Below are 45,732 nucleotides of genomic sequence, written 5' to 3'. Positions count from 1 at the left end.
TCATGGCCTTTTTGGTCTAGTCGCTAAGGTGTTGCACTTGAATTGTAAACTGGGGGGCCGCAACAATTATGATTCGTCCAAGTAAACCTGAAGACGCGGCGGCCGTTGTGCCGCTGATCGATTTGGTCTTTGAAGAAATGGAAGTACCCGCTTTGATGCGCATGCGCAAGCCCGATTTGTATAAGGTGTTCAGACAAGCCTTTTTGTTGCCTGACTACCGCTACGGCTACCCGCAGACCACGGTTCACGAAGGCGCAAATGGCGTGGATGGGATTCTGGTCGGCTATCCGCATGAGCAAGAAGCGCACATTGATGACGCGTTTAAACCGCTGCTCCCAAGCGTCGGGCTCCCGGTTGACCACGAACTGTTCCCGGATGTTGAAACCGATCCGGGCGAGTGGTACATCGATACCTTGGCCGTGGCCGAATCGGCGCAGCATCATGGCGTTGGCACGGCGCTGTTGAACGGCATCGTGGCGCCGCTCAAAAAGCGCGGGGTGACGCTGCTGTCCCTGAACGTTGACCAGACCAACCCCAACGCCGAGCGGCTGTATCGCAAGGTCGGCTTCAAGAAGACGCGCGAGCTGATGATCGGCTCGCACCGCTACAACCACATGACAAAAGCGATTTAAGCATGAAAAAGGCAGACCCGAAGCGGATCTGCCTTTTTTATGCTGATGGTTAAAATGATTTTGCGAATCGGTCCGGGCTTGCGGCCAAGAGCTGCCTCGCTTAAGTGCCCGAAGTGTAGGCCAGACTGCCGCGCGTCAGGGGGTTGGTCAGGTGCACGAACCGCCACCGGTCGAGGACGGCAGCGACCAAGAGGCCGGCATGGACATTGCGGGGATCGAGGATGTCGATCTTAAACGTGGTCGAGGTCGCGGCCCCCACGGCGGCAATCGTGGTCACGGTTTTCACCCCATGATAGATGTGGTACTCATTGGCGAGCAGATTCCCAAAAATCAGCCAGTTGAGGTCGGTCACAAAGACAAACTCGTGCCAGACCCCGAGCATCTTCTTCACACTGCCGGCTTTTTGGCCGTCTAAGGTCAAGTCGTAGCGGGGCGACATCCCCATGGTTTTCTGGCGGATCTCCCCGAGTTCTTGGCCGGAGATGGTGTGCAGGTTGAAACTATCATTGGCCAGGCCGTGGCGCCCGTTGAGAATGAACGCCGGGCGTGATTGGTCGTCCTTGACCACGGTGACCCCGGATTCGTGGAGCGCCTGGGCATCAATGTAGTACAGCATTGACTTCGCCGCCTTTTTCTTGTTCATTCAAGGCGATGGCCCGGTGAATGGCCTGGGCCACCCCGTCTTCAACGTTGGTTCCAGTCACGTGCCAAGCCAGCTGCTTGATTTTGGGGACGGCGTTGGCCATGGCCACACTGTATTTGGCCATGCGGATCATTGACTCATCGTTGAGGTTATCCCCGATGGCCATGACCTCAGCCATTGTGATTTGTTTAAGGGCGGCGTAGGCAGCCAATGCAGGGCCTTTTTGCGCATCCTGAGCGTTGATTTCAAGATTATTTTCGCCGCTGGACGTGACTGCTAAGCTTCCCTGCGCTTCGAGCTGGGCCTTGAGTGGGGCCAGGGCGGCTTGGCCACCATCGGCGAACACGACCACTTTGAGGATCTCGGCCTTTGGCGTGATGAATTGCCGATAGTCGTCAACATATTGCGTGGACAGGTACTGAATGCGGTGCTTGGCCTGTTCAGTGAGCTGGTCTTCTGACCAGTCAGCATGGTAATGGCGCAGGGCGTGCTTCATGTCGGCCAGGCGATGCTCGTATGAATTCGAAACGACGCCGTCTGGAACCACGAGCTCGCAGTAGAAGCCGGCCCGGTCGATCTGATCAAGCACGGCAAGCAGCAGGTCGTGCGCAAGGGGCACATGGACCTTGACCTGCCCAGCCTCGTTGTAAACCAAGGCCCCGTTGATCGTGATGAACGCCGGTTTGAGCCCGTGACGTGAAAGCCGCGGCTGGGCCTGTGGCAAGTTGCGCCCAGTGGCCACGATAAATTCAATGCCGGCAGCCTGCGCATCCCGGATCGCCTGGGCGTTGGCCGGAGAAACTTCAGAGTCGGCATTGAGCAGTGTACCGTCTAGGTCGGACGCGATCAGTTTGATCATGGCAAAACCTCCAATCATCGCAATTTTACCATAAAAGCGGATGCAAAGCGGGCCAGGCTTGAGTACACTAGACTTGGAGGTTAGTGATGAAAACACTGATTCATAATGACTGGCAGACCGTGCTGGCCCCGGTGTTCGCAGGCCCGGAGTACGCCCGGCTGCACCAGTTTCTCAAACAAGAGTACCAAACGCAGACCGTCTACCCGGAGATGCATCACATTTTCCAGGCGTTCGAATGGACGCCATTTGACCAGGTCAAAGTCGTCATTTTCGGTCAGGACCCGTATCATGGCCCGAACCAGGCGGTCGGGGCCAGCTTTGCCGTGGCGCCAGGGGTCCCGCTGCCGCCCTCACTGCAGAATATTTATAAGGAACTCCAGGATGACCTGGGCTATCCACCGGTCAGTCACGGGTATCTGAAGAGCTGGGCGCAGCAGGGCGTCCTGCTGCTCAACGCCGTGCTGACGGTGCGCGCGGGCCAGGCCAACTCGCACCGCGGCCAGGGCTGGGAAACGCTGACTGATGCCGCAATTGCCGCCTTGTCCGACCGTGGCGGGGTCGTCTTCATTCTCTGGGGAAGCTCCGCCCGGGCCAAAAAGCAGCTGATCGATCTGGGCAAAAATGCGGTGGTTGAATCCCCTCACCCGAGCCCGTTGTCCGCGTACCGTGGTTTTTTCGGCAGCCGGCCGTTTTCGCGGACCAACGCGCTGCTCGCCAAGATGGGCGAAACCCCGATCAACTGGCAGTTGCCCGCCCAGCCTGAGGCGTAAATTTTCAGTGCGGTTTGCCTGAATAATTGCTATGATAGACCCTGAACGTTGTATGCGCTAACAAAGCAATTAATGGAGGGATCATTTTGGACTTAATTCAGAGCTTGGAGCAGAAAATCACCGGCAAGAATTACAGCATCGTTTTTCCCGAAGGCACTGACCCCCGCATTCTTGGGGCAGCAGTCAGACTCGCTTCGGAAGGGCTGATCCAGCCCATCGTCCTTGGCAAGCAGAGTGAAGTCGAAGCGGTGGCCAAAGACAAAGGCTTCACGCTGGGCAAGCTGACCATCCGGGATCCGCAAACCGACCCGATTCTGCCGGAAATGGCGAAGGCCTTTTTTGACCGGCGGAATGGCAAAGCGACTGAAGACCAGGCGGAGGCCATGGTCAAAGATCCGAACTACTTCGGTACTATGCTGGTGTACATGGGCAAAGCGGATGGCATGGTTTCCGGTGCCGTCCACTCGACTGCCGACACAGTGCGGCCGGCGCTGCAGATTATCAAGACGCGGCCAGGCGTGTCGCGGACCTCTGGTGCCTTCATCATGCAGCGCGGGCGTGACGAGCGCTACCTGTTTGCCGATAACGCCATCAACATTGATCCGGATGCCCAGACCCTGGCGGAAATCGCTATCGAGTCTGCCAAAACCGCGAAGTTGTTCGACATTGACCCCAAAGTGGCCATGCTGAGCTTTTCGACGAAAGGGTCAGCCAAGGCGCCACAGGTGGATAAAGTGGTTGAAGCGACTGCTCTGGCGCATCAACAGGCCCCGGACCTGGCGCTGGACGGCGAGTTGCAGTTCGACGCGGCCTTTGTGCCAACCGTGGCTAAGCTGAAGGCGCCGGATTCCAAGGTTGCCGGGAATGCCAATGTCTTTATTTTCCCGGATCTGCAGTCAGGCAATATCGGCTACAAGATCGCCCAGCGGCTCGGCAACTTCGAAGCGATCGGGCCGATCCTGCAGGGGCTGAACAAACCGGTATCCGATCTGTCACGTGGGGCCAATGAAGAGGATGTGTACAAAGTGGCGTTGATCACCGCCGCTCAGAATCTGATCGACTAGTTATGTTAAACTGAGGATGGTTTTGAACCGTCAAATGAGCGCCGGTGCAATTGCCCGGCGCTTTTGTCTGGAGGCGCATTGATGGAATTCGACAATGAAACAGCACTGCAGGGCTTTGCCGAAAGCGTGGCACCGCACTTGGTGGGTGGCGATGTCCTGCTGCTTGACGGTGACCTTGGGGCGGGTAAAACCAGCTTCACCAAGGGCTTAGCGCGCGGGCTGGGAATCACCGATTATATCAAAAGTCCCACCTTCACCCTGATCCGGGAGTATCCGGCCGGTCGCCTGCCGCTTTACCACATGGACCTGTATCGGCTTGAAGGCGGCGGGGCCGGTGACCTGGGGCTGGAGGAATATTTTGAAGGCGATGGCGTGTCAGTGGTCGAGTGGCCGGATTACCTCGGCGAGGCCATGCCCGAGAGTTATCTCCTGATTCATTTCATTAAGGATGACTTTGACGATAACAAACGCACGCTGACCTTCGAGGCTGAAGGCTCACGCGCAAAGGCGTTGCTTGAGGCGTTGCCCATTCAGTAAGCGAGGCACAAAAAAATCATCCCGCATGGCCGGTTGGTCATCGCGAGATGATTTTTGCGTTAAGCGGTCATTTTCAGCATCGGCGCCAAGGCCGCCTGCCCGAAGCGCTGGGCCTGGGCGATCAAAATCCGCGCGCACGCGTAACTGTCCTGCAAGGCATTGTGATGATGCGCCAGCGGAATGTGCAGCGCCGCGCTGACGGTATCCAGCCGGTGGTTGGGCAGTTCAGGCATCAGCTTTTTCGCGGTCCTGGCGGTGTCGATCACCTGGTAGTGGGGCACCTGAATGTCGTAGCGCTCAAGCGTGCGCCGCAGCACAGACACATCGAACGGCGAGTTGTGCGCGGTGACCAGTTGATCCGGGGTGAAAAAGCTTTGGATGTGCGGCCACACCGCCGGAAACGTGGGCTGGCCAATCACCTGGGCGGCCGTGATGCCGTGAATGCGGACGTTTTGCGGCTCGAATGGGCCTTCCGGATCGATCAGCGTGTAGAATGAATCGACGACCCGGTTTCCCCGCACCACGACCAAGGCCAAGGAGCACGCACTCGCGCGCTGCCGGTTGGCCGTTTCAAAGTCCATTGCAATGAAGTCCATGTCAGTCTCCTATCAGTTCAGCGGTTTGCAGCTCGACCGGGCAGTGGTCTGAGCCCATGATTTCGTTGTGGATCTTTGCGTCTTTCATGTACGGCACGAAAGCGGTGCTGCCGACAAAATAGTCGATGCGCCAGCCGGCGTTGCGGGACCGCGCGTTAAACCGGTAGCTCCACCACGAGTAGGCGTCGGCGACGTCAAGGTAGAAGTGGCGGAAAGAATCGGTGAAGCCGGCTTCGAGCTGGGCGGTGAAGTCCGCGCGCTCCTCGTCGGTGAAACCGGCATTGTGGTGATTAGAGGTCGGGTTTTTCAAATCGATTTCGTGGTGTGCCACGTTCAGATCCCCGCAGTAAACCAGCGGCTTTTTCGCCGCCAGCGTCTGGGTGTAGGCGAGAAACGCCTTGTCCCAGCCCTGCCGGTAGTCCAACCGCTTCAGCTCGCTGCCGGAATTCGGGGTGTACACCGTCATGAGGTAGAATTTCGGGTACTCCAGTGTGATCACGCGGCCCTCATCATCGAATTCCGGGACCCCGATGCCGTAGGTGACATTGAGCGGTTCATGTTTGGTGAAAATGGCCGTGCCGGAGTATCCCTTGCGCTCGGCATAGTTGAAATACTGGTGGTAGCCTGGCAGGTCGAGAGTGGCTTGACCGGCCTGCATTTTGGTTTCCTGGATGCAGAACCAGTCCGCGTCCAAGGCGTTGAATGTCGTCATAAAATCGTGCTTTAAGACGGCCCGCAAGCCGTTGACGTTCCATGAAATCAATTTCATCATGTACTGCCTCCGTTCGTAATGCCTTCAGTATATAAGAAAACGGGGCGGGTCTCAAACGGCTGACGAAGGCTGATTTATGTTAAAATTAACCGGTAATTTAATTCTGGGAGGCAGATCATGACTGCAGCCGTAATCGATGGCATAACCATCTTAAAAAATGAACCACTGAGTAAGTACACCTTTACCCGCACCGGCGGGCCGGCCGATCAGCTGGCCTTTCCCCGCTCGGTCGAGGAAGTCGAAGCGCTGCTGCAGTACGCGAGCCGCCAGCACCTGCCAGTCACGGTGATTGGCAACGCCTCGAATCTGATCGTGCGCGACGGCGGCATTCGGGGGTTGACCCTGATCCTGACGGCAATGGCCAAAATCACCGTGGATGGCGACCAAGTGACTGCCCAAGCCGGCGCCCGGCTGATCGATACCACGGAAGCGGCGTACCGCGCCGGCCTGTCGGACTTTGAGTTTGCTTGCGGCATCCCGGGTAGTATCGGGGGCGCCGTTTACATGAATGCCGGGGCGTATGGCGGTGAGATCAAGGACATCCTGGTGGCGGCAACGGTGCTGACCCAGGCGGGTGAGCTGAAACGCTACGACAACGCCGGCATGGCGTTCAGCTATCGCCACAGCATCGTGCAAGACACCGGTGACGTGGTCCTGCAGGCAACCTTTCAGTTAACGCCGGCGCCTAAGCCTGACATTCGGGCCCGGATGGACAAGCTGAACGCGCGGCGGGCAAGCAAGCAGCCGCTGGAGTATCCGTCCTGCGGTTCCGTTTTCAAGCGCCCAGTCGGGCATTACGTCGGGCCGATGATCCAGCAGGCCGACCTGCAGGGCCATAAAATCGGCGGCGCCCAAATCTCAATGAAGCACGCCGGGTTCATTGTGAATATCAATCACGCCACGGCCACGGACTACATGGCGATGATCCGTTATGTGCAAAAAAATGTGCTGGCGAAATTTGGCGTCCAGCTTGAACCCGAGGTGCGCATCATCGGGACTGAACAAGCGTTGTAATGCCAATTTGAAGAAGGGAGGTGAGCGGCGTGCAGTTGGTTGAAGCGGTCTTGCTGCTCATCTCTTTGGTGATTGTCTCTAACGTCATCAGTCATTACTTGGTCGTGGTGCCAGTTTCCTTGATTCAGGTCGCGCTGGGGCTGGGGGCGGCCCTTTTTTTCAAGCTGAGCCTCGACATGCAGACGGACTGGTTCATGCTGCTGTTCACGGCCCCGCTTTTGTATAATGACGGTCGCCGTTTTCCCAAACGTGAGCTGTGGCAGCTGCGCGGCGCGATTGTGGGCAATGCCATTTTTCTGGTGTTTATCATCACTTTTCTCGGCGGGTTCTTCCTGCACTGGTTGGTGCCCGCGATGCCGCTGGCGGCCAGCTTTGCCCTGGCCGCCATCCTGGCGCCGACGGACCCGATCGCCGTTCAGTCGCTGGCCAGTCGGGTGCACCTGCCTGCAGGGTTGATGCATCTGATTGCCGGGGAAAGCCTGATCAACGATGCCAGCGGCCTGATTGGGTTTAAGTACGGAATCGCTGCGGTGATGACCGGGACGTTTATCTGGACGCAAGCCATTGGCGACTTTTTCTACATCGCCGTGGTGGGTGCACTGGCCGGTGCACTGCTGATGGGCATCATCAACCTGGTGCGGCTGTGGCTGCTTCAACAGGGCATCAACGATACGATCCTGCACGCCGTGTTGCAGCTGATCACGCCGTTTTTGATCTATCTGCTGGTCGATGACGTCATCGGCGCATCCGGCGTCATCGCGGTCGTGGTGGCCGGACTGCTCACCAACGCCAGCGGCAACCGCTTCATTTCGGCATTGCCAGAGCTGCGCATCGTGACGGAAAAAACCTGGGACATCGTCGTGTACGTCCTCAACGGCCTGATCTTCATTCTGCTGGGTCTCGAGCTGCCGGTGGCCATGCACGCAACCATTGAAAGCCGCGCGGTGTCGACGTGGCAGGCCCTGCTGGACGTGGTGCTGGTTTACCTGGTGATGCTGGCGATCCGGGTGGGCTGGACGTACGGCTACATGTGGGTTACGGCCTGGCATCAGCCCAACGCAGACCGACCCAGCGTCTACCTGGCGCTGCTGAACGGCATTGCCGGCGTGCGCGGGGCCATTTCGCTGGTCGGGGTGCTGGCGGTGCCGGTGCTTCTTCCTTCAGGGGCGCCATTTCCAGAGCGTTCGCTGATGCTATTCATCGCGGCCGGGTACATTGTTTTATCGATGATCGTGGCCACATGGGTCTTGCCGGTGATGACCAAAAATCGCGCGCCGCTGCGGTTGCGGGGCTCTGCCGTTGAGGATGCCGGCGATGTGGAGGACGCGGCCCAGCCGGCCGATGTGCGCCTAATGACCCACGCGCAGGCGCAGCGTGTGCTGTACCAGAGCGCCGTGCGCAAGCTGGAAAGCGAGCGCCGGGAAACAAATCAAAAGCCAGTCCTTGACCTGATCGACGAGTACCAGCATTTATTGCGGCGCCTGGAGCTTCAAGAAGATGACAGCGATGACTTGCCGCCGTTTATTCAGGATGAGATCGCTCTGCGGGCAGTCGGGGTGGCTGGTGAACTCGCCGCCCTGGAGCAGCTGTTTGAAGCAAATCAAGTCAGTGAGCCGCTTTACCAGAAAACCAAGCGGCGCCTGCACACGCGGGAGCGGTCGCTGACGGCCATGGCCCAGAATCATGGGCACCTGAACCTGTCAGACATTGTGGACCGGGCGAAGGCGGCGATCCCGCATTGGTGGCATAAGGTCGCGGCCGAACGGTTCGGCCGGACGCTTAATGGCGAGCGCTTGGCCGTTGAAAAAGCAATCGCCAAGGGCGGCCTGAAGGCACTGAGCGAGTACTTGCGACAGCCCGAGCACCGGGCCCGCCAGTTCAATCGTCAGGTGATTTACGCCTTGATCGTTCAGTACCGCAACCGCATCGCCACCGCCAAGGCATCGGCCAAGCAAAAGTCGCTGCAGTACGAGCAGGAAATGGCCCGGCTGCGCACTTTGGCCTTGGCCGCTGAACGGGCGGCCATCCATGATCTGCTGGAACAGGGGTACATCACGGTGGCCATGGCGCAGCGGTTATCACAAAGTGTGAACTATACTGAAAACGCCGCGGCTCTGGCCACGCTTGAGTGACGGTCCATCGCATCAATAAAATGATAGAATAGACGGGTAAGCGGGTTCCCGCAGTACCCAGTTTTGTTGCAGGGAGCCTCTGGCTGCCTGCTTTTTTTTGCCCGGAAAAAGCGCTTGGCCAGTGAGGGAGGAAACAATGGAAACCATTCAGGATCAGTTCTTTGATGGCGAGCGGCCGCTTTTTGGCAAACACGATGCCCGGCTCATTCGCACGACGTTCGGTGAAGGGGAATCCCCTTTGAAAGAGAGTCGAGACATCACGCTGCGTGACAGTACCTTTACGTGGAAGTATCCGTTGTGGTACAGCAAGCACGTGGATGTGATCAACACGATCTTTGAGACCATGAGCCGCAGCGGCATTTGGTACACCGATGATATTTCACTGCGCAACTGCAGCTTTCAGGCGCCGAAGTTGTTCCGGCGCGCGCATCACATCACGCTGCAAAACGACCACTTTTCAAACGCCGAGGAAACGCTGTGGTCGTGTTCAGACATTGCCATCGAAAATGTGGATGCCAGCGGTGATTATTTTGCCAAGGACAGTGAGAACATCTATGTGGACCACCTGAACCTGATTGGCAACTACGCGTTTGATGGTTGCCGCTACGTCGAGGTGCACAATTCCACCTTGGTCACCAAAGACGCGTTCTGGAACTGCGATCATGTGGTGATTTTTGATTCAGTGATCTCCGGTGAATACCTGGCTTGGAACACGAAGCACCTGACGCTCATCAACTGCACGATCGCCAGCGACCAAGGACTGTGCTACACGGATGATTTGACGCTCAAGAATTGCAAGATGATGGAAACGGATCTGGCCTTCGAGTACTGCACCAATATCGACGCGGAAGTCACGACGCCGATTCGCAGCGTGAAGAATCCCAGCTCGGGTAAGATCCGGGCGAAGGCGATCGGCACGCTGATCTTGGATCCGACAAAAATCGATCCGGCCAAGACTGAAATTATCTGTGATAATCAGCCCAAGGTGGTGCAGTCATGAGTGCGTTTGATCAGATCATCGATCGCAGTGGAACCGATTCGATCAAGTGGGCGGTGAAGCCCGGCGAGCTGCCCATGTGGATCGCCGATATGGACTTCAAAACCGCGCCGGCGATCATTGACGCGATGCAGCAGAAGGTCCAGTTCGGGGTGTTCGGTTATGAGGAGCCCCCGGCTGCGTACTTCAAAGCGGTGGCCGACTGGTATGAAAGCCAGCACGGCGCGCGGCCGGACCCATCGTGGATGTGGTACTGCACCGGCGTGATTCCGGCGGTTTCCTCAGTGGTGCGGCGGGTCTCACACCCTGGCGATAACGTCGTGGTGCAGGCGCCGGTTTACAACATGTTTTACCACTCGATTGAAAATAACGGCCGGCACACGCTGTCTTCAGATTTGGTTTACGATGCGGCCGCTGGGACGTATCACATCGATTTCGCAGATCTTGAGCAAAAGCTGGCAGAACCGCTGAGCACGCTGATGATCTTGTGTAATCCGCACAACCCGATCGGCAAGGCTTGGTCAAAGGCGACGCTGACCCGCATCGCGGAACTATGCTTGAAGCATCATGTGGTGCTGCTTTCAGACGAGATCCATGGCGACCTGGTCTTCGGGGCGCCGGCCTACACGCCGGTTTTCGCGCTGCCTGAAGCCCTTCGCGACAACGCGGTGATCTGTGTGTCGCCGTCCAAGACGTTCAACGTTGCGGCCCTGCACGCGGCGACGGTCATTGTGCCTGGGCAGGCGCTGCGAGAATCGGTGACGCGGGCCATTAACAACGACGAGCTGGCCGAACCCAATCTGCTTTCGCTGCCGGCGAGCATCGCGGCGTACACCCAAGGGGCGGCGTGGTTGGCCGACCTGAAGCGCGTGCTTGCGGCCAATCGGCAGCAGGTTCAAGCTTCCCTGGAAAAAATGCCGGCGGTGCGGCCGGCATTCGAGAATGCGACCTACCTGCTGTGGCTGGACATTTCGGCGCTGCACACCGACAGCGAAACCTTCTGTCGGTTCCTGCGGGCGCAGACCGGGTTGATCCTTTCGGCCGGCAGTGAGTATCGCGGCAACGGGGCTCAGTTTATCCGCATGAACATCGCCTGCCCTCAAGCCATGCTGACAGATGGGTTAGGGCGACTCGCCAAGGGCGTGCAGTTATTTGAACAACAAAATCAATAGGAGGCATTACAATGGCATCTTCGATTTTGAGTGAGACTTATACATTGGCAAATGGTGTGAAGATCCCGAAAGTGGGCTTTGGCACCTGGCAGATCCCTCAGGCAGAGGCGCAGGAAGCAGTGTATAACGCGCTGTCCCTCGGCTACCGGCACATCGACACGGCGCTCGCCTATCAAAACGAGCAAGGCGTCGGCGCGGCCATCAGTTATTCCGGGATCCCGCGTGAGCAGCTCTTTGTGACCACCAAGCTGCCCGCAGAGACGAAGACTTACGCAGGCGCGAAGAAGGACTTTGAGACGTCGCTGAAAAACCTGGGTCTTGACTACGTTGACCTGTACCTGATCCATGCGCCGTGGCCATGGGCCAAGCGCGGCAACTACGACAAGGAAAACAAAGAAGTTTGGAAAGCCATGGAGGAGATTTACCAAAGTGGCCGGGCCAAGGCAATTGGGATTTCCAACTTTGGCGTGCCGGAAATGAAGAACATTTTTGCCGGCGCCAAGGTTAAGCCGATGGTCAATCAGATCCAGTACCACGTCGGCTACACTGAAAACACCATCACCAAGTTTGCCAAGGACAACGGGTTGTTGGTCGAAGCATACTCGCCGTTAGCCACCGGCCGGCTGCTTCAGGACCCAGACCTCACGGCGATGGCCGAACAGTACAACGTGTCGATCGCGCAGCTGGCAATTAAGTTCTGCCTGCAAAATGGCGTTCTGCCGCTGCCCAAGGCGACCCACCGGTTCCACGCCGAGAGCAACACGCAGCTGGACTTCACCATCAGCGATAAGGATATGGACAAGCTGAACAGTCTCGAAGAAGAATAGTGCGGATTCAGATTGTTGCCGTTGCCTGCGGGTGACGGTTTTTTTGTGGCAAAATGACGTTTGCCCACGCGTCAAGGGCTCACCCGCTTGTCAACAAACTGTAATGAAAACGTAGCGCTTTTTGCTTGAATTCACCGCCTGACCCGGTATAATAGGCAAAGCGTACTAAACTTATGGTTTAGTTTGACAAAACCAGGGCTGGGGGTGGCCGAATGGATATTGGTCAGAAGATTCGTGATTTGAGGATTCAGAAAAATCTGACTCAAGAGGAGTTGGGGGAACGCACCGACTTGACCAAGGGGTATATTTCCCAGCTTGAGCATGATCAGTCCTCACCGTCGATGGAGACTTTTTTTGATATCTTGAACGTGCTGGGCCAAACGCCGGCCCAGTTTTTCACTGAGAATAAGAACCAGCAACTGGTATACGCGGTCGCGGATCAGACTGAATACGAGGATGAGGAGCGCGGTTACCAGCTGCGGTGGCTGGTGCCGGAGTCCAATGAGAACGAAATGGAGCCTGTCCACATCACTTTTAAGGCGGGCGGCGAATTCAAAACGTTTGAACCTTCACCGGCTGAGACTTTCATTTATGTGGTGTCAGGGCGAGTGACCCTGCAGCTGGGGAATGAGACCTATTTGGCCAAGCGCGGCGAGACGATTTATTTTCACGCCACGCAGCAGCATCGGATTGTGAACGCGGCGCGCGGCCAAAGTGTGATCCTACTCGTCGCCACGGCGTCGTATCTTTAGGGGGAGTGAAAATTGAGCAAAACGATCATTGAATTGCGGCATGTCAGCAAGGTTTACGGGGACACGACCGTGCTGAAGGACATCAACATTGAAATCGAGCAGGGCAAGTTTTACACGCTGCTGGGCCCCAGCGGTTCAGGCAAGACCACGATCTTGCGGGCGATTGCCGGTTTTCTCGATCCCACTGCTGGTGATGTGCTGTTTGACGGCAAACGGATCAACGACATCCCGGCCAACGAGCGCAAGGTCAACACTGTGTTCCAGGACTACGCCTTATTCCCACACCTGAACGTCTTCGAAAACGTGGCGTTCGGCCTCCGGATTCAAAAGCGCAGTAAAAAAGAGATCGAAACGCGGGTGCATGATGCGCTGAAAATGGTGCGGCTGGAAGGGTTGGCCGACCGCGAAATCGCCGAGCTCTCAGGCGGTCAGCAGCAGCGGGTCGCCATCGCCCGGGCCATTATCCTGGAGCCGGAAGTGCTGCTTTTGGACGAGCCGTTGTCGGCGCTTGATGCCAAGCTGCGCAAGGACATGCAGTACGAACTGCGCGAGCTGCAGCAGCGGCTGGGCATCACCTTCCTGTTTGTCACGCATGATCAGGAGGAGGCGCTGGCGCTTTCCGACGAAATCTTTGTCATGAACGATGGTGAGGTCCAGCAGTCTGGCACGCCGGTCGATATCTACGATGAGCCGGTCAACCATTTTGTTGCCGACTTCATCGGTGAATCCAACATTGTGTCCGGGCACATGGTGCAGGACTACTTGGTGGAATTCAACGGGAAGCAGTTTGAGTGTGCCGATGCGGGGATGCGTCCGAATGAAGCGGTTGAAGTGGTGCTGAGGCCAGAGGACTTAGACATCACCGCAGTGGGGGCCGGGAAGGTCACCGTTGACGTCGACACGCAATTATTCCGCGGCGACTACTACGAAATCGTGGCTTACGATGACGCCAAGAACGAGTGGCTGATTCACTCGACGAATCCCGCCAAAGACGGCGATCGGGTCGACCTGACGTTTGATCCGGAAGATATCCATGTCATGCGGTTGAACGAATCCGAGGAAGACTTTGACGCGCGGCTGGAAAGCTACGAAGGCGAATAGGAGGCGGAGAATGAAAAAATCAACGCAAAACCTGGTCTTTTACGTGCCTTACATTCTCTGGATCCTGCTGTTCGTGATCGCGCCGATGGTGCTGATCGTCTATCAATCCTTCTTCAACATTGAAGGGGACCTCACGCTCAGCAACTACGCCACTTATTTTCAATCCGGCACTTATATCATGATGACGATCAATTCGGTCTGGTACGCCTTCTTGATCACCGCGTTCACGCTGCTGATTTCCTATCCGGCCGCGTATCTGCTGCATTACGCCAAGCATAAGGAGCTGTGGCTGCTGCTGATCATCCTGCCAACCTGGATCAATTTGTTGCTGAAAGCCTACGCGTTCATCGGCATCTTCAGCCAGGATGGCGGCATCAACACGTTCCTGCGCACGGTCGGGCTCGGCACCCACCAGTTCCTGTTCACGGATTTTTCGTTCATTTTTGTTGCCAGCTACATTGAGATCCCGTTCATGATCCTGCCGATTTTTAACGGCATCGAGGAGCTGAACGAGGGGCTGGTGAACGCCAGCCGCGACCTTGGCGCCAAGTGGTGGCAGACGTTCACGCGCGTGATTCTGCCGCTGACCATGAGCGGGGTGAAGGCCGGCGTCCAAGCAGTGTTCATTCCCAGCCTGAGCCTCTTCATGCTGACTCGCCTGATTGGGGGCAACCGGGTCATCACGCTGGGGACGGCCATTGAAGAGCATTTCCTGACGACGATGAATTGGGGCATGGGCTCGACCATCGGCGTCGTGCTGATTGTCGCGATGGTCATCATCATGTTCCTGACGGGTGAGCGGAAGAAGAAGGGAGGACGGCAAGCATGAAAAAGTGGAAATGGTCGAATCTATACCTGATTTTTGTCTTCATCCTGCTGTACGTGCCGATTGCCTACCTGATCATTTACAGTTTTTCCAAGGGCGACACCATGAGCAACTTCCGGGGCTTCACCTGGGCGCATTATAGCGAGCTCTTCGCGGATACCCGGATGATCCAGATCGTGGTCGACACCTTGATGCTGGCGCTGCTGTCCAGCCTGATCGCGACGATCGTGGGGACTTTGGGGGCGCTGGCGATCAGCCGGACGAGCAAGCCCGTCCTGAAAAATACGATCCTGTCGCTGAACAACATTTTGATGGTTTCACCGGATGTCATCATCGGCGCCAGTTTTCTGATCTTTTTCACGGCGCTGCATGTGCCGCTCGGGTTCTTGTCCGTGCTGCTCAGCCACATCGCCTTCTCGATTCCCATCGTGGTGCTGATGGTGCTGCCGCGGCTGTCGGAGATGAGTCCGTCGCTGCTGGATGCGGCGCGGGACCTGGGGTCGACGAATACGCAGACCCTGACCCGGGTGATCATGCCGTTCATTACGCCAGGCATTCTATCCGGCTTCTTCATGGCGTTCACGTACTCGCTGGATGATTTTGCCGTGACCTTCTTCGTCACCGGGAATGGCTTCGAGACGTTGTCCGTTGAGATTTACGCGCGGGCGCGTCAGGGCATCAGCCTGGAGATCAACGCGCTGTCAGGGGTCATGTTCATTTTCTCCCTGGTGCTGGTCATCGGGTACTACTTCATTCAGCGCGGCACGGCTTCACACAAGGCGAAGCTGAAGGCAAAGGGGGCGGCACTCAATGAAACGACTCATTAGCATGGCTGCCGTCATACTGGCCGCCGTCATCGGGCTGGCCTTTTGGAGTAACTCGCTGCAAAAAGCCCAGGGCGCAACGGGTGATAATACGTTGAACCTGGCCAACTGGGGCGATTACATCGATCCGGCACTGGTCAAAAAGTTTGAAAAAGAGTCCGGCTACCACGTCAACTTGGAGACTTTTGACTCCAATGAAGCGATGTACACCAAGATTCAGCAAGGCGGCACCTCCTATGACCTGACCGTGCCTTCCGAATACATGGTCGAGAAAATGGCGCGCGCCAAGATGCTGATCCCGCTGGACAAAAGTAAACTGCACGGGCTGAACAATTACGGTTCGCTGTACATGAACCGGTCGTTTGATCCCGGCAACAAGTACTCGCTACCCTACTTCTGGGGAACGCTGGGGATCATTTACAATGACAAGTTTGTTTCGGCCGAAGAGGTTCAGCACTGGAACGACTTGTGGTCGCCCAAGTTCAAGGACAACATCATGCTGATCGACTCGGCACGCGACATCATGGGCTTTTCGCTGCGGTCGATGGGCAAGTCCATGAACACGACCGACCCGAATACCTTGGCGCTGGCCAAGGCAAAGCTGGATCAGATGTCACCCAACGTCAAGGCCGTCGTCGCGGATGAAATCAAGATGTACATGGCGGCCGACGAGTCTGCTTTGGCCGTGGATTGGTCAGGCGAGGCGGCCGACATGATGGCGAATAACTCACACCTGCGCTATGTGGTGCCGAGTGAAGGGTCTAACCTCTGGTTTGACAACTTGGTCATTCCGAAGACCGCCAAGCATTTCAAGGCCATTTACGCGTTTCTGAACTTCATCACGAAGCCGAAGAATGCCGCCCAAAACGCTGAGTACGTCGGTTATTCCACCCCTAACACAGCCGCCCTCAAGCTGCTGCCGAAGTCCGTGCGGAATGATAAGCAGTTCTACCCGGATGCGGATGTGATCAAGAAGTCTGAGGTTTACAAAGATCTCTCACCGAAAACGGTGGGGCTCTACAACGACTTATACTTGGAATTTAAGATGTATCGCCGTTAGAACTATCGAACGTCGATACTAAAACGCGAGAGACTCATGCTGCTAGGCAGCATTGAGTCTCTCGCGTTTTTACTGATTTAGGTTTAGACAGCGAAAATAGGAATTCCATGCACACGTCCTTAATCACTCATCAGCTAGAAATTGATTAAAATTGTTTTCCTTAGAGTCCAGAATCAAGGTTTTACCGGCGTACAAAGAAACATATATCCCGCGTTTGCGGATTGGATCTGTGATTAATTTTTGTTTGGCCATGGAATCGAGCACAAGTTTTTGCGCCTGCGTTGCCAGTTGCTTGCGGGAACTCAGCACGAGTGAGGAGACTTTTAAGGCATCGGCATGCGCCGCCAAGCGATGGTCTTGGCCGAGCGTCACGCTTTGCAGGTACATCGCCCAGTCATACTCATGTTGAGGGGCCCCGTTTTTCACCGCTTGGCAGCGCCGAATCGCTTGTGTCACTGCTGCTACTGCTTTTTGGCTTGCTCGATCGATCAGGGGTGGTCCCAGATTTTTTGACAGACGCGGGATGGGGTTGTTCGCTGTTCTGCCAATGGAGATTTGGCATGAAGATGCCGATCCCGACTAGAAATAAGCCTGCAGCCGCGGCAAGCTCCGCCAAATGACGGGAGCGCTGAAGCAAAAGGCATCCGATTGAGACAATGATTGTGAGTATGCCAAGGACAATTAAAAGCCAGCTGATATGTGCCATTGACGCTTCCTCCTGTCGCTGAACTTGCTTCCAAATCTGATTGCTTGTTATTGCGGTGAGAACTAGTCTTCATTGTGCGAGCCGAGCGGTGACCGAATGGGGTTAATGGGATGCCTTATATTAGCACGTGGGCAATCAATCTGAAAGCCTCAGCTTTGAACAGACTGTCCCTGTTGGGCGGTGGCGCAGGTTCAGGATTGTAAGGGGATTCGTGGTGGTTGGCGAAATATATCCTCAGACCCGCGAAAAAGACGGGGTCACGCAAGAGAAACGGAGGAATCACTCATGTTCAATCGAGTGTCGCTGACAGGGCATTTAGTGCGAGAAATGGAGCTGAAGAAGACGGCTGGTGGCATCAGTTACGGTTTTTTCACGCTGGCGGTCGCGCGGGGCGCACGGGATGAGCAGGGCAATCATCCCGCTGACTTTATTCGCGCCATCGTGTGGGATAAAAAGGCTGAGTTGATGGCCAGGTATTTACACAAAGGGTCATTAGTTGGGGTGGAAGGAAGATTGCAGTCATACGCGCGTGAGAACGGTGAGGGGCAGCGGCGCACCGAATTGGAGGTCGTGGCGCAAAACATTATTTTCCTCGAGTCGCAAAAGGTTTACGAGTTCAGGCAAGGTCAAAAGGCTCAGCGTGCCGGTGGTGGGGATGCCGGCTCAGGATTTACCCAGGGCGATCCCTTTGATCCCGAGAAAAAAGACGTCGCGATTCCAGAAGAGGATCTACCTTTCTAACGAGACAAGAAAAGCGCCCATCTACAGGCGCTTTTCTTATCCACGTTACTTGTTCTCGTGGAGCTGCTCATTCTTGCGCTGGACGCCTTTTAGCGCTGTATCAAACAGCAGTGCGACGTCCTCAGGTGACTTATCGCTTAAATCCTGCTGACGCAACCATTCTAGCGCGATGGCTTCATCGCGATTGGTCGGGAAAAACTGTGAAGCGTTTTCTGTTGTCATGCTCTCATCTCCTGTGCATATTATGGCACACGAGGGGCGGCTGCGGCCATTTGGCACGCTTTTTTTCGTTCAGCCCCACCTATGCCGCGTTGAGTGTTGGTTTGACCTTCACAGACGCCACCGGCTGGCGACTTGTAAATAAGCGGTTTCTCCCGTATACTAAACGCCAAATGTTTTCTCGAAGATCTGGCGGTCGCGACGCACTGCAGTCGCACAACAAAGGAGACGGCGAATGTACAAAGCAGCATTAGTTCTTGAAGGGGGCGCCTTGCGCGGCCAGTACACAGCAGGCGTGCTCGACACGTTCTTGACGCACGACGTTCATTTCGAGTTAGTCGTCGGCGTTTCTGCTGGTGCGCTGTGTGGGACGAACTATCTCTCCGAGCAGATTGGGCGCACGAACGCGATCAACACGAAGCATCGCACGGACAAGAATTATATCTCGGTCGGGCGCGCACTGCATCACCAGGACATCATCAATTTGGATTATCTTTTCGGCGAACACGGCGGCGACTGGGAGAATTTTGATGACCGAACCTACCGCACTTCCCGCAGTGAGTTTGTCGTTGTGGCGACCTCGATCGAGCTGGGTCACGCGGTTTACTTCCGGCATCCCCAAGGGCGTGATATGGTGGCCGACCTGAAGGCGAGTGCCGCGATGCCGTTCATTTCGGCTGAGGCCTACACCAGTGCGGGGCCATGCCTGGACGGCGGCATTGCCGATTCGATTCCCTTCGAGTACGCGCAGCACCGCGGGTATGACAAAGTGGTCGTCATTCGCACTCGCGAGCGTGCCTATCGCAAGTCGCCGACGAGCCAGGTCCTGCGCCGCGCCTATCAGCGCGCCTTTGCCGCCCATCCGACGTTTGTTCAGACCGCAATTGCCCGGCCGGAGATGTATAATCGGCAGGCGGCGGCCTTGGAACAATTGGAAAAGGCCAATCAGGTCTTTGTGATCGCACCTGAGCAGCCGGTGACCGTGGGCCGGCTGGAGCACGATGTCGATAAGCTGAAGGCGCTGTACCAGACCGGGACGACCGAAGCGGCTTCAGCTTTACCGGCGATGCGTGACTACCTGGAGCAGGACTAGCCAGCAGGATTAACGGCGGCGCCGACCGACCTGTTTGTCGCACCACCGGTTTGTTGTGTTTGCAGCACCGCTTTTGTATACTGGGAGCATCAAGCGGGAGGGGTGGCCATGCTCGAATACGAAACCATTGCCAGTCAGTTCGAGAAGGATCAGAAAATCAATTTTGATCAGATCCTGCAGCAGGTGATCGCCGGCTGGCAACAGACGGGCCGCCGTCCGCGGCTTCTGATGCACTCGTGCTGCGCGCCGTGTTCGACTTACACGTTGGAATATTTGACGCAGTATGCCGACGTCACGATTTACTACTACAATCCAAATATTCACCCGCGCATGGAGTACGAACGGCGCAAACTCGTGCAGGAACGTTTCATCGCTGATTTTAATCAGCGGACTGGGAACACGGTACGCTTCATCAGTGCCGAGTATCGCCCGAGCGATTGGCTCGCGCACACCAAGGCGCTGAAAGACGAACCCGAAGGCGGGGCGCGGTGCAAAGTCTGCTACAACTTTCGGCTGGACGCCGTGGCCCAGAAAGCCCGGCAGTTGGGCTTTGACTATTTTGGCAGTACCTTGACCATCAGCCCAAGTAAAAATGCGCAGTGGATCAACGAAGGTGGGCTGGAGATCCAACACATTTACAATGTGGCTTACCTGCCTAGCGACTTTAAAAAGCGTGGGGGTTACGCCCGCTCCGTGCAGATGTGCAAAGAGTACAACGTTTACCGGCAGTGTTACTGCGGCTGCTTATTTGCGGCCAAGGCGCAAGGCGTGGACCTCAAGCGCGTGAATCGCGAGGCCACCGCGTATGTTGCGCAGCACGAAGGCGATGATTTTAACGGGATTCAGTTTCGGCTTCACCGTCAGGCCCAGTAGCTCGCATTGAATGCGGGCTATTTTTGTCCTTGCCGGTTGTTTTTAGCCAGGCAGCGTCCTACATTAAAGACGGATGGAACCGGTTACGTCAGGAGGAGGCGAGAACGATGGCAAAAGAACCAGAGATACCAGGGCTTGGTGTCGACTACTCGTTGGTCTTTGATCAGCCCCAGGAAGAGCGCGCGGTCCGCTTGGCGCTGAATCCGGTCGTGGCTTACCTGCGGCCCTACAAGGGCGGTTATCGTTTCAGCTCCAACCTCGGACCCACAGCGCTCAGTGTTCGCCTTAAGCGCGCACTGAACCTGCCGTCAAGAACGTTTACGCTTCAGTCAACCAGTGCGGCGTTCAATCCGCTATTCTAAGGTCGGCTGTTGCATGATTAGCCCAAAAGAGCCACCATTCCGGTTTGAATGGTGACTCTTTTAATCTACCCGCTGGCTTCTGCGAACCTGCTGATGAGTGGCGCTTGCGAGTGCGCGATCAGCCTCAAAGTCTAGCCAAGCCTGGTGAGTTGCCGGGTTCGCGCCGGGGTCTGGCAGCATCGAGGTTGGTCGGCCCGCTTTTAGCCACTGCTGACGGTAGTGATGAAGCTGATCCATCATCTTGATGCGCACGGCAGGTTTGCGCGCCGCCCATCCAGAAATTTTCGGGCGGATCGGCACGCGTGCCATACTGACAAATTCCTCTTCTGGGTGCGGCGAAAAATCAACGAGGTGTTCCTTGGTCACCAGGCGCTGGATATGCCGCGCCCCGTCTAGCGCGGGCAATCGCCGCGCGCCTTTCACCAACCTTGTCAACGCTGATTTGCGGGTGGCGAGTTCTTTCTGGTGAAGACGCCGCAACTGACGTAACAAAGCCGGTGAGCTCTGGGTAAAAGCGTTCTCTTCCCGCCGCTGCAGCGTTTCTAGATCAATGTCTCCTGCCTGGTAGGCGGTCTGCCAAGCGGTGAATTGCTTGATTTGCCGCCCACGGAAGGACTGGCCACGCTGCAGCTTCGCGAGGCCGTTACGATCAAGCGTCGCAATGGCCCTTCGCACGGCGGTCAAGGCTTGGGCATGCTGACTGTGTAGCAGCGAGAACGAAAGCACCCAGCCGGTGACTGCCAGGCGCTCTCCCAGTGACCAGCTTGCCCCTCGGGCGGCCAGGGTCTTGGATAAGACAACGGTGACGATCTGACTCGGTAAAGCGAGCGGCTCGCCGCTTTCGGTCTGAAAAGTATCTGCATAGATCACCAGCAGCGGCACGTTCGCCACTTCACCAGTTGGGGTCAGGACACTGCGCGTCATTCCGTCGCAGACCCAGCCGGCCACGCGCAACGCAAAGCCGGGTGGTTTCTGAATGATGAGCTTAAAGGCCATTTTTGACGCCTCGCTTTCTCCTTTGCAGTCAGTGTACACCGCGTTAATGACAGCGAGAAGCGATTCGCCTCGGCCGGGCAGCAGTAACAGTGGCCACCAGCTCATTGACAAAAATCACCATGGCCGAGTCAAAATTTTTGCGAGTGGCCCTGACCCATGTTATCTTGACAGTGGAAGAAGGGAGCCGCGGCCAGCGCAGCCTTGGCATCACTACCCGGACACCTCCTGACGGTCCAACCCGCATTCTGGGTCGATCAGGCACACCGAGCCTTCAGATCTGTTTGGCGATGAAGCCCACACCGACACTGTGGGGCCCCTTCAAGGGCGTGTGGAAGGATGCTGCTGCCACTTTCCTAGCTTAATCAAGCGACTTGCCGTGGTGACGCGGCAGGGGTAGCAGGGCGCCGGGCAACCGGAGCAATCAAACAGCCGCGAGGAGCGCGGCCAGGGACACCATTTCACGGCGAAATGGTGTCTTTGTCGTGCTTTTTTCAACGGACAGCGCTCTGGCATTGAAGCCGACAAAAAACCGACCAGTTTGACGTTCAAACTGGTCGGTTCAAAATGATGGCTAAGCGACTGCTTTACTAGTGATGCCCAAGCGACGCCGGTCGATCCACTTGCGTAGCTGTTCAATCAGGAAGATCGGAATTGGAATGGCGAAGAGGAAGAGCCAGTCGCTGCCTTGAAGCACTGTGGTGTTGAAGAGTTCCTGCACACCAGGCGTCATGGTCAGGAAGGCGAACAGAATGACTTCAAACACGATCCCGTACCAGACGCGGCGGTTGGAGAACAGGCCGACTTGCATGACCGAGGCCGTCTTGGTCCGGCAGTTCAGGGCGTTGGCGATCTGGGAGAAGACGATCGCGCCGAGCACCATGGTCGTCGCCCGGGAGTAAACCTGACCGGAGGCGGCTAGGGCGATGCTTGGCCAACCGTTTTGCACATTGACGAAGAAGTACGCAAACGTGGAAACGGCGGAGCTAATGAGGCCGTACCAGAGGAAGGCTTTCCAAACCACGGACTTGTTCATGAGGTGCGCGTTCTTGGCACGCGGTGGCTGCTGCATGATCCCAGGTTCGGCTCGTTCGGAGCCCAGCCCCAGCGCAGGCAGCATGTCGGTGCCCAGGTCAACGGTCAGGATCTGCATGACCGTCATTGGGAGTGGAATTAACCCACCGGAGAACAGGAACAGGGCGGAAGGCACGGCTTCTGGCACGTTAGAGGTCAGAATGTAGGTCAGGAACTTCTGCAGGTTAGAGTAGACGGTCCGGCCTTCCTCAATGGCGGCAACGATCGAAGCAAAGTTATCATCGGTGAGGATCATGTCCGCGGCGTCTTTGGCAACGTCAGTCCCGGTGACCCCCATGGCGACCCCAATGTCGGCCTTCTTCAGGGCAGGCGCATCGTTCACCCCGTCACCAGTAGAGGCAACAATTTCGCCGTTCTTTTGCAGGGTCGAAACGATCTTGTACTTCTGTTCAGGCGCAACGCGGGCAAAAATGATCTCACCCTTCAGCGCGTCCTGCAGTTCAGCTTCGCTCATGGCCTCAAGTTCAGTACCGGTCACGACGCGCGCTTTGTCAGAGGTCAGACCAATTTTGACGGCGATCGACTTGGCAGTCAGCGAGGAGTCCCCGGTGACCATGATGATCTTGATGTTGGCTTCATGGCACTTCTTGACGGCGTCGTAAATTTCTGGGCGCGGTGGGTCAGCCATGACAGTCAGGCCGACGAAGGTCAGGTGATTTTCGGCTTCTTCGATGGTCAAATTATCCAGTTGCTTCTGCTGATCAGATTCGGCCGGAATCTCACGGTAAGCGGCAGCCAGGGAACGCAAGCCAAGCTTGGCGTACTTTGTGTTTGCGACGTCAATGGCGCGGCGGTCATCGTCAGTAATCGGCCGAATCTTGCCATCGACCTGAATCGTGTCACACTGGTGCACAATGTCTGACAGCGAGCCTTTGACGCAGACGGCCAGGGTGGAATCATTGATCTGGTGGACCGTGCTCATCCGCTTACGGTCGGAGTCAAAGGAAAATTCCTTGACCCGCGGGGTTTCTTTATTGGCTGCGGCCAAATCGTAGCCAGCCTTTTGAGCGAGAATGATCAACGCCGCTTCGGTTGGGGTGCCTAGGATTTTAGGCTTGCCGTTGTCTTTATCCTGCTGAACCTGGGTATCATTGTTGAGGGCCGAAACGCTGATCAGCCGGTTCAACTCTGGTTCTTTTGCAGGATCGACTTTTTGCCCGGCAAGCTCAATGTGGCCATTGTTCACGTAGCCCTGCCCGGTGACGATGTATTCCTTACTACGGGTCCAAACATGGTTGACCGTCATCTGGTTCTGGGTCAGCGTCCCGGTCTTATCCGAACAAATCACAGTGGTTTCGCCCAGTGTTTCCACGGAGTTCAGATCCTTGACCAGTGCGTGCTTTTTAGCCATTCGGGTGACGCCTTGCGCCAGACTCAGAGAAACCGTTGGCAGCAGGCCTTCAGGGATGAAGGCAACAATCATGCCCAGTGCAAAGATGAACGCTTTGGCGACAGGGTAGTGAACGAAGAAAATCGAAGCGACGAAGAAGGCGATTCCGATGCCAATGGCAATGATGGAAATCTGCCGAGTCAGGTGATCCAACTCGATGGCCAACGGACTCTTGGCCTTTTTCTGTTGCTGCGTCAGCGCCGCAATTTTCCCAAACTCAGTGTGCATCCCGGTGGCGATGGCCACCGCTTTACCAGTGCCGGCACCAATGGTGGTCCCAGCATAAATCAGGTTGCTTTCGGCAAACTGACCTTCGCCTGGGTCGTATTTCACAAATTTGGACTCTGGTACTGATTCACCAGTCAGCGCACTTTGGTCAACTTGCATCGAGGTGGCCTCGATCAACCGGGCATCCACTGGGATCGAGTTGCCGGCTTGGAGCATGAAAACATCGCCAGGGACCAGCTCGGTGGCATTTTTTTGCTCCAATTTGCCATCGCGATAGACCTGCGTGTAGGTCGGCAGCATGGCCATCAGTGAATCTGTGGCTTTTTTGGCCTGGAACTGTTGCCAGTAGCTGAACAGCCCGTTAATGATGTCGACCAACCAGATCGCGATCCCCAGTTCCAGCGTTCCGGAAAAGATCGCAACGAACCCGGACACCCACAAGAGAATCGCCATCAGACTGGTGAAGTTCTTAATGAATGCCTTGAAACGAGATTCACCCTGGGCTTTGGTGATCGTATTATCCCCGTACTGGGTGAGCCGCTTTTTTGCTTCGGCCTCACTAAGCCCAGTGGCGGTGGTATTGAGATCCTTTAGGACCTCATCAGGTGAATCAGTCGCGTACTGTGCTTTTTTTTCTGTCACAGACATAATCTTTCTAACCTCCACGTTTCGGCATGCGCCGAAAAAATGGCCCGGCTGGGCCGGGCACCCCAAACTTTACGGCCAATTGACCGTGTGGTTCATAGAGCCATTCTAACGCTTTGGCGCCGATTGAACACCCATTTTTGCGGTTTGTTCAAGCGCTTTAAACGGGTGCGCGCAAAACGCCAGCCGACTCGCGATGGCAAGCCGTGCTGGCGTTTTAGCAAAATGAGAAATTGATTAATTTGCGTGAATCAAATCGCGCAATTCGCCGATCAGCTCGTTCGGATGACGGGTGGCGCGAGCGACGGTTTTAATGTTCAGCAGGTCCATGTCAGTCAGGTTATGCGAGATCGAGTTCTTGCCGTAAGAGCCGGTGCCAAGCGTTAACGACGGGGTCAGCTTGTTGAACAAGCCGCCAATGCCACCGAGTGAGGCGGGAGAATTGACCAAGATGCGGCAAGCTGGCATGCTTTCGCCAAATGCCGCAATGACCTTTTCGTCGGTCGTGTGGAGTGCCGCAGTGTGACCGAGGCCACCATAGTTGAGGAGGGCCTGGCACAGGTCGAAGGCGCTGGCCTGGTCATTGGCGATGTACAGGCCCAACACCGGGCAGAGCTTTTCCCCGGAAAGCGGGAAATTCTGGCCGATGCCGTCGAGCTTGGCAATCAGCAGCTTGGTGCCTTTTGGTACGCTGAGCCCGGCCTTCTTTGCAATCGTTTCTGCACTCTGGCCGGCGATTGGCCCGCGGACGGTGTGACGCTGAGGATCGATCACCGCGTCGCTGAGTTGCGCAATTTCAGTTTCAGGAACAAAGTAGGCACCGCGCTCACTGAAGGCTTTACGAACAACCGGGTAAATCTCGCGATCAACGACGATGCTGTTTTCGGAGGCGCACACCATCGAGTTGTCAAAAGACTTACTTAATAGGATATCGTTGACCGCAGCATCGATATCGGCAGTTTTTTCAATGTAGGCTGGCGCATTGCCGGGGCCCACGCCCAGTGCCGGTTTGCCGGTGGAGTAGGCCGCTTTGACCATGCTGGGGCCGCCGGTCGCGAGGACCAAAGCGACACCCTGATGGTTCATGAGTGCGCTGGACGCCTCAATGCTGGGGTGCTGAATGCACTGAATCAGCCCCGCTGGGGCACCGGCTTTGACGGCCGCGGCCTCCAGCACCTTGACCGTTGCCGCGCCGCACTGCTGAGCCTGCGGGTGCAGACCAAAGATGATCGCGTTTCTGGTTTTCAGGGCAAGAATCGCTTTGAAAATGACGGTCGAGGTGGGGTTCGTGACCGGCGTGACCCCAGCCAAAACACCGAGCGGTTCCGCATATTTGGTCAGGCCGTTGACTTTGTCGTCTTCGATCATGCCGACGGTTTTATCGTCCTTGATCGAATTCCAGATGTATTGACTCGCGTAGATGTTCTTGATGGCCTTGTCTTCTGCGTTGCCGCGGCCGGTTTCTTTCCACGCGAGGAACGCGAGGTCCTTCGCGTGCGCTCTGGCGGCAGTTGTGACCGCGCTAGTGACCGCGTCGACTTGCGCCTGGCTGAATTTAGAGTAGGCGTTGAACGCGAGCTGAGCGCGGCCAACCAACGTGTTGACTTCGGCGGCAGGGTCCGCCTGTTTATTAACTTGCTTGATTGCAGTAACTTTTGCCATGTTTGTTACATCTCCATGTCTTGATTACCTTCATCCTAACGCGTTGAAAATGGATGTAAACAAGGTGAAAACATGGTATAACAGGCATCAATCAGTGTTTCAGAAAACGTGCCTGGAGGCGGTGGACGACTTGAGACTGAGGAACTCTGTGTACATTTTCACGAGGTCATGAACTGGATGCAATCGAATTCATTCTGGCTGTATTGGTACAGAAAAATATTTTCCCGAAACAGTCACTGACAGGCCCGCAAAGAAGAACCCGGCGGCCGTGGTATAATAAGTCGATAATATAAATGGAGGACAGGCTATGCAGGATTTTCTCAGTAACATACTGCGCTGGTCAACGCTGACCAATTTGATCGATATCCTGGTCGTCTGGTATGTGGTCTACCGTCTGATCATGCTGGTACGCGGGACTAAGGCCGTTCAGCTGCTTAAGGGCGTCTTTGTGATCGTCGTGATCAAGATTGTTTCCCTTGTCTTGCAGCTGCACACTGTGGGCTATATGGTCGATATGATCATTACCTGGTCCGTGCCTGCGATGGTCATCATTTTTCAGCCGGAGATCCGGCGTGGCCTGGAACATCTTGGCCGCGGGTCGGTTCTGCCATGGACCAAAACCGACGAACACCAGCAAGAAGAGCGGTTGGTCAAGGAGCTGGATAAAGCGATCCAGTACATGAGCAAGCGGCGAATCGGGGCGCTGATCACCATTCAGAAAAACACTGGGCTCGAGGATTACATCGAGACCGGGATCCCAATTGATGCCGACGTTTCCGGCGAGTTGTTGATCAATATTTTTATTCCGAACACCCCGCTGCACGATGGGGCGGTCATCATTCGGGACAATCGCATTGCCGTGGCTGCCGCGTACCTGCCGCTTTCTGAGAGCAATTTGATTCCCAAGGAGTTGGGCACTCGGCACCGGGCGGCGGTCGGGATCAGTGAAGTGACTGACGCGTTGACCATTGTCATTTCCGAAGAGACTGGCGGCGTGACCGTGACGACCAACAATTACTTGATTCGCGATTTGACCCGCACGGATTACCTGAAGCTGTTCAGGGCCCAGCTGATTCCTCAAGATTCTGAGAAACAGAATTGGTTTCAGACGTTCTTCTCTGATTTGAAGCGCAAGGGAGGGACCAAGCGATGAAATTCAACTTCAGTAAGCTTTGGGACAGTAAGTGGTTCTACCGCATCCTCGCATTGGTATTAGCCATTGCGTTGTTTGGCTACGTCAACGCGGAGCAGATCAACCGGACGCAAAGCAATGGCAACAATGGGTCGGCTGTGACCGCCACGACCAAGCGGACCCTGCGCGTGCCGTTGGAATTAAAGGCCGATACGGACAAGTATTTCATCACGGGCTATCCGCAGCACGTCAGCGTTGATTTGGAAGGCAGTGCCAGTCTGGTCACCGTCACCGCCAACACGCTGAATTTTCGGGTGATCGCGGATCTCACCGGCCTTGGCGTTGGCACGCACACGGTCAAGCTCAAGGAACAAGGGCTGAACAAGGACCTGACCTACGCCATCAAGCCAGAGACCATCAAGGTGACCATTCAGGACCGGCGCACGCGTAAGATGCCGATCCAGGTCAAGTACAATGAAGATAGTTTAGCCCCTGGGTACACGGCCGACACGGCCCAACTGGGGTCGGAAACTGCTGAGGTCACCGGCGGCAAGGGCGAAATTAATCGCGTTTACCAAGTCGTTGCCAATGTTGTGCTGACGCGCAACACCAAGGCGGACGTCGACCAGGAAGTCCTGCTTCAGGCGCTGGATGAGGATGGGAACACCTTAAATGTCGTGATTTCACCGGCCACCGTGCACGTTCATTTACCGGTCAGCCTGCCAAGCAAGAAAGTCTCGGTGGTGCTGAAGCAGACTGGTACCGTTCCGCATGGGACCAGTTTCACCTTGAATACGGACACGACCAGTGCCACTATTTATGGCAGTCGGGCGGCTTTGCGCAAGATTGACTCGTTGACGGTCCCAATCGATGTTTCTAAAATCAATAAGAGCACCACGATTACGGTGCGGCTGACCGCAGCGGCGGCCGGAATTGTTTCCAGTGATCCACGTACCATCAAGGTGCATGTTACGCTAGTCACCGACCCAACTGCGAATGGCACCACAGGCAGTGGTGCTGGCAGCAGTAGTTCAAGCAGCGCAAGCAGCAGTTCATCAAGCACCGCCACTAGTTCGACTGAGAAATAACCTTCGCATTTAAAAAAATAGAGAAATGAGGCATTTGGCATGACGAAGTATTTTGGCACTGACGGGGTTCGGGGTATCGCAAATCAGGAACTGAGTCCAGAGCTCGCTTTTCGATTGGGGCGCTGCGGCGGCTACGTGTTGACCCAACACGCAAAAGACACCGCCAAAAAGCCTTTGGTGCTGGTCGCAAGAGACACGCGGGCGTCTGGCGAAATGCTGGCCGAGTCGCTGATTTCGGGCCTGCTGTCCGTGGGCATCGAAGTGCTGTCGCTGGGTGTCATCACGACGCCGGCCGTGGCCTACCTGATCAAGGTGCAAAGTGCCGATGCAGGGATCCAAATCTCTGCCAGTCACAATCCGGCCGAGGACAACGGCATCAAGTTCTTCGGGCCTGACGGCTACAAGTTGTCAGATGACACTGAGGACGAAATCGAAGCCTTGCTGGACGCTCCGGAGGACACCCTGCCGCGCCCGGCGGCCGAGGGGCTTGGCCACGTCAATGATTATCCAGAAGGCGCACTGAAGTATACGCAGTTTCTGGAGCAGACACTGTCTGACGATCTGACTGGCATTCACGTGGCACTCGATGCGGCTAACGGGGCGACAAGCGGTCTGGTCGCTCGGCTGTTCGCTGATCTGGACACGGAGTTTGAGACGATGGCAACGCACCCTGATGGCATCAACATCAACAAAGGCGTTGGGTCAACCCATCCGGAGGCCTTGGCCAAGTTTGTTGTGGACAAAGGGGCGCAGGTCGGCCTTGCCTTTGATGGCGACGGCGACCGCTGCATTGCGGTCGATGAAAAGGGCCAAATCGTTGACGGCGACAAGATCATGTTCATCTTGGGCAGTTACATGAAGGCACAGGGGCGGTTGAAGCAGGACACCGTCGTCACGACCGTGATGTCCAACCTCGGCATGTATAAGGCCTTGGAAGCAAACGGCATGAAGTCCGTACAGACGGCGGTCGGCGATCGGCACGTCTCAGAGGAAATGCGCGCTCACGGCTATAACATCGGCGGCGAGCAAAGCGGCCACGTGATTTTATTCGATTATCACAACACTGGTGACGGCATGTTGACTGGGATCCAGTTGCTGAACGTGATGAAGAAGACTGGCAAACCGCTCTCCGAACTGGCGGCGCCGGTTCACACATATCCGCAGAAGCTGGTCAACGTGAAGGTTCAGGACAAGAACAATTGGAAGCAGTATCCCGCGATTCAGGCGGCCATTGACACCGTCGAAAAAGAAATGGCCGGCGACGGGCGCGTGCTTGTGCGGCCCAGCGGGACTGAGCCGCTGCTGCGGGTAATGGCCGAGGCCAAAACCACGGATCTGGTCAATCAGTACGTCGATCAAATCGTGGCTGTGGTTAAAAGTGAAATGGGCGGCGAAGCGTAATCATTTTCTAATGGGTCCCTGGCTAGGGTAAAATCTAGTCAGGGCCTTTTTGTTTGCGAGAGCCACTATACCAATGTTTTAAAAAATACCTATACCACCGTTCAAAATAATTGACAGTGTTCCGCCATACGGCTATATTTGGTGGTACATCATCCAAACCAATTTGGCAAGAATGGTTTATACCAATATAAAAAAGAATGGACGTGTGACTATGTGTGGAATTGTTGGCGTTGTCGGTAAGAAGAATGCAACTGAAGTGCTGCTGAACGGCTTGGAAAAGCTGGAGTACCGTGGGTACGATTCCGCCGGCATTTATGTCAATGGGGGCAGTGGTCACGACTACCTGGTGAAACGGGTGGGTCGGATCAGTCAGTTAGTTGCCGGGGTGGGGCCAGAGGTCCAGGGCACGATGGGCATTGGGCACACGCGCTGGGCGACCAATGGGAAGCCGACGGTGGCCAATGCCCATCCGCACGTCTCCAACGACGAGCGTTTCTACTTGGTGCACAACGGCGTCATCACCAACGCGGCGGCTTTGCGGGCGAAGTACCTCAGTGATGTTGTCTTTGCCGGGCAAACTGACACCGAGGTCGTGGTTCAACTGATTGCCGCTTTTGCTCGTGACGGGCTGACCGCGAAGGCGGCATTTGCGAAGACCCTGAGCCTGCTTGAGGGCTCATACGCCTTTTGCCTGGCTGATCGGACCGATCCGGCTCATCTGTACGTTGCCAAGAACAAAAGCCCGCTGCTGATCGGCAAGGGCGCCGGCTTCAACGTGGTTGCCTCAGATGCGCTGGCGATGCTGCAGGAAACCGACCAATTCATTGAGCTCAACGATGGCGAACTCGTGACGCTGACTGCAGACCAGATCACAATTGAAAATGCCGCGGGTGAGCAGTTGGACCGCGCCCCAATCACAGTCACCATTGATGCGGCCGATGCGGAAAAAGGCACGTTCCCGTTTTATATGCTGAAGGAGATCTCCGAGCAGCCAGCGGTGATGCGGCGCTTGGTTTCCCGCTATGTCGACGATGCGGGGACGCCGCAATTCGATTCGGCCATGCTCTCGGCGTTGGCGGCGGCCGACCGGTTGTACATTGTGGCGGCCGGCACGAGTTACCACGCCGGGCTTGTCGGCCAGAATCTGTTCGAGCACCTCGCTGGGGTGCCAACAGAGGCTTACTTGGCGTCCGAGTTCGGTTACCATCAGCCACTGCTTTCCGCCAAACCCATGTTTATTTTCCTCACGCAAAGTGGCGAGACGGCCGACATTCGCCAGGTCTTGGTCAACGTTAAACAGGCCGGCTACCCTTCCTTGACCCTGACCAATGTGATCACCTCAACGCTGGCACGAGAAGCAGACTATGCGGTTGAGCTAGGTGCAGGCCCTGAAATTGCCGTGGCTTCAACCAAGGCCTACACGGCCCAAGTGGCGGTCGAGGCGCTGTTGGCTAAAGCCCTGGGCCAGCACAAGGCACTGCCACTGGCTGCAGCGTTTGATGTGGCCCACCAACTGAGCCTGGCTGCCACCGGTCAGCAGGCGCTCATCGATCAGCAGGACAAACTCCATGAACTGGCCACAGAGATGTTTGCGCAAACCCGCAACGCCTTCTTCATCGGTCGCGGCACGGACTACTATGTCAGCCTCGAAGCCGCCTTGAAGTTGAAAGAGATCTCATATGTCCAGGCGGAGGGCTTTGCCGCCGGGGAGCTGAAGCACGGGACAATTGCGTTGATTGAGCAGGACACGCCGGTGGTCGCGTTCATCACCGATCCCATCACCGCGGCGCGCACGCGGAGTAATGCGGAAGAGGTGGAAGCCCGCGGCGCCAAGGTGCTGCGAATCGCTTCCGCGGCCTTGGCCGAGCCAGGCGATCAGTTGATCGTCGATGACCTGGATCCAATGCTCACCCCGCTGTTGACGATTATTCCGGGGCAACTGCTGGCCTACTTCACCAGCCTTGACCGCGGCTATGACGTCGATCGGCCGCGCAACCTCGCTAAGTCGGTCACGGTTGAGTAGCTGAGTTTAAAAAAAGCCCCCCACGATCTGTTCTGCGCATGTGTGCAGTTCGATCGTGGGGGGCTTTGGCGTTTCCTAGGCGAGTGACTTTGCCTGGCGCAGTTGGTTGCAGCCAGGTGAATACGCTCAGCCGATAAAGTTCTTACTTTGCAGCGCTTTTTCGGAGTAATCATCTGCCGGGCCATAGCCGTGGCCCAAAAGGTCGTTGATGTAAAGCCGGTTGTAGACAAACGAGAAGACCAGCCCCACGAGTGCCCCACCAAAGCCGAAGGTGGGGATGCCGAGGATGATCGTAATCGCTAATAGAATAAAGAACCATTTCCAGTCGCCGCGCACCAAGGGCACGAGCACCCCGAAAAAGAAGGTCGTCCATGAAAAGCCAATCTTTGCCTGCTTGATTTGCCGAGTCGCTGGATTTGTCAGATTTATTTTCATTTTTCCCATCCCAATATTTATTGACAGTGTTTTGCCTGCGCTAATTATAGCGAATTCTACGCGGTATAGACAGTGATTCCAGCGGCGGCGCCTCACCTGTGCCATTAGTGCTTCCACGCCTTAGGCCAAGGCGGCTGCCAGGTGGGGGAAGGGAGTCGTGTCGGCACCGGGGCTTGTGCTAAACTAATTTGAGCGGAGGGGTGTCGATGCTAAAAAAATACAATTGGCTCTGGCTGGACCTGGGCCTCATGGTCGTCTTATTTATCAGTTCAAGCATGCCGTACCACGATCAAAGCATCGTGCCAGAGCTGCACGCACTACTGCCAGCGCATTCCGGTTGGGCGTGGCTGAACCACATTAGTTTTTACTGGGCGGCGCAACACGTCTCGATTAGCGCGATGGGGCTGGCCGGATTCGTTGAGTTCTTCGTCCGGAAACTGGCGCACTTTACCGTCTTTTGCCTAATCGGGCTGGCGGCTGTGCTGGGCTTGAGGGCGCGCGTCCAGCCGAGTTGGTTGAGACTGGTGCTGGCACTGCTCAGCAGCACCGGGGTGGCGGCGCTGGACGAGTTTCACCAAATGCTGACTGCCGACCGCACACCGCTGTTTCAGGACGTGATACTGGACACGGTTGGCGCACTCGTCGGGATCGGCATCGCGCTGCTGGTCACTCAGCGCCGCCGTCGGCCCAAGAAGCGCTCTGCGGCGCGTTGAACCGGCGCCTGTTTTTTGCTATACTCAATAGCGTTTATGTGCATACTAATTTTTCGAAAAGAGGGTTTAAGATGTCAGGACATTCCAAGTGGCACAACATCCAGGGCCGTAAGAACGCTCAGGATGCCAAGCGCGGTAAAATTTTTCAAAAAATCTCCCGTGAGCTTTTCATGGCAGCAAAGCAAGGTGGTTCTGACCCAGACAACAACCCGTCGCTGCGGTTGGTCATGGATAAAGCCCGGGCAGCCAACATGCCCAAGGACAATATCAAGCGCGCGTTAGATAAAGCTGAGGGTGGCGACACCACTCAATACGATGAAGTCCAATACGAAGGATACGGCCCAGCCGGGATCGGCGTCTTGGTCGAAGCGCTGACCGATAATAAAAACCGGACTAGCTCCGATGTGCGCGTGGCCATCACGCGTCACGGTGGCACGATGGCCGGGGCCGGTGCGGTGTCTTACATGTTTAACAGCAAAGGCTACTTCGTGATCAACCGCGAAGGACTGGATGTCGATGAGGATCAAATGCTTGAGGCGGTACTTGAAGCTGGTGCTGAGGATCTCCAGACGTCCGACGACGAGTTTGAGATTTATACGGATCCCAAAGATTTTGCTGCGGTCCGCGATGCGCTGGAGTCTCAGGGCTTCCACTTCACGACTTCAGAGCTGACGATGGTGCCTGAAAACACCGTGCCGATTCCTGAAGATAAGCTTGAAACCTTCCAGAACATGATTGATGCGCTGGAAGATAATGACGACGTGCAGAATGTTTACACATCGGCCCAGTGGCCTGACGAAGCCCCTGCCAACTAAGTTCATTTGAACGTGCTTGACCTGACACCCCTCAGATTTGAGGGGTGTTTTTGTGTGGCTGGCGAAATCTTTTGACGAGGTGAGAAAGATGGAGTCGGGATTGCTTGAGGTTTTTGCAAAAGCACGTGCTGTTTTCGCCAGTGACGTCTATTTTCTCTCCAAGCCGGAAGGGATTTTGGTGGTGGTGCGTACGGCCGCTGGGTGGGCGCAAACCGAGATCAAGTCGGCGGCGGAAGGCACCAGCTGGATCCGGGCCCTGAAATACGATGCCGGGATGAATGTGGCGGAAACGCGGCGGCCGCAGCTCGGAGCCTTGCCGTTAAATGAGCTGGGCGTCACTCTGCGCCTCAGCACCGTGGGTGATTACACGAATCAAGAGGCGCTGGTGGCGCGGCTGATTTATGGGGTGCCGGGGTTGGATCAGTGGACGGAACCCATCGTTAACGATCTGGTCACTCGGCTGGCTGATCATCGGATGCTGGCCTTGTGCGGGCCGACCGGCAGCGGCAAAACGACGTTACTTTATCAAGTGGCCATGGCCTTGGGGACGGCGCAGATGGTGATGACCATTGAGGACCCGGTGGAAATTGCGGCCCCAGAATTCCTCCAGCTGCAGGTCAACCCGGAGGCGGGAATGAGTTACGCCAGTCTGCTGAAGGCCGCACTGCGCAAGCGCCCCGATGTCTTGGTGATCGGCGAGATTCGCGATTTTGAGACCGCGCAGGCGGCCTGTGAGGCGGCGATTTCCGGGCACATGGTGTTGACCACCGTCCACGCGCAAACAGCGGCGCAGGTGCCGCTGCGTCTGATTGCGCTGGGCGTGGCTAAGCCGCTGGTCAATGCCGCGCTGAGGCTGAGCGCGGATGTGCGCTTGGTCAGTACGCCGGTCGTGCACCCGGTGGTATCAGTGGTCGTTCACAAGGAGGACAGCCATGCGTAAGCAGCGGATCCCGTTAGCCGTCCAGCTCGCCGTGTGTGAGCAACTGAGCCAGGTCCTCGCCGCGGGGTTTAATCTGCGTCAGAGCCTGCAAGTGGTCACCCTGACTTTTGACGCCCAGACGCCTGTGTGGACGGCCGTAGACCTGCAGCTGAGCGCGGGCACAAGTTTGGCCGAGAGCCTGGCGGCAAATCATTTTCACCCGCAGATTGTCGCGCAGCTGGCCCTGGCGGAACATCACGGTCAACTGGCCGATGCGCTGCACGATGCGGCTGAATTAGTGCGGGTGCAGACGGAAAGTCGCCACAAGCTGCGCCAACTCATGGTCTATCCGTTGATCTTGTTGGCACTGCTTGCGGTCATTCAGACCGTGCTGCTGGTTGGGGTGCTGCCCATGTTGGGCAGTACGCATGCCAGCTTTGTCCAAACTGAGTTGCTTGGCGCCGCGGCAGTGCTGGTTTTGGCTGCGGGCAGCTGGCTTGGCCTTCGCAGATTAAATGCAGTTGAGCGGGCCGGACTGTGGCAAAAAGTCCCCGTTATTCGCACCCTTGCGATCAATTATTACCGGTACCAATTTGTGAGCGGCCTGGCCCAATACTTGGCCGCTGGCTTGCCGCTGATCACTTATGTGGGCGCGCTTAGCGAAGCGGCAAACAATCCGTTGAGCCCTGTTGGCCAATCGGTCCAGGCCCGGCTGGAGGCAGGAGAGCCGCTTCAAGCGGCGCTTGAGCATCCGCTGATTTATGCCCCGGCCCGGCAATTGTTAATGCTTGGCCAGCCGCCGAAGCTCGTGCAGGCGGGAATGACGTTGTTTGCCAAGCAGTTGTTAAAACAGTTTGGGGAACGTGTGGAGCGCTGGTTGGCCGCGGTCCAACCAGTGATGTTTATCCTGATTGGCCTTCAAATCGTCATGATGTACCGAGAACTGTTGTTGCCGCTGTACGATCACTTAGGAGGATTACCATGAAGAAGCGCAAAGCGTTTACGTTGATCGAAGTCCTTGCCGCGTTGGCGCTCATCATCGTGTTGACGCTGACCCTGGTGGTCACGATTCAGGCCCAGGTCCGGCAGGCTAAAGTTCGCCAGAGTCAGGCCGTGGTGACAACCGTTAACGCGCAGATCGACATTGCCTACCAGCAGCCGGACAGCAGTAATGGCGACTTTACAAACCCTGATGCGCTGGTCAGGGCCGGCATCATCACCAGCGGTCAGCAAAGTCAGCTGGCGGACGTGGCGACTTATTCGCCGGGGCCACCGCCGGCCTATAAGGTCAAATGAGACGCGCGTTTACGCTGATTGAGGTCATCCTTGCCCTGGCCATTTTCATCATCATGAGTGCGGCCTCACTGGGAGTGGGCCGCGCCATTTTAGTTCACGAACGAGAGGAGCAGTTTTTTAATCAGCTGATCAGCGACTGGAATCAACTGAGGCAGCACATCAAAGCCAACGACGACAAGGGCTGGATGACCGTCACGGAGCGCTTGGTGAAGTTTCAAGAGCAAGGCGCGTTAGGCGCGAGCAGTTACGCGCTTGCGCTTCCGGATTCGCTGAGGGTTGTCCCAATTGGCGGGCAGACAGACGGGGACGTCAAAACCAGCAAGCTTCAGTACAAATTTTTCGGTACGGGGGCGGTGGACAGTGGCACCGTCGTGTTTCAGCGGGGCAGTGGCAAGTTTGTGAGGGTCGTGGTGCTGATGCAGTGGGGGGTGATGGTACGAAAGGACGGGTGAGAAGCGCCAGTGTCCTAGCGGAGCACTTAGGCGCGCTGATCGTCACCGCCGTCATCGTGGGCTGGTTGACGCTGCTGGCCCGCCAGTATCAGGTGCAGGTGGCACCGGTGGCCCAAGCGGTGGCGGTGCGCTACGCCGCCCGGACGGCATTGGCCGCCCATCCAGGGACAGGTAAGACGACCATTTGGCTGGGGAAAAATGCCTATGCGGTGACAATCACAGACAGCGGTGTGGAGGTGCAAAAAGCAGATGGCCAAAAGTTCTGGTTTTCATTCCGCGATGACGCTCGCTGAGGTGTTGGTGGCGCTGGCGCTGCTCAGTGGGTTGTTTCTGATTTGGCGACCGGTGCTTGATGCGATCCGCCGGCTGCCGGACTTGACTGAGGAAATGGCCATGCTCGATGCGGAAAGCTCGCTTGCGGCGTACATGGCAGGATCGGCAGAGTTCAAAACCGTGCAGATCAATTCGTTGTATTATCTCGTTCCAGACCCCGCGCCTTTGAAAATCAATGGTCAGCCGTCGTACCGGCAGTTGAACTTAGAGGTGCGCCTCACGTCTTCGGGTTCTTATCTGCAGGGCTCCGGAACGACCAGTGGGCCGGGGACGACTCCTTTGATCTACAATGTCAAAAAAGTGGTGTACACGACCGTCCGCCCGGGAATCGTGCGTTATGAACTTTACTTTTTCCACGGCAGCCGGCTGACAGGAGTGCTCAATGACAAAACGACGCGCTAGTGCACTGATCAGCGCCATCATGCTATTGCTTTTGGTGACTCTGATCAGCGGGGCCGCCTTGCGCCAGTTTGCCATTTGGCGAGTGGCTTACGAACGGCGTCTGACCTATGAGCAAAAGGCTTTCGCTGATGCTTACGTCAGATGGAAACGTGTCCAATCCCCAAACGACGGGGATGAAGTTGTGCAACCTTGAACATTATCAACTTGAATAAGCCCCCGCGCACCGGTAAAATAGTTTTGTACGATTATAAGGGGGCAACAGCGTGGCCAACGAGCACATGGAATCACTGTATCAGGCATTAGACCAGGCGACCAGCCTGCTGCACAAGCAAGTGAAGACCACCTATCTTGAAGCCGCAACGGAGGCTGGTGAAGATCTGCAGTCCGGGACGATCAATGTCCAGGACGGGGTGCCGGATCAAGCCACCGTTGAAAAATTAACGGCTTTGTTTAAGCCGGTCGACCTGACGACCTTTTCCGCGGAGGAATGTCGCCAGGCGCTGCAGTTGGTGCTGGTCAAAGCCATCCAAATCGATGGAATTGAACCAAACAAACAGGTGACGCCAGACGCCATGGCCGAGTTGGCGACCTTCATCGCCAGCGTCTTTTTGAAGCCGGTTCCTAAGCAGCTAACGGTTGCTGATTTGGCGGTGGGTACTGGTAATTTACTGTTTGCGGTCATGAACCAGCTGAAGACGGCCTTGGGTGCGGAAGTCAAGGGTGTCGGCGTGGATAATGATGAGACGCTCTTGGCTTTTGCCGGGATGAGCAGTCAGCTTCAACACCAAGACGTCGACTTGCTGCATGAGGATGCCTTGGGGCCGCTGGCCACTCGCAATGCGGACCTCATCGTGTCTGACTTACCTGTCGGCTATTACCCGCTGGATGAGCGCGCAAAGCAGTTCGCAACCGCGGCCAAGAAAGGCCACTCGTATGCGCACCATCTGCTGATCGAACAGAGCCTGCGGGCGCTGAAAGCTGGCGGCCTCGGGCTGTTTTTCGTGCCGAGCACCGTCTTTCAATCCGAAGAAGCGGCGGGCTTAACGGCGTGGCTGACATCCAGTGCCCACTTCCAAGGGCTCCTGAACCTGCCGCAATCGTTGTTTGCCAAGGCGTCAGCGCAAAAATCGCTGCTGGTCCTTCAAAAGCCTGGTCAAGGGACCAAGCAGGCGAAGCAGGTGCTGCTTGGCAGTTTTCCGGAGCTGACAGACCGTGATGCCTTTAGTCAGTTCATTGACTCAGTGCACAGCTGGGCCGCTCAAAATCTAGCGTAGGAGAGATGTTCAAATGCCAAAAATTTTAGCAATCAATGCCGGTAGCTCAACTCTGAAGTGGAAACTGTTCAACATGCCCGCCGAAAAGGTCATCGCGGAAGGCATGGTCGATCGCATGGGCCTGCCGAATTCAGAATTTAAGGTCAAGTACGGCGACGGCCAGAAGTACGTGGTCAATCAGGACATTCCCACGGCTGATATCGCCGTCGACATGCTGCTTAAGGCCATGCTGGACCTTAAGATCATCAGTGACTACAAGGAAATCGAAGGCGTTGGGCACCGCATTGTTGCCGGTGGTGAGCGCTTCAAGGAGTCCGAAAAGCTCGACGAGAAATCCTTGAAGGAAGTCGAGGACCTTTCAGAGTACGCGCCTCTGCACAACCCGGCGGAAGCGGATGGCGTCCGCGCCTTCATGAAACTCCTGCCTGGGGTGCCAGAGGTCGGCGTGTTTGATACGTCTTTCCACACCACCATGCCGAAAATGAATTACCTGTATTCTATCAAGCCGGAATACTACGAAAAGTACGGCGCCCGTAAGTATGGCGCGCACGGCACCAGTCATCGCTACGTCTCCCACCGCGCTGCCGAACTGCTGGGCAAGCCGCTTGAGGAGTTGCGGATGGTCACGATGCACCTGGGTTCCGGGGTCTCAATCACGGCCGAAAAAGACGGTAAGTCCTTCGACACGTCCATGGGCTTCACGCCGCTTGCCGGGGTGACGATGAGTACCCGGAGCGGGGATATCGATCCGTCGCTGGTCGCGTTCCTGATGCAGAAATTGAACATCACCGACCCGGAAAAGATGATTGACATCCTGAACAAGGAGTCCGGCATTTACGCACTGTCGGGGCTTTCGCCTGACATGCGCGAGCTTGAGAAGACGCGCGACACGCGGCCAGCCTCTCAACTTGCCATCGATATCTTCGCCAACCGGATCATCAAGTATGTCGCCGGCTACGTTGCGGAAATGGGTGGGGTCGATGCCCTAGTCTTTACCGCCGGGATGGGCGAAGGCGACATCGTGATGCGCAAGCGGATCATTGATGGCCTTTCCGTATTCGGGGCTAAGATCGATGACGAGCGTAATAATGTGATGGCCAAGGAACGGCTGATTTCTAGTGATGATTCCAAGGTCAAGGTCCTGCTGGTCCCAACCAATGAGGAACTGATGATTGCGCGTGATGTCGTCCGGCTTGGCAAGTAGTCAAAAATCGGCCCGTGACGGCCGATTTTTTAAATGAAGGGAGAGAAGCACGATGACGATTTTTAGTTATGTTTACCTAGCCGTCTTTGTGGTTGCCGTCGCCGTGCTGATCTACGTGCGCACGCAGCTGGTCTTTGCAGCGCGTCCTAACCACTTTTTCCAGTGGTTCTACTGGGCTGCCGCGGTCATGATCGGGATCTTCACGGTGCTGACGAGCCGCACGCCGGCTGATTACATCAGCGGGTTCTTCATCACCGGGATGCTCGGCCTGTTCGGGTTTTGGCGCAACGGCATCACGCCGGACTCGCTGATCACTCGGATCGGGGCCGTCCGCGGCCTTGATTCGCTGACCGCACTGCACCTCTCAGTGCTCCCAACGGGCTTGACCGAGCTGGCGGCAATGGCGGGCAGTGTGACCATTGCCAAGCTGCGGTTCAAGCAGTCGCCTGCTGTGATCAAAGCTTTTTTGGACAAAAAGACCGAACCGGCGAGGGTTATCATTGATCAGTGAGATAATTTCATCAAAGCTTTAAGAAAGTGAACAAAGCCGTGGCCTCATCACATTGAGGCCGCGGCTTTTGTGCGTCAGCGGCGGGCTGGGCTTTGAAAGGCGGTAAAACCACTATTACAATAGAATTACGATATCGGAGGGAAATACATGCAAGCCAAACCGCAGCAAGAATTATCTCGCAGTCTAAAAGGACGTCACGTTCAGCTGATTGCCATTGGCGGCACCATTGGGACGGGGTTGTTTCTCGGCGCTGGTCAATCCATTCACGTGGCGGGACCGTCGATCCTTTTGGCGTATTTGATCGCCGGGTTGGTGTGTTTCCTGATGATGCGGGCGATGGGGGAGCTCTTAATGTCCGACCTGTCCCAGCATTCCTTTGTTGATTTCATCAAGCGCTACCTTGGGAAGCGCGCCGGCTTTGTGGTCGGGTGGACTTACTGGATCTGTTGGCTGGCGATCGCGATGGCGGAGGTCACTGCCATTGGCCTGTACATTCGGTTCTGGTTTCCTACCTTGCCGCAGTGGCTGCCGGGACTAGTCGCGCTCGTGATTTTGCTGCTGATGAACCTGATTTCGGTGGGTGTGTTCGGGGAAACCGAGTTCTGGTTTGCGTTGATCAAAGTTGGGGCCATCATCGGGCTGATCATCATCGGGTGCTGGATGATTGCCGTGCATTACCCGACCGCCAGTGGTCACGCCGCCGTTTCGAATCTCGTCAACTATGGGGGCTTTTTTCCCAAGGGGCTGCATGGGTTCCTCGCTTCGTTTCAAATGGTGACGTTCAGTTTTGCCGGGATTGAAATGGTTGGCATGACGGCGGGCGAAACCGCCAATCCGAAAAAAGTCATTCCCGAAGCCATCAATGAATTACCGCTGCGAATCATTCTTTTTTACATCGGCGCGCTTGCGGTGATCATGTGCATCTACCCGTGGTCGGCGGTGTCGCCGAACTCGAGCCCCTTCGTTCAGGTGTTCAGCAATGTGGGCATCAGGGCAGCGGCCGATATCATCAACTTCGTGGTTCTCACCGCCGCGGCGTCGGCCTGCAACTCCAGTCTTTTCACCACTGGGCGGATGCTGTTTTCTTTGACCATTGGCACCAAGAATTCGGTCCTGAAGCCCTTCGGCAAGTTGTCACGGCGTCAGGTCCCTGCGAATGCAATCTTGGGGTCTGCGGCGCTGATCGCCATCGCTGTGCTGCTCAATATCTTTCTGCCCAGCGCCGTATTCACGTTAATCTCCAGCGTGGCGACGACGAGCTTCTTATTTGTGTGGGGGATGATCATTCTCGCTCACATTCGTTATCGCCAGCAGAATCCCCATCCGCAAGGCTATGTGGCCCCGTTTTACCCGGTCGGTGATTATTTGGTCTTGCTGTTCTTCGTAGCAGTTGCTATCATCATGCTTATGTCTAAAACTACCGCGATTCCGGCGCTGCTGGCTGCCGCCTGGGTGATTCTCATCAGCCTTGGCCGCTTTTGGCACGACCGTCGCGAACGGAAAGGACCCTTGCATGGCTGACAAAAATTCTCAAGATGAACTTGCCCGCAATCTGTCGGCCCGTCACATTCAGCTGATGGCCATTGGCGGGACCATTGGGACCGGACTCTTTTTGGGGGCCGGTCAATCGATACACGTTGCCGGACCGGCGCTGATCTTTGCCTACTTGCTGGCCGGGGTGATGTGTTTTTTTCTGCTTCGCGCGTTGGGTGAGCTGCTGCTGGCCGATTCCGGTGACCGGTCGTTTCTCGATCTCATTCGGCATCACCTGGGGCCTCGAGCCGCTTTCGTCACCGGCTGGACGTATTGGTTCTGCTGGGTCGCCATTGCCATGGCCCAGGTCACCGCGATCGGGGTTTACATCCGGTTTTGGTGGCCAAGCCTACCGCAGTGGCTGCCGGCGCTGGTTGCACTGGTGCTGCTGCTGGCAGTCAACCTGAGCGCGGTGGGGTCGTTTGGCGAGTTCGAGTTTTGGTTTTCGATGATCAAAGTCGTCGCGATTGGCGCCTTGATCGTCATTGGCGCATTCATGATTTTTGGTCACGCGCCCACCACTGCAGGCGCAGCAAGCCTTGCCAACTTGACCGGCCACGGTGGCCTTTTTCCCAAGGGGCTGTGGGGCTTCATGCTGTCGTTTCAAATGGTGGCTTTCTCCTTTACCAGCATCGAGCAGGTGGGGCTAACGGCCGCCGAGACCCATGATCCGAAGCGCACGCTGCCGCGGGTGCTCAATTCGCTGCCTGTTTTGGTCATTGTGCTGTACGTCGGTGCGCTAATTGTTCTAATGAGTATATTTCCGTGGTCAAAAGTTGCGGCAAACGGCAGCCCGTTTGTGCAAGTGTTCAATAGTCTGCACATTCCCGCCGCGGCCAGCATTGTCAACTTCGTGGTGCTGACCGCCGCCGGTTCGGCCTGCATGGCGGCGATATACAGTGCCGGGCGTTTGTTGTTTGAACTCAGCATCACCCGGCCGCGGCTGCATGCACTGGCCAAACTGTCAAGGCGCCAGGTCCCGGTGCGCAGCTTGCTGGTCAGCAGTGGGGTCATCGCCGTCGCAGTGGCACTGAACGCCGTGCTGCCGGCCTCTGTGTTCACCCTCGTCACAAGCGTTGCCACGGTCTGCTTCCTGTTTGTTTGGATGATGATCATCATCGCCCATTTGCGATATAAGAAACGTCACCCCGAACGCGGGCTGTTCTCGGCGCCGCTGTTCCCACTTGGTGATTGGTACGTCCTAGTATTTTTAGGCTTTGTCTTCGTGGTGATGTTTTTCAGCTGGGACACTGCCATCGCCACTGCTGCAGCACTGGCCTTGCTGCTGGCGCTTTCAGTGCTGGCGCAGTTGCAGCATCCAAAGAAGTCGTGAGTCAGTAAGTGAAAACGCACCGTTAGCGCAGGGGATAAGCAAATTTGCTTATCGGCGCGCTTGCCGGTGCGTTTTTGCTTGGGGTCGACTAATCGTGATTGACTAACTGACACCAAGGCAGTAGAATATTCCTGATTATTCAGAACTTATATGCAAAAGTCATTCCCATGGCCGAGGAGGTCGCAGGCATGAATTATGGTTATGCACGGGTCACATCGGCAGCTGAGACAGTTGGTGCTCAGGTTGCGCAGCTCAAAAAGTATGGCGTTGGTCAGGTTTTCAAAGAAAAATACACTAACAAGCGCGTGAATCGGCACCGCCTCAATTCATTGCTGAACCAGGTGCGGCAGGGTGACACGATCACGGTGACGAGACTGAGTCGGCTGACTGCCAGCCCGAGCGAGGCACTGAATCTGATTAAGACGTTGCGGGAAAAAGGCGTTGCCCTCAATGTTCTCAATTTGGGCGTGATCGACGACACGATTGTTGGCCGGCTGACTGTTAGAATTTTGGCGGCAGTCGTGGAGATGGAAAACAGCGGCATTGTTGAGCGCACCCAGGCGGGCAAGAATTTTGCCAAGGCGCACAACCCGGACTATCGTGAGGGCCGCAAGCCGGCCCTCACGCCAGAGCAAACGCGCAAGATGCTCCAACTGATCGACGAAGCCGGCAAGTCGCAGGCTGAGGTCGCCAAGCTGCTCGGCGTTTCGCAGTCGACCATTTCGCGAACCTATCGCACTGAAAAGCTAAAGATTCAGGCGTATGCGGAAGATGGCGATATCAGTGCAGCAAGCGCCTATGACCGCCTGGGTGAAGGCGGTCGGGCAATTGTTGCACAGGCTCAGGCGGATGGTAGTTGGCCCATTGAAGACCCGATTTATGATCAAAAGCCGGCGGGTGTTGATGACGTCGCGGATGATGAGTTGCCCGGTTTCAGCGCGCAGATTAAAAAGTCTCTTGGCGATCTAATCAAAGAAAATAATACGCAGCCTAAATAGCATTTAAAGCCTGAAACCCAGAAAAGACGCTGAGTGAGGGCTTTTTCTTTCAGAACTGAATAGTGCTGCAAACATACTCGCCTTTTTATACAGCTGTAAATTTAGTTTTTTGCTGGCAGGGAGTCGCTCATTGTTAAGATAGGTGAAGTCTGAATATGCCTTTAATCATCATGGAAACATCAAGAACAGGGCGTAAACTCTGATTTTGTAAATGAACAGAGAACTACAAAATGGCCACTCCGAGTTGGAGCGGCCGCGACTGGTTTAGACAATTCAATCTGTACTTGGTGGCAGACAGAAGTGAGCTTCGATTTATTGTCCTGGCTTGGACAATGAACTTGCGGGCTGAGTCTTTCGAATATAAACAGCACCACGATTGATTTCAGCACCTCGGCCTAAAGTGTAGTAACTGACCTGAATGACGTACAGGTGGTCACCTTCACAAAGCAAACCAACGGGTTCGACACTGGCCTGATTGTTTTCATCCTTGAGATAGACCAGCTGGTCAAGATCATCGAGTCGTGATTTTGCGCCCAGCGCGCTGAGGCTATTATTCACTTGGTTGACTGACAGGAGGTGTGGGTGGGGCATGTGGCGTGGTTGTCTGGTAAACAATTGGTCGAACAGTGTACCCGTTAACGCGTCCTTCAAGGTAGCGTAATGCGTCTGGTGATAAACCGTTCCCTGATATAATCTGCCGCGGTTACTGATCCACGGCGATAATATGGTACTGGCCCGCCGCCGTGGTGAGCTGAGGTGACCGTTTTCAGCTTGAAGTGAAATGGCGGTTCCTGTTTCGACCCAAACTTGTCTGGGTTGCTTCAGGACACTCGAAGTGTGTGCCCGGACTGCTGAATGACTGGTTTGATTGCAACCGGTAAGCAGCACCATGCTTGTAAGCACGGCCAATAAAGCGAGTAGCTTTCTCACGAGTCTGCTCCCTAGTTTTCGTCCAGTGTAAACCCGCTGGGAGATAATGAGTGACTTAGCTATTTTGGATTGGAGAAATCTTAATCAGCGGCCGCATGAAGCGAGAATGGGGGGGTGTGATTGGGACGCATTAGTTGGTGGTTAACGCAGAGTGCCAATCATATTGAAATATAGTTTCTTGCGATGAGGCTCTATCACAGGATGTGGTCATAAAGTTTAAGCCAACAGGAAATCGATGCAAAACAAAACGCAAAGAAAGCCACATTAGCGGCATCCCTACCGAATAGTAAAAGACTTCTACCCTCAATTTTCAAGTCAAGTGCAACGATGATAACGAATCCTTGATAGTGGTCTA

At 55.9% G+C, this 45,732-nt stretch carries 48 protein-coding genes; 37 read left to right on the top strand and 11 right to left on the bottom strand.

Going from position 1 to position 45,732, the window contains the following annotated elements:
* Positions 1-65: 65 nt before the first annotated feature.
* A complete protein-coding gene (locus FC75_RS02110) occupies positions 66-632 on the top strand; it encodes a GNAT family N-acetyltransferase (RefSeq protein ID WP_054662534.1) in 567 nt (188 codons plus the stop codon).
* 100 nt (positions 633-732) lie between these two features.
* Here FC75_RS02110 and FC75_RS02105 read toward each other — a convergent pair whose 3' ends face one another.
* Together FC75_RS02105 and FC75_RS02100 are read right to left on the bottom strand one after the other, a co-directional pair.
* Positions 733-1,248, bottom strand: a complete 516-nt coding sequence (locus FC75_RS02105; RefSeq protein ID WP_056988998.1) for an LURP-one-related/scramblase family protein — start codon at positions 1,246-1,248, stop codon at positions 733-735.
* Positions 1,232-2,134 (bottom strand): Cof-type HAD-IIB family hydrolase, encoded by a 903-nt coding sequence (locus tag FC75_RS02100; RefSeq protein WP_054662524.1) that lies wholly within the window; start codon positions 2,132-2,134, stop codon positions 1,232-1,234. The genes FC75_RS02105 and FC75_RS02100 overlap by 17 nt, the downstream gene beginning before the upstream one ends.
* 86 nt (positions 2,135-2,220) lie before the next feature.
* Here FC75_RS02100 and FC75_RS02095 point away from each other — a divergent pair, with 86 nt between their 5' ends.
* The 3 genes from FC75_RS02095 to tsaE all read left to right on the top strand — a co-directional run bounded on the left by FC75_RS02095 (position 2,221) and on the right by tsaE (position 4,505).
* Positions 2,221-2,904, top strand: a complete 684-nt coding sequence (locus FC75_RS02095) for a uracil-DNA glycosylase (RefSeq protein ID WP_056988997.1) — start codon at positions 2,221-2,223, stop codon at positions 2,902-2,904.
* An 86-nt stretch (positions 2,905-2,990) separates the two neighbouring features.
* Positions 2,991-3,968 (top strand): phosphate acetyltransferase, encoded by a 978-nt coding sequence (gene pta, locus FC75_RS02090; RefSeq protein ID WP_056988996.1) that lies wholly within the window; start codon positions 2,991-2,993, stop codon positions 3,966-3,968.
* An 81-nt stretch (positions 3,969-4,049) separates the two neighbouring features.
* Entirely contained in the window at positions 4,050-4,505 is a 456-nt protein-coding gene (gene tsaE, locus FC75_RS02085) for a tRNA (adenosine(37)-N6)-threonylcarbamoyltransferase complex ATPase subunit type 1 TsaE (protein ID WP_054662521.1), read from the top strand.
* Between the two features lie 59 nt (positions 4,506-4,564).
* Here the strand turns inward: tsaE and FC75_RS02080 are convergent, their stop codons facing one another.
* Both FC75_RS02080 and FC75_RS02075 read right to left on the bottom strand, forming a co-directional pair.
* Complete coding sequence (locus FC75_RS02080) at positions 4,565-5,101, bottom strand: 3'-5' exonuclease (protein ID WP_054662518.1); 537 nt, start codon at positions 5,099-5,101, stop codon at positions 4,565-4,567.
* A 1-nt stretch (position 5,102) separates the two neighbouring features.
* A complete protein-coding gene (locus FC75_RS02075) occupies positions 5,103-5,870 on the bottom strand; it encodes an exodeoxyribonuclease III (protein WP_056988999.1) in 768 nt (255 codons plus the stop codon).
* 120 nt (positions 5,871-5,990) lie between these two features.
* On the opposite strand from FC75_RS02075, the gene murB reads away from it, so the two are divergent.
* The 10 genes from murB (at position 5,991) to FC75_RS02025 (ending at position 16,578) form a co-directional block, all read left to right on the top strand.
* Positions 5,991-6,887 (top strand): UDP-N-acetylmuramate dehydrogenase, encoded by an 897-nt coding sequence (murB, locus tag FC75_RS02070; RefSeq protein WP_054662515.1) that lies wholly within the window; start codon positions 5,991-5,993, stop codon positions 6,885-6,887.
* A gap of 29 nt (positions 6,888-6,916) precedes the next feature.
* A complete protein-coding gene (locus tag FC75_RS02065; protein WP_056988995.1) occupies positions 6,917-9,019 on the top strand; it encodes a cation:proton antiporter in 2,103 nt (700 codons plus the stop codon).
* Between the two features lie 136 nt (positions 9,020-9,155).
* Positions 9,156-10,019, top strand: coding sequence for a DUF3737 family protein (locus tag FC75_RS02060; protein WP_054662512.1), 864 nt, complete (start codon positions 9,156-9,158; stop codon positions 10,017-10,019).
* A complete protein-coding gene (locus tag FC75_RS02055; protein ID WP_056988994.1) occupies positions 10,016-11,188 on the top strand; it encodes a MalY/PatB family protein in 1,173 nt (390 codons plus the stop codon). Before FC75_RS02060 ends, FC75_RS02055 begins: the two co-directional genes overlap by 4 nt.
* An 11-nt stretch (positions 11,189-11,199) precedes the next feature.
* Positions 11,200-12,015, top strand: coding sequence for an aldo/keto reductase (locus FC75_RS02050; protein ID WP_054662509.1), 816 nt, complete (start codon positions 11,200-11,202; stop codon positions 12,013-12,015).
* 212 nt (positions 12,016-12,227) lie between these two features.
* Positions 12,228-12,767, top strand: coding sequence for a helix-turn-helix domain-containing protein (locus tag FC75_RS02045; RefSeq protein ID WP_054662506.1), 540 nt, complete (start codon positions 12,228-12,230; stop codon positions 12,765-12,767).
* Between the two features lie 12 nt (positions 12,768-12,779).
* Complete coding sequence (locus FC75_RS02040; RefSeq protein WP_056988993.1) at positions 12,780-13,868, top strand: ABC transporter ATP-binding protein; 1,089 nt, start codon at positions 12,780-12,782, stop codon at positions 13,866-13,868.
* Positions 13,869-13,878: 10 nt separating this feature from the next.
* Complete coding sequence (locus FC75_RS02035) at positions 13,879-14,697, top strand: ABC transporter permease (protein WP_056988992.1); 819 nt, start codon at positions 13,879-13,881, stop codon at positions 14,695-14,697.
* Positions 14,694-15,521, top strand: coding sequence for an ABC transporter permease (locus FC75_RS02030; RefSeq protein ID WP_056988991.1), 828 nt, complete (start codon positions 14,694-14,696; stop codon positions 15,519-15,521). Before FC75_RS02035 ends, FC75_RS02030 begins: the two co-directional genes overlap by 4 nt.
* The gene (locus FC75_RS02025; protein WP_054662500.1) at positions 15,505-16,578 is read left to right on the top strand and encodes an ABC transporter substrate-binding protein; all 1,074 of its coding nucleotides are present in this window, start codon (positions 15,505-15,507) and stop codon (positions 16,576-16,578) included. Before FC75_RS02030 ends, FC75_RS02025 begins: the two co-directional genes overlap by 17 nt.
* 123 nt (positions 16,579-16,701) lie before the next feature.
* Here FC75_RS02025 and FC75_RS02020 read toward each other — a convergent pair whose 3' ends face one another.
* Positions 16,702-17,034: a hypothetical protein gene (locus tag FC75_RS02020; RefSeq protein ID WP_054662497.1), complete on the bottom strand. Its 333-nt coding sequence runs from the start codon at positions 17,032-17,034 to the stop codon at positions 16,702-16,704.
* 535 nt (positions 17,035-17,569) lie between these two features.
* On the opposite strand from FC75_RS02020, the gene FC75_RS02010 reads away from it, so the two are divergent.
* Positions 17,570-18,025: a single-stranded DNA-binding protein gene (locus FC75_RS02010; RefSeq protein ID WP_056988988.1), complete on the top strand. Its 456-nt coding sequence runs from the start codon at positions 17,570-17,572 to the stop codon at positions 18,023-18,025.
* A 45-nt stretch (positions 18,026-18,070) separates the two neighbouring features.
* On the opposite strand, the gene FC75_RS12595 is transcribed toward FC75_RS02010, so the two are convergent.
* Entirely contained in the window at positions 18,071-18,247 is a 177-nt protein-coding gene (locus tag FC75_RS12595; RefSeq protein ID WP_156314302.1) for a hypothetical protein, read from the bottom strand.
* 232 nt (positions 18,248-18,479) lie between these two features.
* Between FC75_RS12595 and FC75_RS02005 the strand changes: the two genes are divergently transcribed.
* From FC75_RS02005 to FC75_RS01995, 3 genes are all read left to right on the top strand, one after another.
* Entirely contained in the window at positions 18,480-19,337 is an 858-nt protein-coding gene (locus tag FC75_RS02005; protein ID WP_054662491.1) for a patatin-like phospholipase family protein, read from the top strand.
* 108 nt (positions 19,338-19,445) lie between these two features.
* Positions 19,446-20,210: an epoxyqueuosine reductase QueH gene (locus tag FC75_RS02000; RefSeq protein WP_054662488.1), complete on the top strand. Its 765-nt coding sequence runs from the start codon at positions 19,446-19,448 to the stop codon at positions 20,208-20,210.
* A 107-nt stretch (positions 20,211-20,317) separates the two neighbouring features.
* A complete protein-coding gene (locus FC75_RS01995; protein WP_056988987.1) occupies positions 20,318-20,572 on the top strand; it encodes a hypothetical protein in 255 nt (84 codons plus the stop codon).
* A gap of 60 nt (positions 20,573-20,632) precedes the next feature.
* Here the strand turns inward: FC75_RS01995 and FC75_RS01990 are convergent, their stop codons facing one another.
* The 3 genes from FC75_RS01990 to FC75_RS01980 form a co-directional block, all read right to left on the bottom strand.
* Positions 20,633-21,673: a hypothetical protein gene (locus FC75_RS01990; RefSeq protein WP_056988986.1), complete on the bottom strand. Its 1,041-nt coding sequence runs from the start codon at positions 21,671-21,673 to the stop codon at positions 20,633-20,635.
* Positions 21,674-22,139: 466 nt separating this feature from the next.
* Positions 22,140-24,926 carry a cation-translocating P-type ATPase gene (locus FC75_RS01985; RefSeq protein WP_056988985.1) on the bottom strand — a complete coding sequence of 929 codons (2,787 nt, stop codon included), beginning with the start codon at positions 24,924-24,926 and terminating at the stop codon, positions 22,140-22,142.
* Between the two features lie 234 nt (positions 24,927-25,160).
* A complete protein-coding gene (locus FC75_RS01980) occupies positions 25,161-26,585 on the bottom strand; it encodes an aldehyde dehydrogenase family protein (RefSeq protein ID WP_056988984.1) in 1,425 nt (474 codons plus the stop codon).
* A 307-nt stretch (positions 26,586-26,892) separates the two neighbouring features.
* Here FC75_RS01980 and cdaA point away from each other — a divergent pair, with 307 nt between their 5' ends.
* The 4 genes from cdaA (at position 26,893) to glmS (ending at position 32,229) form a co-directional block, all read left to right on the top strand.
* Entirely contained in the window at positions 26,893-27,738 is an 846-nt protein-coding gene (gene cdaA / locus FC75_RS01975) for a diadenylate cyclase CdaA (RefSeq protein WP_056988983.1), read from the top strand.
* Positions 27,735-28,805, top strand: coding sequence for a CdaR family protein (locus FC75_RS01970; protein ID WP_056988982.1), 1,071 nt, complete (start codon positions 27,735-27,737; stop codon positions 28,803-28,805). The genes cdaA and FC75_RS01970 overlap by 4 nt, the downstream gene beginning before the upstream one ends.
* Positions 28,806-28,844: 39 nt before the next feature.
* On the top strand, positions 28,845-30,206 hold the full coding sequence (gene glmM, locus FC75_RS01965; protein WP_054662476.1) for a phosphoglucosamine mutase: 1,362 nt from the start codon (positions 28,845-28,847) through the stop codon (positions 30,204-30,206).
* 211 nt (positions 30,207-30,417) lie between these two features.
* Positions 30,418-32,229 carry a glutamine--fructose-6-phosphate transaminase (isomerizing) gene (gene glmS, locus FC75_RS01960; protein ID WP_056988981.1) on the top strand — a complete coding sequence of 604 codons (1,812 nt, stop codon included), beginning with the start codon at positions 30,418-30,420 and terminating at the stop codon, positions 32,227-32,229.
* A 126-nt stretch (positions 32,230-32,355) separates the two neighbouring features.
* Here the strand turns inward: glmS and FC75_RS01955 are convergent, their stop codons facing one another.
* Positions 32,356-32,664: a hypothetical protein gene (locus tag FC75_RS01955; RefSeq protein ID WP_054662540.1), complete on the bottom strand. Its 309-nt coding sequence runs from the start codon at positions 32,662-32,664 to the stop codon at positions 32,356-32,358.
* Positions 32,665-32,870: 206 nt separating this feature from the next.
* Between FC75_RS01955 and FC75_RS01950 the strand changes: the two genes are divergently transcribed.
* From FC75_RS01950 to FC75_RS01880, 15 genes are all read left to right on the top strand, one after another.
* The gene (locus FC75_RS01950) at positions 32,871-33,377 is read left to right on the top strand and encodes a VanZ family protein (RefSeq protein ID WP_056988980.1); all 507 of its coding nucleotides are present in this window, start codon (positions 32,871-32,873) and stop codon (positions 33,375-33,377) included.
* Positions 33,378-33,448: 71 nt separating this feature from the next.
* Positions 33,449-34,192, top strand: a complete 744-nt coding sequence (locus FC75_RS01945; RefSeq protein WP_056988979.1) for a YebC/PmpR family DNA-binding transcriptional regulator — start codon at positions 33,449-33,451, stop codon at positions 34,190-34,192.
* 88 nt (positions 34,193-34,280) lie between these two features.
* The gene (locus FC75_RS01940) at positions 34,281-35,132 is read left to right on the top strand and encodes an ATPase, T2SS/T4P/T4SS family (protein ID WP_054662537.1); all 852 of its coding nucleotides are present in this window, start codon (positions 34,281-34,283) and stop codon (positions 35,130-35,132) included.
* Complete coding sequence (locus tag FC75_RS01935) at positions 35,125-36,096, top strand: type II secretion system F family protein (protein ID WP_054662467.1); 972 nt, start codon at positions 35,125-35,127, stop codon at positions 36,094-36,096. Before FC75_RS01940 ends, FC75_RS01935 begins: the two co-directional genes overlap by 8 nt.
* Positions 36,093-36,407 (top strand): prepilin-type N-terminal cleavage/methylation domain-containing protein, encoded by a 315-nt coding sequence (locus tag FC75_RS01930; protein WP_054662464.1) that lies wholly within the window; start codon positions 36,093-36,095, stop codon positions 36,405-36,407. Before FC75_RS01935 ends, FC75_RS01930 begins: the two co-directional genes overlap by 4 nt.
* Complete coding sequence (locus FC75_RS01925; RefSeq protein ID WP_056988978.1) at positions 36,404-36,859, top strand: type II secretion system protein; 456 nt, start codon at positions 36,404-36,406, stop codon at positions 36,857-36,859. Before FC75_RS01930 ends, FC75_RS01925 begins: the two co-directional genes overlap by 4 nt.
* On the top strand, positions 36,856-37,152 hold the full coding sequence (locus FC75_RS01920) for a hypothetical protein (RefSeq protein ID WP_054662458.1): 297 nt from the start codon (positions 36,856-36,858) through the stop codon (positions 37,150-37,152). Before FC75_RS01925 ends, FC75_RS01920 begins: the two co-directional genes overlap by 4 nt.
* Positions 37,139-37,594 carry a hypothetical protein gene (locus tag FC75_RS01915; protein ID WP_054662455.1) on the top strand — a complete coding sequence of 152 codons (456 nt, stop codon included), beginning with the start codon at positions 37,139-37,141 and terminating at the stop codon, positions 37,592-37,594. Before FC75_RS01920 ends, FC75_RS01915 begins: the two co-directional genes overlap by 14 nt.
* On the top strand, positions 37,575-37,787 hold the full coding sequence (locus FC75_RS01910; RefSeq protein ID WP_054662452.1) for a hypothetical protein: 213 nt from the start codon (positions 37,575-37,577) through the stop codon (positions 37,785-37,787). The genes FC75_RS01915 and FC75_RS01910 overlap by 20 nt, the downstream gene beginning before the upstream one ends.
* A 70-nt stretch (positions 37,788-37,857) precedes the next feature.
* Positions 37,858-38,868 carry a class I SAM-dependent methyltransferase gene (locus FC75_RS01905; protein WP_054662449.1) on the top strand — a complete coding sequence of 337 codons (1,011 nt, stop codon included), beginning with the start codon at positions 37,858-37,860 and terminating at the stop codon, positions 38,866-38,868.
* 13 nt (positions 38,869-38,881) lie between these two features.
* A complete protein-coding gene (locus FC75_RS01900) occupies positions 38,882-40,072 on the top strand; it encodes an acetate/propionate family kinase (protein ID WP_054662446.1) in 1,191 nt (396 codons plus the stop codon).
* A gap of 52 nt (positions 40,073-40,124) precedes the next feature.
* On the top strand, positions 40,125-40,583 hold the full coding sequence (locus tag FC75_RS01895) for a hypothetical protein (RefSeq protein ID WP_056988976.1): 459 nt from the start codon (positions 40,125-40,127) through the stop codon (positions 40,581-40,583).
* Positions 40,584-40,730: 147 nt separating this feature from the next.
* Positions 40,731-42,104 (top strand): amino acid permease, encoded by a 1,374-nt coding sequence (locus tag FC75_RS01890; protein ID WP_056988975.1) that lies wholly within the window; start codon positions 40,731-40,733, stop codon positions 42,102-42,104.
* A complete protein-coding gene (locus FC75_RS01885; RefSeq protein ID WP_056988974.1) occupies positions 42,097-43,449 on the top strand; it encodes an amino acid permease in 1,353 nt (450 codons plus the stop codon). Before FC75_RS01890 ends, FC75_RS01885 begins: the two co-directional genes overlap by 8 nt.
* Positions 43,450-43,637: 188 nt before the next feature.
* A complete protein-coding gene (locus FC75_RS01880; RefSeq protein WP_056988973.1) occupies positions 43,638-44,447 on the top strand; it encodes a recombinase family protein in 810 nt (269 codons plus the stop codon).
* Positions 44,448-44,759: 312 nt separating this feature from the next.
* On the opposite strand, the gene FC75_RS12590 is transcribed toward FC75_RS01880, so the two are convergent.
* Positions 44,760-45,377, bottom strand: coding sequence for a hypothetical protein (locus tag FC75_RS12590; protein WP_156314299.1), 618 nt, complete (start codon positions 45,375-45,377; stop codon positions 44,760-44,762).
* Between the last annotated feature and the right edge of the window lie 355 nt (positions 45,378-45,732).

This window comes from Lacticaseibacillus camelliae DSM 22697 = JCM 13995, from assembly GCF_001436615.1.
Classification (GTDB): domain Bacteria; phylum Bacillota; class Bacilli; order Lactobacillales; family Lactobacillaceae; genus Lacticaseibacillus; species Lacticaseibacillus camelliae.
Note: the sequence above shows the minus strand (reverse complement) of the source record. Positions and strands in the feature narration are given on the sequence as shown.

Bases quoted from the DNA above. Each gene is read 5' to 3' on its own strand.
- FC75_RS01950 (WP_056988980.1), top strand. From the start codon at position 32,871: ATGCTAAAAAAATACAATTGGCTCTGGCTGGACCTGGGCCTCATGGTC.
- murB (WP_054662515.1), top strand. From the start codon at position 5,991: ATGACTGCAGCCGTAATCGATGGCATAACCATCTTAAAAAATGAACCA.
- FC75_RS02025 (WP_054662500.1), top strand. From the start codon at position 15,505: ATGAAACGACTCATTAGCATGGCTGCCGTCATACTGGCCGCCGTCATC.
- FC75_RS01980 (WP_056988984.1), bottom strand. From the start codon at position 26,585: ATGGCAAAAGTTACTGCAATCAAGCAAGTTAATAAACAGGCGGACCCT.
- FC75_RS01895 (WP_056988976.1), top strand. From the start codon at position 40,125: ATGACGATTTTTAGTTATGTTTACCTAGCCGTCTTTGTGGTTGCCGTC.
- FC75_RS01915 (WP_054662455.1), top strand. From the start codon at position 37,139: ATGACGCTCGCTGAGGTGTTGGTGGCGCTGGCGCTGCTCAGTGGGTTG.
- FC75_RS01900 (WP_054662446.1), top strand. From the start codon at position 38,882: ATGCCAAAAATTTTAGCAATCAATGCCGGTAGCTCAACTCTGAAGTGG.
- FC75_RS02105 (WP_056988998.1), bottom strand. From the start codon at position 1,248: ATGCTGTACTACATTGATGCCCAGGCGCTCCACGAATCCGGGGTCACC.
- FC75_RS01985 (WP_056988985.1), bottom strand. From the start codon at position 24,926: ATGTCTGTGACAGAAAAAAAAGCACAGTACGCGACTGATTCACCTGAT.
- glmM (WP_054662476.1), top strand. From the start codon at position 28,845: ATGACGAAGTATTTTGGCACTGACGGGGTTCGGGGTATCGCAAATCAG.
- FC75_RS01910 (WP_054662452.1), top strand. From the start codon at position 37,575: ATGACAAAACGACGCGCTAGTGCACTGATCAGCGCCATCATGCTATTG.
- FC75_RS02100 (WP_054662524.1), bottom strand. From the start codon at position 2,134: ATGATCAAACTGATCGCGTCCGACCTAGACGGTACACTGCTCAATGCC.
- cdaA (WP_056988983.1), top strand. From the start codon at position 26,893: ATGCAGGATTTTCTCAGTAACATACTGCGCTGGTCAACGCTGACCAAT.
- FC75_RS01955 (WP_054662540.1), bottom strand. From the start codon at position 32,664: ATGAAAATAAATCTGACAAATCCAGCGACTCGGCAAATCAAGCAGGCA.
- FC75_RS02080 (WP_054662518.1), bottom strand. From the start codon at position 5,101: ATGGACTTCATTGCAATGGACTTTGAAACGGCCAACCGGCAGCGCGCG.
- FC75_RS01890 (WP_056988975.1), top strand. From the start codon at position 40,731: ATGCAAGCCAAACCGCAGCAAGAATTATCTCGCAGTCTAAAAGGACGT.
- FC75_RS01940 (WP_054662537.1), top strand. From the start codon at position 34,281: ATGGAGTCGGGATTGCTTGAGGTTTTTGCAAAAGCACGTGCTGTTTTC.
- FC75_RS02050 (WP_054662509.1), top strand. From the start codon at position 11,200: ATGGCATCTTCGATTTTGAGTGAGACTTATACATTGGCAAATGGTGTG.
- FC75_RS12595 (WP_156314302.1), bottom strand. From the start codon at position 18,247: ATGACAACAGAAAACGCTTCACAGTTTTTCCCGACCAATCGCGATGAA.
- FC75_RS02005 (WP_054662491.1), top strand. From the start codon at position 18,480: ATGTACAAAGCAGCATTAGTTCTTGAAGGGGGCGCCTTGCGCGGCCAG.
- FC75_RS02030 (WP_056988991.1), top strand. From the start codon at position 14,694: ATGAAAAAGTGGAAATGGTCGAATCTATACCTGATTTTTGTCTTCATC.
- tsaE (WP_054662521.1), top strand. From the start codon at position 4,050: ATGGAATTCGACAATGAAACAGCACTGCAGGGCTTTGCCGAAAGCGTG.
- FC75_RS02010 (WP_056988988.1), top strand. From the start codon at position 17,570: ATGTTCAATCGAGTGTCGCTGACAGGGCATTTAGTGCGAGAAATGGAG.
- FC75_RS02000 (WP_054662488.1), top strand. From the start codon at position 19,446: ATGCTCGAATACGAAACCATTGCCAGTCAGTTCGAGAAGGATCAGAAA.
- FC75_RS01880 (WP_056988973.1), top strand. From the start codon at position 43,638: ATGAATTATGGTTATGCACGGGTCACATCGGCAGCTGAGACAGTTGGT.
- FC75_RS02095 (WP_056988997.1), top strand. From the start codon at position 2,221: ATGAAAACACTGATTCATAATGACTGGCAGACCGTGCTGGCCCCGGTG.
- FC75_RS01935 (WP_054662467.1), top strand. From the start codon at position 35,125: ATGCGTAAGCAGCGGATCCCGTTAGCCGTCCAGCTCGCCGTGTGTGAG.
- FC75_RS02045 (WP_054662506.1), top strand. From the start codon at position 12,228: ATGGATATTGGTCAGAAGATTCGTGATTTGAGGATTCAGAAAAATCTG.
- FC75_RS01885 (WP_056988974.1), top strand. From the start codon at position 42,097: ATGGCTGACAAAAATTCTCAAGATGAACTTGCCCGCAATCTGTCGGCC.
- FC75_RS02035 (WP_056988992.1), top strand. From the start codon at position 13,879: ATGAAAAAATCAACGCAAAACCTGGTCTTTTACGTGCCTTACATTCTC.
- FC75_RS01970 (WP_056988982.1), top strand. From the start codon at position 27,735: ATGAAATTCAACTTCAGTAAGCTTTGGGACAGTAAGTGGTTCTACCGC.
- glmS (WP_056988981.1), top strand. From the start codon at position 30,418: ATGTGTGGAATTGTTGGCGTTGTCGGTAAGAAGAATGCAACTGAAGTG.
- FC75_RS02055 (WP_056988994.1), top strand. From the start codon at position 10,016: ATGAGTGCGTTTGATCAGATCATCGATCGCAGTGGAACCGATTCGATC.
- FC75_RS01930 (WP_054662464.1), top strand. From the start codon at position 36,093: ATGAAGAAGCGCAAAGCGTTTACGTTGATCGAAGTCCTTGCCGCGTTG.
- FC75_RS02075 (WP_056988999.1), bottom strand. From the start codon at position 5,870: ATGAAATTGATTTCATGGAACGTCAACGGCTTGCGGGCCGTCTTAAAG.
- FC75_RS01945 (WP_056988979.1), top strand. From the start codon at position 33,449: ATGTCAGGACATTCCAAGTGGCACAACATCCAGGGCCGTAAGAACGCT.
- FC75_RS02060 (WP_054662512.1), top strand. From the start codon at position 9,156: ATGGAAACCATTCAGGATCAGTTCTTTGATGGCGAGCGGCCGCTTTTT.
- FC75_RS01990 (WP_056988986.1), bottom strand. From the start codon at position 21,673: ATGAGCTGGTGGCCACTGTTACTGCTGCCCGGCCGAGGCGAATCGCTT.
- FC75_RS01925 (WP_056988978.1), top strand. From the start codon at position 36,404: ATGAGACGCGCGTTTACGCTGATTGAGGTCATCCTTGCCCTGGCCATT.
- FC75_RS01995 (WP_056988987.1), top strand. From the start codon at position 20,318: ATGGCAAAAGAACCAGAGATACCAGGGCTTGGTGTCGACTACTCGTTG.